Source organism: Curtobacterium sp. MMLR14_006, assembly GCF_001864985.1.
GTDB lineage: Bacteria > Actinomycetota > Actinomycetes > Actinomycetales > Microbacteriaceae > Curtobacterium.
Window position 1 is genome coordinate 114,164 of the sequence record NZ_MJGU01000001.1, and the last position, 49,992, is coordinate 164,155.

Here is a 49,992-nt window from a genome sequence, read left to right on the forward strand (position 1 = left end):
ACGCGAGCACCACGGCGGCGGCGCCGAGCCCCACCGCGAGCCGCCGCCGAGCGAACGCCACGGCGACGATCACGACGACGAGCAACGAGATCACCGGCACCGAGATGACGTTGAGCGCAGTGTCCGACCCGAACAGGTCGGAGTCCCGGACCCCGCCCAGAGCGGCGTCCTCGGCCCGCTGCCCCACCGGCGTCAGCACCGCAGCCACGTAGACGAGAGGCACGATCACGAACCCCAGAGCCGCCACCACGCCCCACCGCAACCGTCGTGAGACCGTCGGTCCGCGCGACTCGGGCGCGCTGCGTTCGGGCGTGCGGGTCACCGGCGTGGTCCTCCTCGGTGTGGCGATCATCGGCCTCCTCGTGCGGCTCGTCCCTCGGGGACGATTCGGACGGTCGGGGTCCGACACGATACCGTTGGTCCGCCGGTCCGCGCCTGTGAACGGGGGGCAAGCCTCCTCCGGATCCGTCGGCCGCACCGCTCGTGCACCACGGGCGGACGCACCGGCTCCCTTCGCCGGCACGTCCGGTGCGACCACCCTGTACCAGGAGGAGACCGAAGTGGCCATCAAGGAACCGGGCATCACCGCCTCGCCGAACCGCGGCCTCGCGCTCACGGCCGGCTCGCTCCTCGCACTCTGGGGTGGCCTCGGCTTCTTCTTCGCCGCCGACGGCGACCCCGGCTTCTTCAACCGCCAGGGCGGCATGCTGTGGAACGCGTTCGGCGTGAACCCGGCGCTCTGCTTCGTCTGGGTGCTCCTGGCCGTCGTGCTGCTCATCACCGGCCTCGGCAACACCGTCGGCTCCCGGAACGGCAACCTGCTCGTCGGCGCCCTGCTCGTCGTGTTCGCGGTGTACGGCTTCGTGTTCGTCGACACCTCGGCCAACGTCTTCGCGCTCAACACGACGGACAACGTCTTCCACGCGATCGTCGGTGTCGTCCTGCTGCTCACCGCGGTCGGGGCCGACAAGGAGAACCTCCGCGCGATCCGCGCGTCCGCTCGCGCCTGACGAACCCCTTCCACGACGCCCGTCTGCCGCTCCGGCAGGCGGGCGTCGTCGTCCGTCCGGCGGCCAGCGGGTCTGGCGGGTCGGCGGCGACTGGCTCGGCCCGGGTCGGCGGGTACCGGTCACCACACCCCGCGCAGGTCCGGCGACCGGCCACGAGCCGGCGGCGGCCAGCGAAGCCGGAGCGCCGACGAGAGACCGCCCAGCAGCGGTCCGACGGGTCGGCGTGACCGGTCGGAGGCGTCAGGTCAGTCCGCGTCGGGCTCGGTCCGCTTCGGAGCCTCGAGCGCGGTCGCCACGATCCGGGGTGCCTCGGACATGAACCGTCGGACGTCGGTGTCGACGATGATGTCCTGCGGGCGCAGCGGCCGGGTCAGGTACAGCCCCTCGAGCGACGTCAGCCGGGACAACGCGACGTACGTCTGCCCGGCGCTGAACACCCGGTTGCCCAGGTCGACGACGGCCCGGTCGTACGTGCTGCCCTGCGACTTGTGGATCGTGACCGCCCAGGCGAGCCGCAGCGGGAACTGCTGGAACTCCCCCACGGTGTCCTTCTTGAGTTCCTTCTTGTCGGCGTCGTAGGAGTACTTGAACTTCTCCCACACGGACGGCTGGACCTCGAACGACTCGCCGTCGACGTCGACCCAGACGGTGTCGCGGATGGCCGTCACGATGCCGAGCGTGCCGTTCACCCAGCGTTGGTCGGCGTCGTTGCGCAGGAACATCACGTGGGCGCCGGGCTTGAGCTCGAGGGCCTCGTCAGCCGGGAAGTTCCGCCCGCCGAAGTCGCCGTTCACGTCGGCCTTCGCGGTCTTCACCTTGCCGGGCAGCCGGTCGAGGGCGGCCTTGTTGATCCGGGCGACCGTGTCGTTGCGGGTGGCCAGGGTGATGGCGTCGTCGGGCGCCGGTCGCGCCCCGGCCGTGTTGAGCTGCCCGGCGATCTCCGCGGTCACCCGACCGTGCCGGACCGCGGTCAGCATCGCGGCGAACGCGTCGTCCCGCTGCCGGTGCACCGTGGCGAGCTCGATGATGTTGAGCTTCGTCTCGAGCCAGACCTTTGCGTCGAAGAACCACATCGACCGGTAGTGGTCGGTGAAGTAGGCGCGCTCGTCGGCGTCCCCCGGCACGGGCGGCAGCTGGTACGGGTCGCCGAACATGACGACCTGCACGCCGCCGAACGCCTCGAACTGGCGGCCGCGGGCCTTGCGCAGCGAGCGGTCCATGCCGTCGAGCAGGTCGGCGTTGACCATCGAGACCTCGTCGATGACGAGCGTGTCGATGGTGTTGAGGAGCTTGCGGGTGTCCGGCCCCTGCCGCAGTTCAGCGTCGGCGATGAGCCCGATCGGCAGGCGGAACAGCGAGTGGATGGTCTGCCCACCGACGTTCAGCGCGGCGACGCCGGTCGGTGCGCAGATCACCACCTGCTTCTCGGTGTTCCACGACAGGTGGTTGAGCAGCGTGGACTTGCCCGTGCCCGCGCGACCCGTGATGAACACGTGGTCCCGCGTGTGCTCGATGTACTCGAAGACGGCGCGCTGCTCGTCGCTCAGCTCGACGGTCACCGCGGCTCCGCCCCGTCGTCGGGAGCCGGACGGGAGGCACGGATCGCCTCCGCCCCGTCACCACCGTCGAGTGCGTGGCCGGCCGGTCCGTCGTCGCTGCCGTCGTCGAAGTCGAGGTCGATCTCGTCGTCGCCGTCAGGGTCCGCGCCCGCTGGGGGTCGTTGCGCCCCGGCAGAACGGGGCGCGGTGCCCGCCGCCGGGTGCGGTGCGCGCTCGCCGTCGACGCCGTCGGCACCCGCACCCGCACCCGTACGAGCACCCGCGCCCGCGTCCGCACGAGCACCCGCGCCCGTGCCCGCGCCCGCGCCCGCACGAGCACCCGCGCCCACCGGCCCCGCCCCCCCGCGGAGCCGCACGGCGACCACGACCACGACCACGACCGTCAGCACGAGCAGGATCCCCGTCACGACGAGCACGAGACCGGCCCGTGCCTGGTCGACGACCGGGTCAGGCCCCCAGGACCGCCCCATCGCACCGAACCACGACGCCTGCAGCAGCCCGAGCGGACCCCGCATCGCGATGCCGAGGGACACGACGCCGGCGGCGACGACCACGGCGCCGACGACCCGGACCGCCGCCGCAGCGCGTGTGGGCCGCTGCTGGCCGACCGGCACCGGGGTGAGCAGCGTCGGTACGGCGAGCAGCCCGACGAGCAGGAACACGACGTCGAGCACGGTCCGACCGGTCGAGTCGCTGACCGACCACCGGACGGCGTCGGTCGCGTAGAACGCCCACCAGACGGCAGCGGCCAGCACGAACGCGGGGAACGGCTGCACGAGGTACCGCACGGCGGCGTTGTCGACGAGGATGCCGGTCCACTCCCGCACGCCGGTGCTGTCGTCGTCGCGCGGGTGCACGGCGGCCCGGATGAGCGCCACGGGCGCGGCGGCCCAGACCAGGGCCGGGACGACGAGCCCGAGCACGACGTGCGCCCCGACGTTCGCGGAGACGAGGAACCGGTCGTACTGGTGCAGCGCCCCCGAGGTGGCGACGACGAGCGAGACGAGCGCGACGGCCGCGGCGACCGAGCGCCGGACCGGCCAGCCCGTCCCCCGGCGGCGCAGCCGGACGACCCCGGCCGCGTACGTCACCGCGAGCAGTACGGCGGCCATCAGCCAGAACAGGTCGATGTTCCACTGCGTGAGCCACCCCCAGGCTCCGGGGGCGTGCGGCAGCGGGTCGTCGGTCAGGAGTTCGGCGGGGCTCGGGTCGGCCGTCTTGCTCGGCGCGATCTGGTCGATCGGGGTCGCCGTGCGCCCGAGGGCCGCGGCGAACCCGGACGCGATGCCCATCACGGCGAGCTCGACGAGCACGAGGGTCCAGAACGGCCGACGGCGGGCGGGCGTCGCGGTCAGCGCACGGATGGTCCGTCGACGCTGCACGGCGCCGATGACCCCGATGGCCACGATCGCGCCGGTCTTGACGAGCACGAGCGTGCCGTACGGCGAGGCCAGGTTCGACAGCACCCCGACGCGGATCTGCGCCGACGCGACGCCCGACACGGCGACGAGCACGAAGCAGCCGAGGGCGACGCTCGAGTAACGGGAGACCACGGCCCCGAGCCGGTGCCCAGGCACGACCCCGCGGAGCAGCACGAGGGCGGTCAGCCCACCGACCCAGAGTGCGGCGCCGACCAGGTGCAGGCCGAGCGCCGTGACGGCGGCGTCGTGGCTCGCGGTCCCGGCGGCGTGGCCCTGCTGCGCGAGCGGGAGCAGGCCGATGAGCGACACCCCGGCGGTCACCGCGACCATGCCCCGGGAACGGACGGCGAAGCACAGCACGGTCGCGACCGCGGCGATGAGCACCGTGACGAGCCAGGCGAGACCGAGGTCCGTGCCGGTGAGGAACACGCCCATCGACTGGCCGAACTGCTCGTCGAAGCTGATCCGCGAACCGGCGACGCTGAGGAACGTGAAGAACGTCGCGACGGCGGCGGACACCGCCCACACCCCGCTGGCGGCCGCGGCGACGTCGATCGCGCGGTTCCACTCCGGTCCGGTGCGGGACAGCCCGATGGTCGCCAGGGCGAGCGCGCCGATGGCGAGCGACGCGGACAGGTCCACGACGAGCCGGGCGATCGGCAGCCCGAACCGCACCACGGCGCCCGGGTCGGCGATGAGCGCGGCGTCGGCGCCGCCCCCGACGACGAGCGCGACGAGCAGCGACAGGAACCCGACGAGCAGCAGCACGGCGGGACCGGCGGTGCGCGCGATCCGATTCACCCGTCAAGCCTAGGCGGTGCCCACCCGGCCGCCGAACGGGGCGGGCCGACCTGTGGAGAGCGGGGCGGGCCTCCCGGCCGACGGGGTGCGCCCACGCGACGGGGCCTGCGCGCCCCGACCCCGGGAACGACGGAAGGGACGGCCGAAGCCGTCCCTCCCGATGCGCGGACGAGTCTTACTTGACCGCAGCCTTGAGCTTCGAGCCGGCGCTGACCTTGACCGAGTCGCTCGCGGCGATCTCGATGGCGTCACCGGTCTGCGGGTTGCGGCCGGTGCGGGCGGCGCGGTGCGTCTTCTCGAAGGCGATCCAACCGGGGATCGTGACCTTCGTGCCGTCGGCGACGGACGACGAGACGACGGAGAAGAGTGCGTCGACGACGCCGTTGACGGTGGCCTGGCTCTGGCCGGACTCGGCGGCGACGGCAGCGACGAGCTCGGTGCGGTTCAGTGACTTGTCAGCCATGGATGTCCTCCTCGGACTTCTTGCAGTATCGGTCGGACGGACGAGCCGTCCGGCGCCCGGAGCGGTTGCCCCGTGCCACGGTGCCAGTGGGCCGAGGGCCCGGCGGAACCGGAGTTGAACCTACCAGCCACATCGGACGAACACCTCCGACTCGCCCGGATTTCCGGGGTTGTCGCGGGTCCGGAGGGGCGGATGTGACCAGAGTTGCGCCGTTGTACCCCACTCACGACGAACGCCCCGTCACCGAGGTGACGGGGCGTTCAGCAAGCGATTGCTTACCAGGAGCTCTTCGTGATGCCGGGGAGCTCGCCACGGTGGGCCATGTCGCGGAAGCGGACACGGCTGATGCCGAACTCACCGAGGTGGCCACGGGGGCGGCCGTCGATGGCGTCGCGGTTGCGGTAGCGGACCGGCGACGCGTCGCGGGGCAGCTTCTGCAGGCCGACGCGGGCGGCCTCACGCGACTCGTCGGAGCCGTTCGGGTCCACGAGGGCCTTCTTCAGCTCGAGACGACGCTCGGCGTAGCGCGCGATGACCTCGGCACGCTGGTTGTTCTTCGCGATCTTGCTCTTCTTCGCCATGACTCAGCGCTCCTCACGGAAGTCGACGTGCTTGCGGATCACCGGGTCGTACTTCTTCAGCACGAGACGGTCGGGGTTGTTCCGACGGTTCTTCTTGGTCACGTACGTGAACCCGGTGCCCGCCGTCGAGCGGAGCTTGATGATCGGACGGATGTCCTGACCCTTTTTCGCCATCAGATCTTCTCCCCACGGGCGAGGAGATCCTTGACGACGGACTCGATGCCACGTGCGTCGATCACCTTGATGCCCTTCGCGCTGAGCGTGAGCGTGACGTTACGACGAAGCGAGGGCACGTAGTACGTCTTCTTCTGCACGTTCGGGTCGAAGCGACGCTTCGTCCGGCGGTGCGAGTGCGAGATGTTGTGTCCGAAGCCGGGGGTGGCTCCGGTCACCTGGCACACTGCTGCCATGGTTTCCTCCTGAGGTACCGTGCGACCGGACGGCCGCACCCAAGTTCACTTGCCTGGTGCACACGCGCTCGGTCACCGGGGTGACGTCGCGAGGGGGTTGTGCGCACCGCCCAGACCCGGCACCCCTGTCGAAGGGGGACGAGCACCGCGCGACCGCGGCGTTCGCGACGGTCGGAGGGCTTGGAACAACGGGTCCCACCGCGCGAGCGCGGAGGACCAGGGGGCAACGTTACGCGAGCACCGGGCGTGTCGCAAGCCGGGGCTCCGGGCCGGGAGGCACGGCGCGGCCGGGCAGGACCGCTCACGCCGCCGTGGGGTCACCGCCGCCGCGGGGTCGCGGGAGCGCGGCCGCCGTGTGCCGCTCCGACGATCGTGAGCAGAAACGGTCGAGTGAGCGCGCGCGAGGCGACCGTTCCTGCTCACCAAGTGGGCGCGGGCGGGCGCGAGCGGGCTCGGACGGGTGCGAGCGGGCTCGAGCGGCCGCGGGCACCGCGGCGGACGCAGGCGCGCGCCGCGCGCCGCGCGCCGCGCGCCGCGCGCCCTACCCCCGTGCGGCGAGGGCGCGGACCATGAGCTCGCCGAGCTCGTGCGGCGCCGAGAACATCGGCCAGTGCCCGGTGTCGAGCCCGAGGATCTCGAGTTCCTCGGTCGCGACGAGCTCCTCGGCCCAGACCTGGTGGTCGGCCACCATCGTGGCGAGCTCGGTCGCGGGGATCTCGCACGTGATGACGGTCGCCGGGATCGTGTGCCGGGCCGCGTCGGCGTAGTGGAACCGGTCCGACGGCACCGCCGCCGGCTCCGGGATCGCCCGGTGCTCGAAGGCCTCGCGGAGGGCCGGGGTCATCCCGCGCAGCGTCGCCGGCTCCCAGACGTCCCACGACGGCAGCGGCACGACACCGTCGACGACGGGCAGCTCGTCGTTCACGCAGCCGCCGGCCGGCCCGGGGAACGTGTCGACGTAGAGCAGGTGCGCGACGAGCGAGGGTCGCTGGTCGGCGGCCATGTACGCGATCGGCCCCGCCCCGGAGTGCCCGGCGAGCACGACCGGCTCCTCCGGGCTGGCGACGTCGTCGAGCCGCGCCACGAGCGAGGCGACCTGCTCGTCCAGGGTGTCGCCGTCGCGGGTGACGGCCTCGACCGTGTGGCCGGCCTGCAGCAGCAGTGGGGCGACCTCGTCCCACGCGCTCGCGTCGAGCCAGAACCCGGGGACCAGGATGACGTGCATGGCGCGGAGGTTACTCGCCGCCGGCCGGTGCCGTGCGTGCCGCCGTGCACACCGCGCACTCGCCGAAGACGTCGACGACGTGACTGGCGTTGGTGAACCCGTTCGCGGCGGCGACGTCCTGCGCCCACTGCTCGACCGGGGCCGCCTCGATCTCGACGGTGCGTCCGCAGTTCCGGCAGATGAGGTGGTGGTGGTGGGTGTCGGTGGTGCACGCCCGGTAGAGCGACTCGCCGTCCTGCTGGAGCGAGTCGGCGTCACCCTCGGTCGCCAGGTCGGCGAGGGCCCGGTAGACGGTGGCGAGGCCGATCGTGGAGCCCTCGTCCCGCAGGTGCTGGTGCAGCGCCTGCGCGCTGACGAAGCCCTCGGTGGAGTCGAGGGCGCCGCGCACCGCTTCGCGCTGCCACGTGTTCCGCTTGACCTTCTGCACGGCGTTCATGCTGACGCACCCACCTTCGTTTCGGCTGACGTTCCGGTTCCGCTCGCCCCGGACGGGAGGCCCGGCGCACCCCCGCCACGGCGGTCGCGGCCGGCCGTTCGGTCGCGCCCACGGCGGTCGTGCCGCGCGCCGACGATCCGGCACACGACCCAGATCGCGAACGAGATCGTCGTCACGTAGGGGCTGATCGGCAACCCGCCCCCGAGTGCGAGCAGGATGCCACCGACGACCGACACCACGGCGAACACCGTCGACAGCACGGGGACGACGACCGGGTGCGAGCTGAGCCGCAGGGCCGCGGCCGCGGGGGTGACGAGGAGCGAGAGCACGAGCAGTGCACCCACGATCTGCACGGACACCGCCGTCGCCAGCCCGAGCACGAGCATGAACACGATCGCCAGCGTGCGCACCGGGATGCCCGCGGCGGCCGCGACGTCGGGGTCCACCGACGCGAACATGAGCGGGCGCCAGATGACGAGCAGGGTCGCCACGACGACCGCCGCGACGACGACGAGGAAGGTCAGCTGGGGGTTGTCCACCGAGACGATCTGCCCGGTGAGCAGCCCGAACTTGTTCGCGGCCCGGCCCTTGTAGAGCGCCAGGCAGAGGATCCCGAGGCCGAGCCCGAAGGGCATGAGCACGGCGATGATCGAGTTCCGGTCGCGCGCCCGCGAGCCGAGCAGCCCGATGAGCAGCGCCGCGACGACCGACCCGACCAGCGAGCCGGAGACGACGTTGACGCCGAGCAGCAGCGATGCGCTCGCCCCGGCGAAGGACAGCTCCGAGATGCCGTGCACGGCGAACGGCAGGTTGCGGGCGACGACGAACGGCCCGATGAGCCCGCCGACGATGCCGAGCACCGCGCCGGCCCAGATCGAGTTCTGCACGAGCACGAGCAGCTCGCCGTAGTCCTGGAACGAGAAGACGGTCGACAGCAGGTCCATCAGATCCGTCCCTCGTCCGACGCCGGCGCGTGCGGGTCGGGGTCGCAGTGGTGGTCGTGCGCGTCGTTGGCGCCGACGATGACGATGCGCCCCATCGTGCGGACGACGTCGACGGGCGTGCCGTACAGGTCACTCAGGACGTCGGCGCGCAGCACCTCGTCGGGCGCGCCGATGCGGAAGCGTCCGCCGGCGATGTAGAGCACGCGGTCGACGACGTCGAGGATCGGGTTGACGTCGTGCGTGACGAACAGCACGGCCGCGCCCTGCTGGCGGCGCTGGCGGTCGATGAGCTCGGTGACGCCGCGCTGGTGCCGCAGGTCGAGCGAGATGAGCGGTTCGTCGCACAGCAGCAGTGCCGGGTCGGCGGCGATCGCCTGCCCGACGCGGGTGCGCTGCTGCTCGCCGCCGGAGAGCTCCGCGACGGGCGCGTCGGCGAAGCCGGTGGCGCCGACCTCGTCGAGGATCCGGTCCACGCGGGCGCGGTCGGCCCGGGACGCCGGCAGGACGCCCCAGCGGTGCCCGGTCACGCCCTGCGCCACCATGTCGCGTGCGCGGAGCGGGGTGCCGGACTCCATCAGGCGCTGCTGCGGAATGTACCCGATGCGGCGGTGGCCACGGCCGACCGGCTGGCCGAGGAACGACATCGTGCCGCTCGTCAGCCGCTGCTGCCCGAGCACGGTCCGGAGCAGCGACGTCTTGCCGGCACCGTTCGGACCGAGTACGGCCACGAACTCGCCCGGGGCGACGTCGAGGTCGAGGTGGTCCCAGAGCCGCCGCGCGCCGTACGACAGCCCGGCGTCGCGGAGCGTCAGGACCGGACGGCCGGTGGCCCGGTCGTCCACCGTGGTGGTCGCCGGGCCGTCGGTCTCCGCTGGTGCGGTCGTGGTCGTCACTTCTGGAGTGCCGCCTGCACCGCGTCGATGTTCGCCTGCTGCCACGAGACGTAATCCTGCCCCTCGGGGAGCGTTTCCGTGACACCGACCACCGGGACGTCGGCGTCCTCGGCCGCCTGCTTGACCTGTTCGGTCTCCGGGCTCGACGTCTGGTCGTTGTAGGCGAGCAGCTTCACGTCACCCGAGGTGAACAGTGCGAGGGTGTCGCGGAGCGCCGCCGGGGGGACGTCGTCGTCCTCCTCGATCGCCTCGGCGAAGTCCTCCGGCGTCTCGTTGTCGAGGCCGATCGCGTCGAACAGGTACCCCGGCACCGGCTCCGTGTAGGCCACGGCGTCGCCGTCGTACTGCTTCTTGAGGTCGGCCGTCTGCGACTCGAGGTCCTGCAGCTTCGTGGTGAGCGCGTCGGCGTTCCGCTCGAACGTGTCCTGCTCCCCGTCGTCGAGCGCGGAGAGGCGCTTCGTGACGTCGGCCACGAGCTTCACCATCGTCGGGTAGCTGTAGAACACGTGCTCGTTGAACTCCGCGTCGCCACCCTGGTCGAGACCGGACAGCTCCACGACGTTGATCGTGTCGGCCTTCGTGTCCGAGGCGTCTGCGAGCGTGGTCATGAAGTCGTCGTAGCCGCCACCGTTCTCGATGAGCAGGTCGGCCTTCGACACGGCGAGCTGGGTGCGGGCGCTCGACTCGAACGAGTGCGGGTCCTGCGACGGGTCGTCGAGGATGCTCGTGACCGACACGTGGTCCCCGCCGATGGACTCGACGATCGAGCCGTAGACGTTGGTCGAGGCGACGACGGCGATCTTCCCGTCGCCGTCACCGGCGTCTCCGGACGTCGAGGAGGACGCACACCCGGCCAGGGCGAGTGCGGCGGCACCGGCGACGAGCGGGAGGGCGAGGAGGCGCTTCTGCATGCCCCCGACGCTACTGCTTCCTGATAACGATTGTCAAAACCAACCCAGCGCCCGGGGTGCTGTTCCGCGCATGGTGAGCGGTTCCGCGCGTGGTGAGGCCGAAGTTCTGGCCACCTACGCGCGATTCGGCTTCCTACGCCACGCGCGATGGGAAGGAACGTGCGCACGGACGGACGGGAGGCCCGGTGCCAGCTGGCACCGAGCCTCCCGTCCGTCACGTGGTGACGTCTACGGCTTGGTGGCCGCGTCGATCGTGTTCTCGGCGATCGTGTCCTCTTCACGCCCGGGCGTGCGGAGGTTCCACTTCTTGATCACGAAGCTGAACAGGAAGTAGTAGACCGCCGCGTAGCCGAGGCCGATCGGGATGAGCCAGATCGCCCCGTCCGCCTTGCCGAAGTTGAGCACGTAGTCGATCGCACCGGCCGAGAACGAGAAGCCGTCGTGGATCCCGAGCGCGTTCACGAGGGCGAGCGACGTGCCGGTGAGCAGCGCGTGGATGATGTACAGCGGGAACGCCACGAACATGAACGAGTACTCGAGCGGCTCGGTGATGCCCGTGACGAACGAGGTGAGCGCGGCGGAGATCATGATGCCGCCGACGAGCTTGCGGTTCTGCGGCTTGGCGTTGCGCCAGATCGCCAGGGCACCGGCGGGCAGCGCGAACATCATGATCGGGAAGAAGCCGGTCTGGAAGATGCCGGCCGTCGGGTCGCCCGCGAGGAAGCGCGCGATGTCACCGTGGTAGGTGACGCCGCCGGTCGTGAAGCTGCCGAGCTGGAACCACGGGAAGAAGTTGAGCAGCTGGTGCAGACCGATCGGGATGAGCATGCGGTTGACGAACCCGAAGATGCCGCCACCGATCACGGCGTTGTCCGCAACGGCGGTGCCGGCTGCGGTCAGCGCGATGTCGAAGTAGCGGTAGAAGAACGACATGACGACGGCGATGAGCAGACCGGCGACCGCCGTGAGGATCGGGACGAGACGGCGACCCGAGAAGAAGCCGAGGAAGTCGGGCATCTTCGTCCGGTGGAACCGCTCCCACAGCACCGCGGAGACGAGACCCATCACGATGCCACCGAGGACGCCGAAGTTGATGGTGGCCTGGTCGCCGTTCGCGTCCTTCACCCCCGCGAGGACGATCGGGGACATGGCCGCGAACACCTGGTACATGACCATGTACCCGACGACGGCCGCGAGCGCGGTCGTGCCGTCGGACTTCTTGGCCCACCCGATCGCGATGCCGACCGCGAACAGGAGCGGCAGCCACGTGAAGACGCCGTTGCCCGCGGCGGCGATGATCGTCGCACCCTTGTCGAAGCCGGGGATCGCACCGAGCATGTCGGCCTGACCGAGGCGGAGCAGGATACCCGCAGCGGGCATGACCGCGATCGGCAGGAGCAGACTCCGGCCGAGCCGCTGGGCTTGTGCGAAGAGCCTGGACTGCTTCTTCGGCTTCTTCTTCTCCGGCACGTCCGTGGCAGTGGTGGCGCTCATCGGAGTTCCTCTCGTCATCGGGTGGAGCTGTCGGGGTGAGTTGAGTCGCGCAGCCGGCGCAGGTAACCTCGGCGGTGTCGCCAGGCCCGGTCCTGTCCGGTCATGACCAGTTCCGTAGTCTGATCCGAGACCGGTCCCGTGTCAACCTGGTACGAAAACCCTTAACGAGGAGGAAACGATGGCCGACATCAAGGCAGCCGACATCATCGCCGCGCTCGGCGGTGCCGACAACATCGAAGAGGTCGAGGGCTGCATCACGCGCCTCCGCGTCGAGGTCGAGGACGGCGACCTCGTCGACAAGGCCGCACTGCAGGCTGCGGGCGCCCAGGCGGTCGTCGGCGGCGGCACCGGCTGGCAGGTCATCGTCGGCACGGTCGCCGACAACCTCGCGCAGGACATCCAGGACGAACTGTGACGGTCGTCCGCACCCCCTTCGCCGGCCCCGTCGTCGGTCTCGCCGACGTGCCGGACCCGGTGTTCGCCGGTCAGCTCGTCGGAGCGGGCGTCGCGGTGGACCCGACCGGTGTCGAGGGTGCGATCACCGCCGTCGCCCCGGTCGACGGCACCATCGTCAAGCTGCACCCGCACGCCTTCGCGCTGCAGGGCGCTGCGGGCACCGACGTCCTGGTGCACGTCGGGATCGACACCGTGAAGCTCTCGGGCGAGGGCTTCGAGCTCCTCACCACCGAGGGCGCGACGGTCACGGCCGGCGACCCGGTCGTCCGCTTCACCCCCTCGGTGATCAGTGCGGCCGGCTACTCGCCGATCTGCCCGGTCGTCGTGCTCGGCTCTGCGCCGGACACCGTCGACCAGGGCACGGTGGGCACGTCGGTGCGCGACGGCGACACCCTGTACGAGGTCTGACCCGGCTCCACCCCGGTTTCCTCCCGGTCCTTCCCGCCGAAGCGACTGTGTCCCGCGAACTGTTCGCGGCACACAGTCGCTTTCGCGTACCCGGCCGGGGATTCAGGCGACCGCGGGGGTCGCGGTGACCTCCATCTGCACCCGGTACCGGTCCGACCGGTACCAGCTCCGGGTGTGCTCCACGGGGCGCTCCCCCGCGTAGGACACCCGGTCGAACTCGAGCACCGGAGCACCCGTCTTCGTGCCGAGCAGCGTCGCGACGTCGTCGGCGGCGGGGTTCGCCGCCACGGTCTGCTGCGCCCGGTCGATCGGCGTGCCGTACGCCGTCGCGATGATCGAGTACACGGAGCCCGACAGGTCGTGGTCGAGCAACCCGGGGAACGCGTCGGCCACGAGCCAGGCGTCGTCGATCGACACCGGGGCGCCGTCGGCCATCCGCAGTCGCTTCACGTGGTACGCCGACGCCTCGGCATCGAGTCGCAGCGCCGCGACCGTGTCGCTCGGCGGCACGCGTTCCTCACGCACGAGCACGACCGTCGTCGGCACGTGGCCCATCGCGCGCATCTCCTCGGTGAAGGACGCGAGGTGGAGGGTCGACTGCACCGGTCGGTGCGCCACGAACGTGCCCTTGCCGCGGACTCGCTCGAGGTAGCCCTCGTTGACCAGCTGCCCGAGGGCCTCGCGCACCGTGATCCGCGAGACGCCGTACTCGGTGATGAGCTGCCGCTCGGACGGGATCGCCGCACCGGGGGCGAGCCGCGTCGTCACCAGGTCGAGCAGGATCCGGCGCAGTTGCTGGTGCTTGGGCTCGGCACCCTCGGTGATGTGAGACGTCATCGGCTCCTCGTGCTCCGTCGCTGGTCTGCGGGGTGGTCATGCGCGGACATGACCAGTTCCCATCACAGTAGCGATCGATGCCGGGAACGCCAATGCACGTGTCACCGCACGGCGTCGCCGTGAGTGCTCAGGCGTTCGCGACGAGCCAGGCGAACTGCGCGTCGGAGAGGGCACGATCCGCCCAGACCTGGCCCTCGACGCCGGACTCGGTGCGCACGCTGGCGGGTCCATGCCACACGAGGGACAGCCCGGCTCGACGGAGCACCGCGGCCGAGGCGGGGTTGTTCGTGAGCACGCGCCCCGTCACCGGGACGTCGCACGCCGTCTCGGCAGCGGCCCGGACGGCGGCGAGTGCGATCTCGGAGGCGAAGCCCTGCCCCCACGCGGCCGGCGCCAGCCGGTACCCGAGGTTCCACACTCCGCCGGCGGTCATGTCGACACCGCCGACGCCGACGAACGCGTGGTCCGATGCGGTCCGGACCGTCCACGACCCCAGCCCGTGCCGTGCCCGACCGCCGATCTTCCGCTGCACCATGTCGACGCTCGAACTGCGGGCGACGTGCCGCCCCGACGGCAGGTGCTGCCAGGTGCCGGCGTCCGAGAAGAGCGCGTGCACGTCGTCGATGTCGGCCGGGGACAGTGCGGTGAGCATGAGGCGATCCGTTCGGATCTCCTGCGACGGGGTCAGGAGCTGGTGGACCATGCACCGATCATGCCGCCATCCACCGACATCCGCGTGAACACCACGCGACGAGTCCGCGAGTGAGCAGAAGACGCCGAGTGGCCTCGGGCGAGTCGGCGTCTTCTGCTCACTCGAACGCGAACGTGCGCACACGCGCACGCAGCGCGGCCCGCCCGCCGGACGCGTCAGTCGAGCAGGAGCGCCGGCTCCTCGAGCACCGAGGCGACGTCGTGCACGAAGCGCGACGCCACGTCGCCGTCGACGACCCGGTGGTCGAACGAGGCGCCGATGGTCGTCACCATGCGCGAGCGGACCTCGCCGTCGACGACCCACGGCTTCGGCTTGATCGTGCCCATGGCGACGATCGCGACCTCGCCCGGGTTGAGGATCGGCGTCCCGGTGTCCATGCCGAACACCCCGATGTTCGTGATCGACACCGTGCCGTTCGCCATCTGCTTCGGCGTGGTCTTGCCGTCGCGGGCGGTGATCGTCAGCTGCTCGAGGGCCTGGGCGAGCTCGAGCAGGGACATGTCCTGCGCGTCCTTGATGTTGGGCACGATGAGCCCGCGCGGGGTCGCGGCCGCGATGCCGAGGTTCACGAAGTGGTGGACGATGATCTCGCTGTCGGTCCAGGTCGAGTTCACCGACCGGTTCCGGCGGACCGCCCAGATGACGGCCTTCGCGACGATGAGCAGCGGCGAGACCTTCACCCCGGCGAACGTCGGCGACGCCTTGAGCCGCTTGACGAACTCCATGGTGTGGGTGGCGTCGACGTCGACGAACAGCGACACGTGCGGCGCGGTGAACGCAGACGTCGTCATCGCGGTCGCGATGGCCTTGCGGACGCCCTTGACCGGGATCGTCTCGCTGCGCACCTCGCCCCACTCGGGCGTCTCGATGTTGCGGAAGACGCTCGCCTGCTTCGCGTGGCGGATGACGTCGTCGCGGGTGACCTCGCCGGCCAGGCCCGTGGCGACGATCTCGGTGAGCTCGACGCCGAGGTCCTTCGCGAGCTTGCGGATCGGCGGCTTCGCGAGCACGTTCGTCGCGACGCTCTGCTTGCGTGCGGGTGCGGTGCCCTGCGCGGTGATCGCCTCGGCGGTGCTCGCCTCGCCCGGGTCGGTCGCGGCCTCGGCCGCTGCCGCGGCGTCCGCACTGGAGGCACGGCTCGCCTCGGCCGCCAGCGCTGCGGCCCGGCGGGCGCCCGGCTTCCGGCGGGAGGGCGACGACGTCGCGGAGCCGTACCCGACGAGGACGGCGCCGGAGGACTCGTCCGAGCCCTGGACGGAGGCGTCGACCGCGACCGGCTGGGCCGGTGCAGCCGTGGGCGCAGCGGCGGCAGGCGCAGCGGCGGCAGGCGCAGCGGCGGCGGGAGCAGCGGCGGGCGCCGGAGCGGGCGGGGTCTGCGCGACCGGCGCCACCGGGGCGGGCGCGGCCACGGGGGCGGCGACCACCGGCGAGGCCGGGACGCTGTCGGCGACCGGTGCCGGGCCTCCCGAGGGACCAGCAGGAGCCGTGACCGGCGCGCCGGAGGCGACCGACGCGTCGGAGTCGACGCGGATGATCGGCTTGCCGACCTCGACCGTGTCACCCTCGGACACGAGCAGCCCCGTGACGGTGCCGGCGAACGGCGAGGGCAGCTCGACGAGCGACTTCGCGGTCTCGATCTCGACCAGCACCTGGTCGACCGTGATCTCGTCGCCGATCGCGACGCGCCACTGCACGATCTCGGCCTCGGTGAGGCCTTCACCCACGTCGGGCAGGGGGAATTCGGCGGCGGCCACTACGGCTCCTTCGCGGATCTGGTCGGGCTCGGTGGGGGTCGGGTCAGTAGGCGAGGGCGCGGTCCACGGCCTCGAGCACGCGGTCGGCGTCCGGCAGGTGCAGGTGCTCCAGCTTCGACACCGGGAACGGGATGTCGAAGCCCGAGACGCGCAGCGGCGGCGCCTGCATCGTGTAGAACGCCCGCTCGGCGACCGTCGCGGCGATCTCGCTGCCGACGCTCACGAAGCCGGACGCCTCCTGTGCGATGACCAGGCGACCGGTCTTGCGGACGGACGCGAGCAGCGGCTCCCAGTCGATCGGGGAGATCGAGCGGAGGTCGATGACCTCGCAGCTCGTGCCCTCGGACTCGGCGAGCTCGGCGGCCTGCATGAGCGTGGCGACCATCGCGCCGTGGCCGACGAGGGTGACCTCGGTGCCGGTGCGGGCGACGCGGGTGGTGTGCATCGGGACGTGGCCGTCGACGAGGTCGACCGGGCCCTTCGGCCAGTAGCGCGACTTCGGCTCGAGGAAGACCACCGGGTCCTTCGACGCGATGGCTTCCTGGATCATCCAGTAGGCGTCGTTCGGGGTGCTCGGGCTGACGACCCGCAGGCCCGCCGTGTGCGCGAAGTACGCCTCGGGCGACTCCTGGTGGTGCTCGACGGCGCCGATGTGGCCGCCGTAGGGGATCCGGATGACGACCGGCAGCGACATGTGCGCGGGCAGGCGGTTCGCCATCTTCGCGAGCTGCGAGGTGATCTGGTCGAACCCGGGCCAGACGAAGCCGTCGAACTGGATCTCGACCACCGGGCGGTAACCGCGCAGGGCCAGGCCGATCGCGGTGCCGATGATGCCGGACTCGGCGAGCGGGGTGTCCCGGACGCGTTCGGCGCCGAAGCGCTCCTGCAGACCCTCGGTGATGCGGAAGACACCGCCGAGCTGGCCGATGTCCTCGCCCATGAGCAGGACCTTGTCGTCCGCCTGCATCGCGGCGGCGAGCCCGGCGTTGAGGGCCTTCGCCATCGGCAGGGTCGGGGTGGGGTCGCTCGGGACTTCGCCGGCGCCCGGGTGGGAGCGCAGGGTGTAGTCGAAGAGCTGCTCGGTGGTGCTCATCAGTGGGCGCTCCCCTCGAAGCCGGCCTCGTACTGTTCGAGCCAGGCCTTCTGCTCGGCGACCAGCGGGTGCGGCTCGCGGTACACGTTGTCGAACATGACGTCGACCGACGGCGGCGTCAGCGCGACCGTGCGGCGGCGGACGTCGGCGGCGATGTCCTCGCCCTCGGCCTCGATCGCGGCGAACTGCTCGTCCGTCGCGCCCTTCGAGCGCAGGTACGCCTCGGAGCGGACGATCGGGTCGCGGCGGACCCAGCCCTGCAGCTCGTCGTCGCCGCGGTACCGGCTCGGGTCGTCCGAGCTGGTGTGCGCGCCGATGCGGTAGGTGTCGGCCTCGATGAACGCCGGCCCCTGGCCGCTGCGGGCGTGGTCGGTGGCGACGACCGATGCCGTGTACGACGCCAGGATGTCGTTGCCGTCGATGAGGACGCTCGGGATCCCGAAGCCGCGCGGGCGGTCGACGAGCGGGGACGGCGACTGCACCGTCACCGGGACCGAGATGGCCCAGTGGTTGTTCTGCAGGAAGAAGACGACGGGGGCCTTCGTCGACGCGGAGAACACGAAGGCCTCGTTCACGTCGCCCTGGCTGGTGGCGCCGTCGCCGAAGTACACGATGGAGCATGCGTCGCGGTCGGGGTCGCCCGTGCCGACGTCGCCGTCGAGCTTCTGGCCGAGGGCGTACCCGGTCGCGTGCAGCGTCTGGGAACCGATCACGAGCGTCGAGATGTGCGTGTTGCCGCGCTGGTCCGGGTCCCACCCGCCGTGGGTCTGCCCGCGGTACATCGCGATGATCTCCATCGGCTCGACGCCGCGCTGCATCGTGACGGCGTGCTCGCGGTAGGACGGGAACACGTGGTCCTGGGCGCGCAGGGCGAAGGCGGAGCCGGTCTGAGCCGCCTCCTGCCCGTGGCTCGGCACCCAGAGGCCGAGCTGGCCGGTGCGCTGCAGGTTGTGGCCAGCGTGGTCGAACCGACGGGTCAGCACCATGCGGCGGTGCATGGCGAGCAGCGTCTCGTCGGGGATCGCCCGCGCAGCGGCGGCGAACTCGGCGTTCTCGTCGGTCTCCACGAACCGCCCCTCGGGGTCGAGGAGCCGGACGGTGGTCGTCGCGGGAGCCGCGGCGCGGAATGACATGCGGGCCAGCGTAGCGGCAGCCATCAGTCGGCCACCTGGAGGTCCCCCACAAGCGAGCGGGCCGTTTCGAGGAGCGTTCCCACAGCCTCGTGCTCGCCGATCGAGATGCGCACGCCCTCGTCGGCGAAGGCCCGGACGATGATGCCGGCGCGCTCGAACGCCTCGGCCGCGACGGCGGTGCCGGGGCCGGTCGGCAGCCACACGAAGTTGCCCTGCGCGTCCGGCACGGCCCAGCCCTGCTCGCGCAGTTCGGCCACGACACGGTCCCGCAGCGTGGCGATCTCGGCGACCCGCTCGAGCAGTTCGTCCTCGCGCTCGAGGCTCGCCATCGCGGCGGCCTGCCCCTGCGCCGTCACGGAGAGGGGGATCGCGCACGCGCGGACGGCGTCGAGCACGTAGACCGGGCCGATGGCGTAGCCGACCCGCAGGCCGGCCAGCCCGTACGCCTTCGAGAAGGTGCGGAGCACGACGAGGTTCGGGTACCGCTCGAGCAACGGGTGGCCGTGCACGGCGGACGCGTCGGTCACGAACTCGGCGTACGCCTCGTCGAGCACGACCAGGACGGACCGCGGCACCGCGGCCATGAACGACGCGAACTCGGCAGCGGTGACGACCGGACCGGTCGGGTTGTTCGGCGAGCACACGATCACCATGCGGGTGCGCTCGGTGACCGCCGCGGCCATCGCGTCGAGGTCGTGCCCGCCGTCGGGACGGTTCGGCACCGGAACGCTCGTGGCGCCCGCGACGGTGACGACGCCGGGGTAGGCCTCGAAGGACCGCCAGGCGTAGACGACCTCGTCGCCGGGGCCGGAGGTCGCACGCGCCAGCTCGTGCAGGATCGCGACGCTGCCGGGCGCGACGTGGACCTCGTCCGCGGTGACGCCGAAGCGCTCGGCGAGGGCGGCACGCACGGCGAGCGCCGTGGCGTCGGGGTAGCGGTTGTACGCGGTCTGCGCCTGCACGGCCTGCACCACACCGGGCAGCGGCGGGAACGGGTTCTCGTTGCTGGACAGCTTGAAGGCGGAGGCCTCGGCCTGACGACCCTGCTTGTAGGCGGGGAGGACGGCGACCTCGGGCCGGATGTGCACACGCTGCTCGCTCACCCGGCCAGGCTACCGGCACGCACGCGGGGACCCGCGGGCATCATGGGTGCATGCGATTCCTCGTCCGCCTCGTCGTCAACGCCGTCGCGCTCTGGCTCACCACGCTCATCGTCCCCGGTGTCACCGTGCACGCCTTCGGCGACCAGGGCACGGTCGCCACCGTGCTGACCTACCTGCTCGTGGCGTTCGTCTTCGGCCTCGTCAACGCCGTCATCGGCACGATCATCCGGATCGTCGCCTTCCCGCTGTACGTCCTGACGCTCGGGCTCATCTCGTTCGTGGTGAACGCGGTCCTGCTGCTCATCGTCGCCGGGATCTCGGAGGCGTTCGGCTTCGGCCTCGACGTCGACTCGTTCGGCTGGGGGATCGTCGGCGCCTTCGTGCTCGCGGTGTTCGCCTGGCTGATCGGCCTGTTCGTCCGGCCGGTGCTGCGCCGGCAGCGCGCGTGACCCGAGGGGACCTCGCGGTCGTCGGCCCGCCTGCGTCATGATGTGCTCATGACCCAGGACGCCGACGCCCCGTTCCGCGTCTCCTTCGTCTGCAGCGGCAACATCTGCCGCTCCCCCATGGCCGGCGTCGTCTTCGCGCAGCTCGCCGCGGACGCCGGCCTGGCCGACCGCTTCCAGGTCGAGTCGGCCGGCACCGGCGACTGGCACGTCGGCGAACCCGCCGACGAGCGCACGATCGCAGCCCTCGCGGCACGCGGATACGATGGCAGCAGGCATCGCGCCCGTCAGTTCGAGCCGGACCGGTTCCCGGACCTCGACCTGGTGGTCGCACTCGACCGCTCCCACGAACGCGTCCTGCGATCGTGGGCACCGACCATGGACGACGCCGCCAAGGTGACGCTCCTGCTGCGGTACGACGACGCCTGGCCCCAGCAGACCGACGTGCCCGATCCGTACTACGCGGACCGCCACGAGTTCGACCGAGTGCTCTCGACCGTCGAACGGGCCTGCCGGGCGCTCTTCCACCAGCTCGAGCCGGCCGTCCGTCAGGGAGCCCCATGACCCCCCTTCCCCCGCAGCCGATCAGCCCGCTCGACGGGCGGTACTACCCGATCGTGCACACCGTGGGCGAGCACCTCTCCGAGGCCGGGCTCAACCGCGCGCGCGTCCTCGTCGAGGTCGAGTGGCTCGTCTTCCTGACCGACCACGCGATGTTCACCACCTCGCCGCTCAGCGTCGACGACAAGGCCGCCCTGCGCCGGATCGTCGAGACCTTCGGCCAGGACCAGATCGCCGAACTCGCCGAGATCGAGGCGACGACCCGCCACGACGTCAAGGCCGTCGAGTACTTCGTGCGCCGCCGGCTGTCCGAGCTCGGGCTCGACGCCATCGCCGAGCTCACCCACTTCGCGGCGACGAGCGAGGACGTCAACAACCTGTCCTACGCCCTGACCGTGCGGGACACCGTCGAGCAGGTCTGGCTGCCGGGCTTCCGCGCAGTGCTCGACACGCTCCGGGCCCTGGCCGTCGAGCTGAAGAGCGTCCCGATGCTGTCGCACACGCACGGGCAGCCCGCGACCCCGACCACGCTCGGCAAGGAGCTCGCGGTGGTCGTGTACCGCCTCGAGCGCGTGCTCGCCCAGATCGAGGGCGGCGAGTACCTCGGCAAGTTCTCCGGCGCGACCGGCACCTTCTCGGCACACCTCGCCGCCGACCCCGAGGCCGACTGGCCGACGCTGTCGCGCGAGTTCGTCGAGGGCCTCGGGCTGACCTGGAACCCGCTCACCACGCAGATCGAGTCGCACGACTGGCAGGCCGAGCTGTACGACCGGGTCCGGCACGCCAACCGCATCCTGCACAACCTGGCGACCGACGTCTGGACCTACATCTCGATGGGGTACTTCACGCAGATCCCGGTGGCCGGTGCCACGGGCTCGTCGACGATGCCGCACAAGATCAACCCGATCCGCTTCGAGAACGCCGAGGCGAACCTCGAGATCTCGTCGGCGCTGTTCTCGACGCTGTCCGAGACGCTCGTGACGAGCCGCCTGCAGCGCGACCTGACCGACTCGACGACCCAGCGCAACATCGGCGTCGCCTTCGGGCACTCGCTGCTCGCGCTCGACAACCTGCGTCGCGGCCTGGGCGAGATCGCCGTGAACGAGACGCGGCTGGCCGAGGACCTCGACCACAACTGGGAGGTCCTCGCCGAGGCGATCCAGACCGTCATCCGCGCCGAGGTGACCGCGGGGCAGTCCTCGATCGAGGACCCCTACGCCATGCTCAAGGAACTCACCCGCGGCAAGCGCGTCACCCAGCAGGACCTGGTGGCGTTCGTGAACGGCCTCGACATCTCGGACGGCGCGAAGGCCCGGCTGGCGAACCTCACGCCGGCGTCCTACACGGGGCTGGCCGACGAGCTCGTCGACCACCTGGAGGTCTGACCGACCACGCAGGTCGCGTCCCGGACGCGACCACCTGACGGACGGGAGGCCCGTGGCTGCGCAGCCACGGGCCTCCCGTCCGCCGTCCGGTCACCACGTGACGGATCGCATCCGACAGGTGCGGAAACCTGACCGTATTGATAGGTTCGATGTGCTGAGTACATCTCAGCACGGGGGGAGTCGCAGTGGACGAGCCCTGTCAACCGACCGGATGGACCTCCAACACCGTGATTCGTTCCCGCATCACCGCGGCCGCCATCGGCGCCACCGTGCTCGGCGTCAGCGCCGTTCTCGTGCCCACCGCCTCCACCGCCCAGACGAACGTGGTCGGGGCCTCGTCGACCGTGACGTGGGCCGACACGGCCTCCGCGTTCAAGGCCGTCCCGAACTCGGACACGATCCCCCTGAACGACCAGCTGTACTTCCTGCCGCTGGGCAGCTCGGACGCCGAGTCGATCACCGACGTCGCCACGCTCGACGAGGACGGCCTGTCCGTCTCCGACGGTGAGGGCGGCGTCGCACTGATCCGCGGCCTGACCAAGCCGGTCGGCGCGACGGACCTCGGTGCACTCGCCGGCAGTGTCCAGCTCACGACCACGGGCGCGACGAGCTTCGCCTTCGCCGTGCAGGCGAAGGACGACGCGTCCGACCAGTCCGTCTACTACTCGGTCGACGGCGAGTGGTACGACGCGCGGACCGGCGAGACCGACACGACGGCGGAGTTCGCCGCTGACCTGAAGCGGGACGGCTCCGAGGTCGTCGGCTACATCGCCTTCGTCGGCGTGGACGTCGGCGCCGACCTCGCCACCCCGCCGCCCGCCACCGACGAGCCGGCACCGACCCCGACGGACGAGCCGACCGCCGAGCCGACCGCTGAGCCGACGGCGGAGCCGACCGCTGAGCCGACGGCGGAGCCCACCGCCGAGCCGACGGCGGAGCCCACCGCCGAGCCGACCCCGACGGAGATCCCGTCCGCCGAGCCGACGGCCCCCGCCGTCCTGCCGGACGACCTGAAGACCCTGGCCGCGCCGCTCGAGTCGAGCTCCCAGGCGCTCGCCGCCGACGCCAGCGGTTCGATCAGCGCCCTGCGCGTCGACGACACCACGACGTACTTCACGCCGCAGCCGACCGCAGCCGTGCGTGCCGTCGCAGCCTCCACCAGCCTGACCGAGGCCACCACCACCGGTGTCCGCGTGCAGGGCTCGGGCTTCGCGCCCTACGAGACGGTCACCGCAGCCATCGGTGACGAAGCGGACGCCACCGTGATCCCGGGCGTGCAGTTCACCGCGGACGCGGACGGCAACGTCAGCGGCTCGATCGTCCTGCCCGCCGACCTCGTCGACGCGGCCGGCACCTACGCGCTGGGCCTCGTCGGTCTGTCGTCGGCGCAGTCGGCCACGACCGCGATCGTCATCACCGCCGATGCGGGTACCGCACCGGTCGCCGTCCCGGTGCCCGGAACGGCTGCCTTCACGGGCTGATCTTGCCGATCCTCCCGACCGAGCCACGGCGGCGCGCGACCCTGGTCGCCGCCGCCGTGGCCGTCGTCTGCGCGGGGGCGGTGGCGTTCGTCGCCCTCGGCCCCCTGTCAGCGGCTCCCGCCCCCACGCCCACCCGGTCGGTCGCCGCCTCGACGCCGACCCCCACCCCGACGCCGTCGACGTCACGGGCACCGGTCGACGGTGTCGACGCCCCCGCGAGCACCACCGTCGCGGCTGTCCGCGGCGCCGAGGTGCAGGTCAGCGCGACCGCGGGCGGCGCGGTGTCCCAGACCCTGTCGAACCCGCAGGAGTCCGGCGCCCCGCGCGTCTTCCGCGTGGTCGACCAGCAGGACGGCTGGGTGCAGGTCCAGCTCGCCCAGCGCCCGAACGGCTCCGTCGGCTGGGTGCGTTCGAGTGCGGTGTCCCTCTCCGAGGACCCGTACGCGATCGTCGTCACCCGCTCGACCAAGACCCTCGACCTGTACAAGGACGGCGAGGTCGTCGAGAGCTACCCGGTCGCCACGGGCACCGGCGGCACCCCGACGCCGACCGGCAGGTTCGCGCTGACCGAGCTGCTGGCCCCGACGAACAGCGGCTACGGCCCGTACGCCTACGGCACGACGGCGTTCTCGGACGTCCTCAACTCGTTCGGCGGCGGCCCCGGCCAGATCGGCCTGCACGGCACCGAGGACGCGTCGAGCATCGGCACCGCCGCCTCGCACGGCTGCATCCGCATGCACAACGACGACATCACCGCGCTGGCCGAGCTGCTGCCGCTCGGCACGCCGTTCCAGGTGCGCTGACGCCCGCGCTCGGCGCTCGTTCGCTCGGCGCTCCTCGCTCCCCGCTCCCTTCGTGAGCAGCAATGGTCGGGTCCCGTGACGGGACCCGACCATTCGTGCTCACGAAGCGGGCCCGTCGTGCCGCACGGTCGGACGGGGGTGCGCAACCACCTCAGGTGGTGACGTGCCGCGCCTCGGCGACCAGGGCCTCCAGGACGGTGCGCACGACCGGACGCACCGCGCGGTCCGGCCGGACCAGCGCCTCGATCCGCCGACCGGCGCGCACGTCGGCGAGTTCCGCCAGGTGGAAGCGGGCCGCCGCTCGGGTGCCGGACGTGTACCGCGGCACGAGGGCGATGCCGTGTCCCGCCGCCACCAGGTTCTCGATGACCGGCAGGTGGATCGTGCGGAACGCGACGCTCGGCGGGGTGTCGGACGCGGCGGCCATCGCGTGCAGCACGCGGTCGATGGGGTAGCCCTCGGGGACGCCGATCCACGTCTCGCCGACGACCTCGTCGACCCCGACCCGGTCGCGTCCGGCCAGCGGGTGCCCCGGCGGGAGCGCGACGTCGAGCGGTTCCCTGAGCAGGGGCACCGTCTCGAGGGCCGCCTGCCCGGTCGGCCGGACGCCGTCGGACCGGTGCCCGACGACGACGTCGTGGTCGGCGGCGAGCGGGGCGAACTCCCCCTCGCTGACGTCCACGTCGACCAGCGTCAGGTCGATGCCGAGGTGTGCGCGCATGCGCGTGAGGACCCCCGGCAGCAACAGCTCGGCGGCCGAGGGGAAGATCGCCAGGTCGACCCGCCCGGTCGCGCCGCCGAGGTGCTCCTGCCAGGCGGCGTCGACCCGGGCGATCGCCGTGGCCACGCCGGCGGACAGGCCGGCGAGCACCTCGCCGTGCGTGGTCAGCCGCACGCCGCGACCGACGCGCTCGACCAGCGGGACGCCGACCTGGCGCTGCAGCGTCTGCAGCTGCTGCGAGACCGCACTCGGGGTGCGGTGGGTGGCCTCGGCGACGGCGGTGACGCTGCCGCGCTCCGCGAGTTCGCGCAGGACGGCGAGCAGCTGCACGTCGAAGTCGACCATGCAGGGAGGCTACAACGTCGCTCGCAGACATTTCGCTGGTCCTGAACGATGTCTAGCGCCACCATCGGAGCATGAGCACCCGCGACCGCGTCCTCGCCCTGGTCGTCGCCGTCGTCTGGGGGCTGAACTTCCCCGCGACGGCCCTCGCGCTCGAGCACTTCTCGCCGTTCCTGCTCGCGGCCCTGCGGTTCACGATCCTGGCGGTCCCGACGCTGCTCGTCGTCCCGCGACCGCGGATCCCGTTCGGGCGGCTGCTGCTCGTCGGCCTCGGGCTCGGCGTGCTGCAGTTCTCGTTCCTGTACCTGAGCATGGCGTCCGGCATGCCCTCCGGGCTCGCGTCGCTCGTGCTGCAGGCGTCCGCGCCGTTCACCGTGGTGCTCGCCGGGGTGTTCCTGCGCGAGCGGCTGACCGGGCGACAGGTCACCGGCGTGACGGTCGCGGTGGCCGCCCTGGCCGTGATCGCCCTGCACCGCTCGCAGACCGCGGCACTGCTGCCGGTTGTGCTCGCCCTGTGCGGTGCCCTCGGGTGGGCGATCGGCAACGTCGCGACCCGTCGGGCCGGAGCGGCGAACCCGCTGCACCTGACCCTCTGGTGGTCGGTCGTGCCGCCGATCCCGATGGCCGTGCTGTCGTTCGTGGTCGAGGGGCCGGACCGCATCGGCGCCGCGCTCGGGACCGCCCTGACCCTGCGGGCGCTGCCCGCCGACCTCGGGCTGCTCTACATCGTCGTCGTCGCGACCCTGGTCGGGTACGGCATCTGGTCGCGGCTGCTCGCGACCTACCCGTCGAGCACCGTCGCCCCGTTCTCGATGCTCGTGCCGGTCGTCGGAGTCCTGGCGTCGTGGGCGGCGTTCGGCGAGGTGCCCGACCTGGTCGAGGTCCTGGCGGGGGCCGTCGTGGTGGCTGCCGTGCTGTGGTCGTCCCGCCCCGCACGGTCCGTGCGACCGGGGCGTCCCCTCCGACCTGGGCGTCCCGTGCGGCCGGGCCGGGGTGGGCTCGGCGCCGAGGTCGCGGAACACGCCGCAGCCGCGTCGCCGAGGTCGCAGGACGTGCCGCCCGAGCCCGTCGCGAGCGGCAGTCCGCGCGACCTCGGCGGGACACCGCACCCCGAGCCGACGGTCAGCCCCGGTGCTGGCGGCGCTCCGCGATGATCTCGGCGAGCGCCCCGCGCAGGTGCGGGTAGCGGAACTCGTAGCCGGCCTGCGTCAACCGCGACGGCACGACCCACCGGCTCTTCAGCACGAGCTCGGTCTCGGTGCGGATCGCGAACGACCCGACCTCGAGCATCCACCGCCACGTCGGCAGGCCGAACCGCCGCCCGACGGCGTCGCGGAGGGTCGCCATCACGGTGCGGTTGTCCGACGGGTTCGGGCTCGAGACGTTGACCGGCCCCTCGATCTCCGGGTGGTCACGGACGAAGCGCACCACCCCGAGGACGTCGGCGATGTGCACCCAGCTGAAGCGCTGCCGGCCGTGTGTCGGGCGGTGGTGGTGGTACGTGCCGGCGCGGAGCCGGGAGCGCGTCGGGAACCACGGGCCGTCGTACTGCGGGCCGCCGAGTCCGGCCTGCGCCAGACGCAGCAGGGGCACCAGCGCGCTGCCGTCGCCGAGCACGATCGCCATCCGCAGTGCCACCCGCCGGGTCTGCGGCAGGTCGGCGTCGAAGAACGCGCCCTCCCACGCCCGCGCCACCGAGACCGAGAAGCCCTCGCCGAGCTCGCCCGTCTCGTCGTCCTGCGGACGGTCGTCCGCGTGCCGGTAGATCGTCGCCGTCGAGGCGTTCAGCCACAGCGGCGGCGGGTGCTCGGCCGTGCGGATCGCCTCGGCGAGCTCGAGCGTGGTGTCCACACGGGAGCGCATGATCTCCGCCCGGTTCCGCGGGCCGTACCGGCAGTTCACGCTCTTGCCCGCCATGTTCACGACGAGGTCGGCCCCGTCCACGAGTTCACGGATGCGCATCGTGTTGCCCCACACCGCGTCGCCGGACCGGCCGACGGTGACGACGCGGTAGCCCTCGTCCGCGAACGCGTTCCGCAGGTGTTCCCCCACGAAGCCGCTCGCTCCCGCGATCACGACCTTCGGCTGCTGCTCGACCATCAACGTCCCCTTCCCGGACCGGCATCGGGCACGACGGCGTACCGGAACGCCCCCTCGTACCGGTACAGCGTGCCGAGCACCGGGGCCGAGAGCACCAGGGACACGCGCTGCACGTCCGCTTCGTCATCGAATCGTTCCACGAGCGTCACGCGCGGCGAGACGACGGCCGGGAGGCGCACCTCGCGTCCCAGCGCACGGAACGACACGTGCGTGGAAACCAGGCGCAGGGCGCCCGCGTCCGGACCGTGCGCGTCGACCTGCGCCCGGAGCCGGGCGCTGACACGCCCGCGGCGACCGAGGTGGTCGACGAGGCCGGCGGGCTCGGCGGTGATGGCGTCGACCATCGTGCGGCTGCCGGAGCGGAACCGGAAGGTGCGGTGTGCGCGGACCGCGGGGCGGGCCTCCTGGCCGGTGCCGGTGCCGGTGCCGCGTCCGACGCGGACCGGACGGTTCTCGACCGTGAACGGGACGTCCCGTTCCCACACCGGGAACATCACGGCGTCGCGGGCGAACACGGAGAGTACCGGCCAGAGCCAGCGGCGGGGTGTGCCGACGACGGTGAAGACGCCCTCGCCGCGACCCACGTGGCCCGGCGGGATCGCCCCGAAGTACGTCCGGAGCCGTGGGTGCAGCCGCGCCAGGACGTCGGGCGGTGTGGACAGCTGGTAGGGCGACCGGTGCACCCTGCCGATCCTGGCACGTCGTCGGTGCGGGTCAATACGATGACGGGCATGGGTCACGACCACGGACACGCGCACGGGCACGCGTCCGAGCGCGCGCTGCTCGTCGCGTTCTGCATCTCGGCCGCGATCCTGCTGGCCGAGGTGGTCGGTGCGGTCCTCACCGGCTCGCTCGCTCTGCTCGTCGACGCCGGGCACATGGTGGTCGACACCGGCGGGCTCGGCATCGGCCTGGTGGCGACCCGCCTGGCCCGCCGCAGCCCGACCGCGCAGCGCACCTGGGGCTTCCAGCGCGCCGAGGTGCTCGGTGCCACGGCGCAGGCGGCGATCCTGCTCGCGGTCGGCGTCTACGTCGTCATCTCGGCGGTGCAACGGCTGTTCGTCCCCGACGAGGTCCACGCCGGACCCCTGCTCGTCTTCGGCGTGGTCGGGCTCGTCGGCAACGTCGTGGCGTACGCGGTGCTGCTCCGGGCCTCCGGCGAGGGGTTCACCTCACGAGCCGCCCGGCTCGAGGTGCTCAACGACACCCTCGGCTCGGTCGCCGTCATCGTCGCCGCGGTCGTGCTCCTGCTGACCGGGTGGGAGCGTGCGGACTCCGTCGCCGCGATCCTCATCGGGCTGCTCATCCTGCCGCGGGCCGTCCGGCTGCTCCGCGAGACGGCGAACGTGCTGCTCGAGGCGACGCCGCCGGGGCTCGACCTCGACTCGGTGCGGCGGCACATCCTCGAGCTCGACCACGTCATCGCGGTGCACGACCTGCACGCGACCCTGGTGGCGACCGGCGTCCCGAACCTCACCGCGCACGTCGTGGTGGACGACCACTGCTTCTCGACCGCGCACGCCCCGGCGATCCTCGACGAGCTGCAGCAGTGCGTCGCCGAGCACTTCGACGTCCCCGTGGAGCACTCGACGTTCCAGCTCGAGCCGGTGTCGCACCGGCGGCACGAGCACGACGTGCACGCGTAGCGCGGCTGCGCGGCGCGGCGCGACGGGCGGCGGCCGGCCGGGCGCGGGCCGGGCGGGCCGAGCCGGCTGGCACCCGGTTCGCGACGATCCACCAGTCGATCGACGCGTGTGCCGTCGCACGGTGCACACGCATCGGCTTCGTGCGCATGTTCCGACCGGACACGAGTCGATCGTCACGTGGTCTGTCGCAGACTGCACACGCATGCACGCACGCGCCGACTCCGACCGGCAACCGGCGGCCGGCCCGCGGCCCGGGCCCCCGGCCCCCGGCTCGCGGTGCCCGCCCCCGCGTCAGCAGTCGTCGGTGCGCGTCGGGTACGCCGTGATGACGCGGTCGGTCGTCGCCGAGACGATGACCTTCACGAAGGGGTCGGCGTCGGGGCGCGAGCCGTCGTCGAACCGCACGGGAGCGGCGTAGCAGACCTTGCCGTCGCCGGCGTCGAGCGGGAACCCGGTTCGCGGGTCCTCGAGGGCGGTCTGCACGGCCGTGAGCATGGCGTCGTCCCAGTCCCGCGAGCCGTGGCCGGCGACGACCTCCTGCCAGTCGGCGGTGTGCCGGACGCGGATGTGCTCGTAGCCCTGTGCCGAGGTGCCGCACTGCATGGTGATCCGTCCGAGCGCGTCGGTGTCGTACTCCGCCACGGCGGACCGGCTCGAGGACCCGCACCGGTCGAGCACGTCGCCACCGGGCAGGTCCGGCCCGGTGCGCGTGATGGTGACGGTGCCGTCGCCGGACGGTGCGGGAGCGGCGCCCCGCGTGGTGGTCGCACCGCCGATGGTCGGGTCGTCGGTGCCGCGCTCGGCCGTCAGGTACACGCCCCCGGCGACGAGACCGACCGCGATCACCGCGGCGAGTCCGGTGACGACGGACCGGTTGCGCTGCTGGGACACGCGCCCAGTATGCCGGAGGCGGCACGACCGCGGGGTCGTGTCGGTACGGCGCACCCGATCAGGCGCGCGCGGCCAACCGGACCCCGGCGACGACGGCCAGCACGGCGACGAACACGACGTACCCGATCAGGACCGGCAGCGTCGGGACGACGAGGAGCGCGGCGCCCACGGCCACGACCGGCACGGTGAGGCCCGCGTAGGCGATGAGGAAGGTCGCCGCGAGCACCCCGCCGCGCCGCTCCGGGCCGACGAGCGCCCCGGCGCTGCCGATCGCGGCGCGGAAGAGCAGCCCGACACCGGCGCCGGCGACGACCCCGCCGCCGATGAAGCCCGCCACCTGCAGCAGGACGGCCGCGACGGCCAGGACCGCGAGGCCGCCGACGAGCAGCACCAGGCCGAGCCGGATCTGCGCGCGCTGCGTCAGCCGGGCGAAGACGATCTGCGAGAGGGCACTCGCGGCGAACACGCCGAAGGTCGTCGCCCCCGCGGCCAGGCGGTCGGTGACGTGGAACGTGGTGCCGAGGAACGTCGGGGCGACGGAGGTGAACAGCCCCTGCACGGCGAGCGCCGCGAAGGCCGCGGTGCCGGCGGCCCAGAAGGCGGCCCCCTCGCCGTCCGGCGCCTGCATGCGCTGGGGTCGGTACGGCACCGGGGCGGTCGGCCGGTCCACCGTCTCGGGCGCCGCGAGCACGAGCACGAAGGCCACGGCGAGCGCGACGACGAACACCACGTACGGCACCACGAGCGGACGGGCGACGAACTCGGCCAGCGCACCGCCGACGAGCGCGCCGAGCGACAGGCCACCGAGGTTCACCGCACCGGCCGCGACGCTCGCCCCCTTCGCCGCGGCGTCGGAACCGGTCGCCCGCACCCGCAGCTCCCCGAGGTGCGCGGTGGCCGTCGCCGTGAGCAGTCCGACGCCGAGGCCGGTGACGAGTCGCGCGACGACGAGCCCCGCGACGTCGTTCCAGAGCAGGAACAGCACGGCGGCGACGAGCTCGAGGGCGATCGACACGAGGACGAGGGGTCGCCGGCCGTGCACGTCGCTCAGGTGGCCCGCCAGGAACAGGGACACGACGACGCCCACGCCGTACGCCGCGAAGACCACGGTGGTGGTGAAGGTCGGGAACCCGTCACGCGCCTGGTAGACGACGTACAGCGGTGCGGGCACCGTCGCGAACGCCATGACGGCCAGGAAGGCGAACGCGACCGCCCAGAACCCGAAGCCGTGCCGCCGCCGGGTGTGGGACGGACGGCCGCGCGGTGCGGGGACTCGGTCGGCCGCAGCTGCGGACGTCGGCTCGGTGACGGTGGTCATGGCATCGATGCTCCCGCTCCGACGCCATCGAGTCCAACGGATCGTCTTGATGTGCGGCATCGATCGGGTCGATGATCGACCGGTGGAGACCCGTCTGCTCGAACAGTTCGTCGCCGTCGCGTCCGAGGGCGGCGTCACCCGTGCCGCCGAACGGCTCTGGACGGCGCAGTCGACCGTGTCCGCGGGCATCGCCTCGCTCGAACGCACCCTCGGGGTGCGGCTCTTCGACCGCACCGGTCGACGGCTCGTCCTGACCCCCGCCGGCGAGGACCTGCTCCCCCACGCCCGCGCGGTGCTCGAGTCGCTCGACCGGATGCGTGACCTGGCGACCGTCGACGACGCCGACCTGCGCGGCCGGGTGCGCCTCGGCATCTTCACGAGCATGGACATCGTCGACCTGACGGGCGTCCTGCAGCGGTTCCGGCGACGGCACCCGCTCGTCGCCGTCGAGTTGATGACCTCGCCGTCGGGGACGACCGGTCTCGTGCAGGACCTGGTCGCCGGACGGCTCGACCTCGCCTACTCGGGCCTGCCGGTCGTGCCCGCCGGCGTCGTCGTGGAGCCGTTGCGGGAGATGCCCTTCCGGGTGTTCACCGCCCCGGACCACCCGCTCGCCGACCGGTCGTCGGTGTCGCTCGCCGAACTGGCCGACGAGCCCTTCGTCGACACGGCGCACGGGTTCGGCAACCGGATCATCCTCGACGGTGCGCTCGAGCGGCTGGGGATCCGTCGCCGCATCGTCGCCGAGATGAACGACATGCCCGCCGTGGTCCGGTTCGCCTCGGCCGGCCTCGGGGTCGGGGTCGTGCCGGACTCGGGGGCGCGGTACGACGGCGCTGTGCTCGACCTGGAGGACGACGTCGAGCCCCTCCGCATCGGCCTCGCCGTGCGGTCGAGCCCCGAGCCCAACCGTGCCGTGCGCACGCTCGCGCGCGACGTCGTGGCGGCGCGCGTCGCCTGACGACGGCGCCCGTCGTCCGGGCGGCGCACGTCCGGGGTCCCCCACCGACGGACGGGAGGCACGGGTCGTCGCCGCCCCGCGCCTCCCCGCCGTCAGTCCCCCCAGAACGTCGCGATGAGTGCGGGCAGGAGCCCGTCGGTCGGGACGTTGGTCTGCTCGATGGTGATCCAGGTGTCACCACGCGTGTAGTACGTGTATGCCTTCTCGACGCCGTACGGTTCGACGATCCCGCGGGACTGGCAGAAGGTCCCGCCGTCACGCTCCGCGCACGTCCCCCCACCGTCGTACGCGGGGAACTCCTCGATCTCCTGCTGGATGACGGCTTCGGTGGCGGTGCCGGCCCGGACCTCGATCCCGGAGATGTCCGCCCTCGGGTCACGCCACGTGCAGGACACCTTCGACTCGACGCCCTCTCGGTCCTGGCCGTCCGGGACACGTTCCGTCCCGGACGGCGGGTCCTGCTGGGTCAACGGCGTCGAACCGAAGAAGCGGTCGTAGTCCGCCGCCGAGACGAGCGCGCGACAGTCGGTCGGGATCGTCGCGACCGTGGACGGCGGCGCCTGCGTCGGCGTGGGGGTCGGAGCATCCGTGATCGGCGCCGAGGACGGGGTCGTTGCGGACGGCGAGGGTTCGGGCTGCTGGGTCTGGGTGGGGGCCGCGATCGGGTCGACGTCCTGCTGCGACAGGGACAGCGCCACGGCTCCCGTCGCCGTCCCGATCGCCAACAGTCCGACGACACCGAGCGCGATGCCCGGGCGGAAGCGGCGGCGCTCCGGGCGCGGGGTGGCACGTTCGAGGACGTTCTGCTTCATCGAGACGAGCATGCGGTGCAGGTCGTCCCCCTGGGGAGGCTCAGTGTTCATCGTGCATCACCACCTTCTTGAGTCGGCGTCGGTTGCGGGAGACCCGCTGGGTGACGGCGCCGACGGTCAGACCGAGCGCCTCGGCGGCCTCGGCGTAGGAGTGCCCCTCGAGCAGGCAGAGCTCGCAGATGCGGCGGTCGAGGTCGGGGAGCGCGGCGATCTCGGCCCGGACCCAGCGGAGGGTCTCGCGGGCCTCCTCGTGGTCGGCGGGTGCCGCGAGGTGCTCGGGCAGCTCGTCACCGCGACGACGGGCCTGCTTGCGTCCGGTGTTGAAGGCGTGGTTGCGGCAGACGACGAGCAGCCACGGGAGCACGGTCTCCGCCGGCAGGTCGAGGGTGTCCGCGCGCTGCCAGAGCGTCAGGAACGAGTCCTGCACGATCTCCTCGACGTCCGACCGGTCGTCGACGAGCGCCCAGGCGTACCGGGTGAGCGTGGCTGCGTACCGGTCGAACGCCCGCGCCAGTGCGCCGGTGTCGCCCTGCGCCATCGCGCGGACGAGATCGGTGTCCGTCTCGGTGGTCACGTCCACATCCCACCTCCTTCACCCAGAGGTGTCGCGAGGACCCGCGGACCTGACAGGACCGTGCCGGATCCGTGACCTCGGGCGTGTCGGCGTGGACGGCTCAGCCGTCAGTGGAAGTCGTCGCCGTCCCCGGAGCCGGGCGTCTTGTGCCCACCGAGCATGTCGTTGTCGTCCTGGTCGCTCGACGAGGCGAGCTGCAGCATGGCGAGCACGACGACCACCACGATGAACGCGATGCCGAGGAAGATCACCGCGAGCTGCAGTTCCCGCGTCGAGAACAGCACGACGAGCCCGGTGAACACCGCGACGATGGCGGAGATCCCGAGGAGCTCCACCGGGCGGAGACGGTCGCGTCGGCTGGGGGTGGTCATGCGAGTGGTGCTCCGTCCGGGGCGGCGGCCGGTGTGGCCGTTCCCCACTTGTGCGAGAGACCCGCGATCACGTGGAAGACCGCGGTGATGGCGAGGTAGGCGCCGAACAGGCCGACGAGGACGATCGAGGCATCGAGCGTGCCGCTGACCTCCTCGACGCCGCCGAGCTGCTGCGAGTAGTCCGGCGGGGTGAGCAGGAACGCGACGGCGAGCAGCAGGGTGAGGCCGCCGATCGTGGTCCAGTCGCGGGCGAAGGGCGACCGGCGCCGGGCCCGGAGGCCCTGCGTCAGCTCGAGTGCCCCCGTGAGCACGGCGAACGCGACGACGACGGTGATGAAGGCCGGCAGCCCGAGTCCGTTCAGGGCGAAGCCGGCGACCGCTGCGAGCAGCGTGATGACGGCCTGCAGCACGGTGGTCCGTGCCGCGCGCCCGTCGAGCGGGAGTCGTCGGGTGCCGGCGAACAGGAGCACGAGCCCCTCGACCAGGGCGAAGGTGCCGAAGAGCACGAGGCCGTAGCCGGCGGCGTGGTTCGACGAGAACGTCACGACGAGGGCGATGACCGCGGCGGGGACGGCCCGGAGGATCGGGATCGGCCAGTAGCGTGCGCGCTGGTTCGCGTCGTGCACGGTGGTGGCGTCGTCCACGGTGTCGGACACGGGACCTCTTTCGGGCATGCGGATCGTGATCTCGATCCTACCGCCGGTCCGGCGCGCACCCGACCGGCGGGGGTCTGTCGGCGCTGAGGATGCTCGCAAGCGCGCCGGCACCGGGCGGCACCGGTACCGGGCGACACCGCGCGCCGGGACTGCCGGTCAGGGCGTCCCGACGCCGGTGTCGCCCGGCCGCCGTCAGGGGCGGTGGTCGTCCGACGGTTCGCCGTCGCGGGGGCGACGGCGTGCGAGCCACCAGCAGACCGATCCGGCGGCGGCGAGGACGGCCGCGACGGCCGCGACGAGGGCCACGTCGTCCGCTCCGGTGTAGGCCAGCGCCGCCGTGGGCGTCCGCGGGGCGTCGCCCCCCGCCGGTCCGGCGTCACGGGCCCCGCCGTCGGTGCGGGGAGCGCCGGGACCGCCCGCGTCCGTGTCCCCGGGTCCGCCCGGACCGTCGCCGTCAGGCCCGTCGCCGCCGGCACCACCGTCGTCGGGGCCGGGGCCCGGGGCCGGGCCGCCGTCGCCCGGGTCGACGACGATCGGTACCTCGGTGGAGGGGTCGCCCCCGTCCGGGTCGGTCGGCGACGTCGCCGTGGCCACGTTCACCACGTCCGCGCCGTCGCCGACGTAGTCGGGGTCGAGCACGGCCCGGATCCGGAAGTCGAGCGTCTCCCCCACGGCGAGCGCGACGTCGGACCGGCACGTGACGCGCTGCCCCTCGGCGGTGCAGTCGTCGTCGGACCCGGTGAAGCGCATCGCGGCGGGCAGCTCGTCGACCGCGCCGACGGCCTGCGCGACCGAGGGGCCGCGGTTGCGGGCGGTGACGAGGTACTCGACCTCGTCGCCGGGTTCGACGGTCGCCGGCGACACCGACTTGTCCGTCTCGACGTGCGCCGCGGCCTGCGCGACGGTCTCCGCCCGCGAGGTGTTGTCGGCCTCATGCGTGTCGGACGACGACGGCGGCGGGGCGATCGTCGCGACGCTCTCGAGCGTGCCGGCGGTCCCGTCGGCGACCCGCCCCGCGACCGTGACGACCGCGGACCCGCCGCGCGGCAGGGCGAGGTCGGTGCCGACGTCACCCGACCCCGACGCGGTGGCGCACCCGGATCCCTCGGCCGCCGCGCAGGTCCAGGTGACGTCCTCGATGCCGTCGGGCACGTCGACCCGCAGCGGGCTCGGGTCCGCCGGGTTCGGCCCGGGGTTCCGTGCGGTGACCGTGTAGCGGACGGGCTCGCCGGCGACGACGGTGGCGGGCAGGTCGTGCTCCACGGACAGGTCGGCGGGCTTCCAGACCCGCAGCGCGTCGACCTCGTGCTTGTCGACGTGGCTGCCGGTCGCGCCGGCGAAGCCGAGGCGCAGGGTGCTCGGCAGCGGCGTCTGGTCGTCGCCGTGCAGGGGTACGGCGTCGAGCACGGTGCGCATGCCGCTGCCGACCTGCAGCCGGACGGTCATCGTCAGTTCGCCGTCGTCGCCCGGCAGCAGGGTGATGCGGACCTTCCGCGGGGTGGACCCGGCGGTCACGGTGCCGCCGGGAGCGGGCGCCCCGGCCACGTAGCGGTACCCGTCGGTGCCGTTGCCCGAGCCGCGGACCACGACCTGGTCGGGCTGCGCGCCCGGGCCGGAGCCGTTGATCCGCGACGAGAAGTTGCCGTAGTGGTCGATCGCGATGCCGGCGAAGCCGCCGGGGACCCCGGGCAGGTCGCAGACACGGCCGCCGCCCTCGGTCGCCTCCTTGCGGCAGGCGTACCCGAGCCCGGCGCCGAACGACCCGACCCCCTGCGGTGCCGCCCCGTCGGCCAGGAAGAGCAGGAGCCCGTCGGCGCCGGGGTCGTCCTTCGCCGTGTACATGGCGTAGGTGAACTCGATCTCGAGCCCGGTGTCGGACGGGAACGTGTCGTCGGTCGACCATGCCCCCGCCTGGTTCCGCACGTCGTCGGTGAGCCGGAGTCGGCCCCCGGAGACCGTGGCGTCGCCGTGCAGGGCACCGCCGGCGGCGCTCGAGAACTGGTCGACGTACGGGAAGTCGAGTGCGGCGGCCTGCGATCCGGCGGGCAGGACGACCGGTGCGGCGAGGACGCCGAGGGTGACGAGTGCGGCGCCGGCCGCGGCGAGACACCGCCGGAGCGGTCGTGGTCGTGGAGTTGGTGCGGTGGGTTCTGTCATGCCCCGATCGTCGCGAGCCGGCGTCCGTCGCCGGCCCCGGGACGGCCGACCTGTGGACGGCGGTGACCCGCGACGCGCCTGTGGAGGGACGGTCGGGAATACGCGGTGCGCCGACCGCATTGGTTGTCGCTGACACCTCTCCGTCGTAGAACCAGAAGGATCACCATGACGAACGTCCTCGCCCTCGTCGGCAGCCTCCGCGCCGACTCGATCAACCGCAAGCTCACCGAGGCCGCCGCGCACCACGCGCCGGACGGCATCGAGCTGCAGACCTTCGACGGCATCGTCGACCTGCCGTTCTACAACGAGGACATCGACGGCGACACCCCGCCCGCCGCGGCCGTCGCCTTCCGTGACGCCGTCGCCGCCGCCGACGCGGTCCTGCTCGTCACGCCCGAGTACAACGGCACGATGCCCGCGGTCCTGAAGAACGCGCTCGACTGGGGTTCCCGCCCGTTCGGCTCCTCGCCGCTGTCCGGCAAGCCGCTCGCCGTCATCGGCTCGGCCTTCGGCCAGTACGGCGGCGTCTGGGCGCACGACGACGCCCGCAAGGCCGCCGGCATCGCCGGTGCGAAGGTCCTCGAGGACGTCAAGGTCGCCATCCCGCAGTCGGTCGTCCGCTTCGCCGAGACGCACCCGCGCGAGGACGACGAGGTCACCGCACTCGTGCAGGGCGCGCTCACCGCGCTCGCCGAGGCAGCGGCCGAGCCCGCCGCGGCGTAGTCCCCGGGACCGAACCCCGAGACGGACGGGAGGCCCGTGGCGGATCCGCCACGGGCCTCCCGTCCGTTCCTGTCCACTGACCGCGCGTTCGCTAGACAGCCTGACAACGAGAGCGGCTACCCTGTTGCCCATGTCCACGCAGGAGATCACCGAGGCGTCCGGGTACTGGTTCCCGGACGACGACGCGACGCAGCGCGGCGTCGCGGTGCTCAACGCGCTGCGCCGCTACCGTGCCGCCGAGACCGCGATGCGCCGCCGCACCCGCGACTCGATGGGCATGGGCGAGACCGACCTGCTCGCGGTGCGGTTCCTGCTGCAGGCGCAGCGGGCCGGCCGCACCGTCAAGCCGAAGGACCTGGCGGCGTACCTGAAGATCTCCTCGGCCTCGACGACGATCCTCATCGACCGTCTGGTCAAGTCGAACCACGTGCGCCGCGACCCGCACCCCACCGACCGGCGCGCCCTCGTCATCACCCCGACGACCGAGACCGACGAAGAGGTCCGCGCGACGCTCGGCATCATGCACCGCCGCATGATGACCGTCGCCGAGGAGCTCCCCGCCGCCGAGGCCCGCGTCGTCGCATCGTTCCTCGAGCAGATGCGCGACGCCGTCGACCAGGTCGACCCGGTCGCCGCTCACTGACCCGATCCCCGCGGGGGACAGTGAGTTCGCCGTGCACTGGGAACGGTCTGCGGTTCGGCGCGTAGACCGGAAGGACCAGCACCGACCGGAAGGAAACCGATCATGCACGCATCGGACAAGCTCGCCAAGAACCTCCAGGCGGTCCTCGTGGACCTCATCGACCTGCACCTGCAGGGCAAGCAGGCCCACTGGAACATCCTGGGCACGAACTTCCGTGACCTCCACCTGCAGCTCGACGAGATCGTCGACGCCGCCCGTGAGTTCGCCGACGACACCGCCGAGCGCATGCGCGCCCTGTACGCCGTGCCGGACGGCCGCTCGGCGACGGTCGCCGCGTCGAGCCACCTCGACCAGTTCCCCGAGGGCGAGATCACGACGCACGACGCGATCGACCAGGTCACGCTCCGCCTGTACCAGGCCACCGGCACCATGCGCGACGTGCACGACGAGGTCGACGACGAGGACCCGACGACCGCGGACCTGCTCCACGGCTTCATCGAGCGCCTCGAGCAGCTCGCCTGGATGGTCTCCGCCGAGAACCGTGCACCCAGCACGCCGCTCGCCTCGGCCACCACGCCGGCCGTCGCCGACGCCTCCGCCCACGCGTAGGACCGGTCCGCCGGCACCGACCGAGAGGCAACGATGACCGACTACCGCTACCTGATCGTCGGCGGCGGCATGGTCGCGGACGCCGCTGCACGCGGCGTCCGCGAGCTCGACGCCGACGGCTCGATCGGCGTCGTCAGCGAGGACGTCGACCGGCCCTACGCCCGGCCGGCGCTCTCGAAGAAGCTGTGGACCGATCCGGACTTCAGCTGGGACGAGAAGGTCGACCTGCACACCGAGGAGACCGGGGCGACGTTCGTCCTCGGGACCCGGGTGACCGCGATCGACCGTGCCGCGAAGACCGTCACGACCACCGAAGGCGAGACGCACGGCTACGAGCGCCTGCTGCTGGCGACCGGGGGGAAGCCCCGTGGTCTGCCCGGTCTCGAGGAGTCGGACCGCGTGGTCGACTTCCGCAGCGCCGACGACTACCGCCGCGTCCGGGCGCTCACGGACGCCGGTGCGCACCTCGCCGTCGTCGGTGGCAGCTACATCGGGACCGAGATCGCCGCGGGCACCGTGCAGAACGGGGCGACGGTGACGCTCGTGTCGCCCGACGAGGTCCTCGGGGCGAGCATGTTCCCCGAGCAGCTCGCACGGGCGTTCCAGCAGCGGTTCACGGACCACGGCGTCGAGCTCCGGCTCGGCCGTCGGGTCAAGTCCGGCACCCAGACCGACAGCGGCGTCACGCTCACCCTCGACGACGGCTCGACGATCGAGGCCGACGCCGTCGTGGTCGGCCTCGGCATCGAGCCGGCCACGCAGCTCGCCGCGGACGCCGGCCTGACGGTCCGCGACGGCATCGTCGTGACGTCGACGCTGCAGACCGACGACGAGTCGGTCTTCGCGGCCGGTGACGTCGCCGAGTACCCGGACCGGATCCTCGGCACCCGCCGGGTGGAGCACGTCGACAACGCGAAGGAGCAGGGCCGCCAGGCCGGGCGCAACCTCGCGGACGCCGACGAGACGTACGACCACACGCCGATGTTCTACTCGAACGTCTTCGACGCCGGGTACGAGGCGGTCGGCCGGGTCTCCACCGACCTCCGGACCGTCGAGGACTGGCAGGACCCGACGGTCACGGGCGTCGTCTACTACCTCGACGAGGACGACACGGTCCGCGGCGTCCTGCTCTGGAACGTGCCGGGCAAGACCGACGAGGCCCGCAAGGTGCTCGCCGAGGCGCACGCGCTCACGCCCGACATGCTGAGCGGGCTCATCCGCCCGTAGCCACGGACCGCCGGCCCACGTCGGCGCGTTCGCCGAGGAGGCCCGGTGCCGGTCGTCGAGACCGGCACCGGGCCTCCGTCGCGTCACCTCCCGGTCGGGCCTCAGCCCGTCCGGCGGGCCTCGGGTGCGACCTGGTCGGCGACCGCTGCGCGGTCGGCGGGGTCCACCGGCAGGTCGTCGCCGTCGGCCATCGCGACGGCGTGCGCGGACTTCGCCGCCGCGAGCCGCTCGTCGTCGTCGTGCGCCATGCCGGCGAGTTCGACGAACCGGGACTTCACGAGCATCCAGGCCTCGCGCGGGTCGAGTCGGGACAGGTCGGACGCGGTCGAGTCGTCCCGCACCCGCTGGAGCGACGACACCCCGCGGTCCGGCAGCCGCCGGGCCACGTGGTCGACGGCGAGCTGCGCCACCGCGTCGGCCTGGGCGTGCATGACCGAGTGCGCACCGTCGACGACCTCGCGCAGGACCGCGTAGGGGAAGACCCGGGCGAGCCGGCGCAGCCAGTCCCGCGGCACCATCGCGTCGTGCTCGCCGCGGACGATGAGGGTCCGGGCGCGCACGTGCGGGGCCCGTTCCTCGATCGGGAACGCGATCATGCGCGGGAGCACCTTGCGGAACCAGTGCCACCCGCACAGCAGGTACGCGGTGACCGCGTGGAACCGGACCGCCGACGGCTCGTGCAGGGCGGAGCGCAGGAACCGCACCGCGGACTGCCGGACCGAACGCGCCCGGGAGTCGACCACCGGGCTGATGAGCACCAGGTCCGAGATGTCCGGCCGACGGGCGGCGACCTCGGTCACGACCTGCGTGCCCATCGAGTGCCCGACCAGGACCGGGTCGTCGAGACCGAGTTCATCGATGACCCGTTCGACGGCGTCGGCGTACCGCTCGATGGAGACCGCGCCGCGGAACCGCGGGACCCCCGCGAACCCGGGCAGGTCGAGGGCGTGCACCGGGCCGTTCTCGTTGAGGTGGGGCGCGAGCCGCTCGTAGTAGGTCGCGGCGATGCCGAGCCCGGCGACGAGCAGGAACGCGCGGCCGCCCGGTGCGCCGACGGAGCTGACCCGGACGTACGTGCCGTCGACGGCGACGCGGTCGACCTCGACGGTGACCTCGGCGTCCTCGGCTCCGGCGAGGGCGCTGGCGGGGTCCGGGGTCGCCCGCGTGGAGTCGTCGTTCACGTGGTCCTCCTGGGGATGGCGATCACCCAGCGTACCCGCCGGTGCCGCCGGTCCGCGGACGGACGGGTCACCCGCCGAAGGTGTGCGCGGGGAAGCCGTGCACGCGGGTCGGCACCGCGAAGACGGAGCCGGAGTGCGGGTGCTCGGCGAGCTGCTCCTCCGACAGGTTCTCGCGCGCCGTCCCGACGAGCAGCGTCGACATGTCGGGACCGCCGAAGGCCACCGACGTCGGGTTCGGCGCCGGGATGGTCACCGACTCCAGGTGCTGGCCGTCCGGTCCGTAGCGCTCGACCCGGCCGCTGCCGTAGATCGCGCTCCAGAAGCAGCCCTCGTCGTCGCGCACGAGGCCGTCGTGCGCCTCGCCGACGATGAACGGTTCGAGCTCGCCGAGGTCGCCGGCCGGCCCGTAGGACGCGCGGAAGACCGTCGACGCGTCGGTGTCCGTGACGTACATCGTGCTGCCGTCGTCGGACCACTCGATGCCGTTCGTGGTGCCGAAGCCGCCGCGGAGCAGCCGGGTCGTCCCGTCGGCCTCGACGGCGTACAGCGCCCCGTCCGGGTCGCCGGTGACGACGTTCATGCTGCCGACCAGGAACCGGCCGAACGGGTCGCACTTGCCCTCGTTGAAGCGGTTGCCCGCGGTCGAGTGCTCCACCCGTGCGACCTCGCGCTCGATGCGTCCCTCGTGGTCGGTCACCACGACGGTGTCGCCGAGGGCCGCGACGAACCCGCCGGACGCCCGCGGTTGGAAGCTCGCGAGCGGCGGCGGCAGCGACACGCTCGACCGGGGCGTGCCCTCGGCGTCGGCCGTGTTGAACGTGCCGAGGGTGATGTCCACCCAGCGGACCACCTGCTCGTCCGGGTCCCAGACGATGCTCTCGGCGAGCACCGCCCGGGCGTCGGTGAACACGGTCGGCGGGCCGGTCGTCACGCTGGAGGTCATCCACCCGGTCTACCAGTCGCCCGCCGGGCGGACCGGTCAGGGTCGCCGATCAGAGTCGGGCGTACCGGGCCCGGAAGAAGCTGTAGACGCCGTAGGCCAGGAAGCCGATGCCGACCGCGACGAGCACGAACACCCCGCCGGGCATCGACCGCAGCGCGTCGAACGCCCCGTCGAGGCCGGTGGCCTGGTCGGGGTCGCTGCGGAGCCCCGCGACGCCGATGAGCACCCCGACGACCACCACGGCGACGCCCTTGCCGACGTAGCCGACGACGCCGAGCACCGTGACGGCGCGGTCGAGGGACGCCGGCGGCGACGTGAGCTGCTTCCGGAACGAGCGGCGGCAGCCCTGCACCACGAGACCGATCCCGACGGCGACCGCGACCGCGCCGGCCAGCAGCAGCAGGAACACGCCGCCCGGGGTGGCGAGCGCCGTGGCCGCGGCGCTCTTGCTCGAGCTGCTCGAGCTCGACCCGGCACCGAGCGCGAACGACGCGGACGAGTACGCGATGACGCCGTAGACGACGGCCTTCGCCGCGTCCTTCACCCGGGCGAGCCACCCGCGGGTGCTGTCCGAGCGGCCGCCGACGACGGCCTCGACGACCAACCGGAGCGCGAGCGCCGCCGTGCCGACGGCGATGAGCCAGAGCAGCACCACCCCGCCCGGCACGGCGGCGAGCTGCTCCAGCGCACCGGACTGGTCGGTGTCGCCGCCGGACGACGCGTTGCCGACGCCGAGCAGCACCACCAGGTAGCCGATCAGCAGGTGGACGATGCCGCTGCCGACGAACCCGGCCCGGGCCGTCAGCTCGAACCACCGGCTGTCCGCTGCTCGTCGGACCTGTCGGCCGGTCTCACGGGCGGCGTGTTCTGCTGTGTCGCTCATCCCGTCAAGCGTGCCCGACGCGGGCCGGTCTGTCCGCCGGCGACGGGTGGTGGACCCGGCCGGGTGCGGGACCGGAGGCGCGGGGCGGACCGCACCCGCGCCTCCCGTCCGTCGGTCCCCGTCAGTCACCCTTCACGTTGACGATCTGCCGCAGCGTGTGCCGGACGGACACGAGCTCCGCCGCATCCGCCATCACCTGGTCGATCGGCTTGTACGCGGCCGGGATCTCGTCGAGGAACGCGTCGGTGTCCCGGTACTCGATGCCGACCATCGCCTCGCGCAGCTGGTCGTGCGTGAACGTCCGGCGTGCCGCGCTCCGCGAGAACAGCCGCCCGGCGCCGTGCGGCGAGGACTCGAGCGACGGCTTGTTGCCGAGCCCCTCGACCACGTACGACGCGGTCCCCATCGACCCGGGGATCAGGCCGAGCTGACCGGCCGCCGCCTGGATCGCGCCCTTGCGCGAGACCCACACGGACTTGCCCCAGTGCGTCTCACGCTGCGTGAAGTTGTGGTGGCAGTTGATCCGCTCCTGCTCGTCGACGGGCGTGCCGACGACCTCGGACAGCTGCCGGACGACCCGGTCCATCATCTCCTCGCGGTTGAGCAGCGCGAAGTGCTGCGCCCACCGCAGCTCGGCGATGTACCGGTCGAACTCCGGCGTGCCCTCGACCAGGTAGGCCAGGTCGGGGTCCGCCAGCTGGATCCACCAGCGCTCCATCATCCGCTTCGCGACCGTGATGTGGCGCTGCGCGATCTTGTTGCCGACGCCCCGGGAGCCGGAGTGCAGGAACAGCCAGACGCGGTCCTCCTCGTCGAGGGAGACCTCGATGAAGTGGTTGCCGGACCCGAGCGTGCCGAGCTGGTTGCGCCAGCCGCCGTGCACGCCGTCGGGGTCGAACCCGGCCGTCCCGGCCATCGCCTCGAGCTCGGCGATCCGAGGCGCGGCGGTCGCCACGATCTTCCGGTTCGACGCACCGGCCGACAGCGGGACCGCGCGCTCGATCTGCTCGCGCAGCTCCTGCAGGTCGTCGGGCAGGTCACCCCGGGTGAACTGCGTCCGGACCGCGATCATGCCGCAGCCGATGTCCACGCCGACGGCCGCCGGCATGACCGCGCCGAGGGTCGGGATGACCGAGCCCACGGTGGCGCCGAGGCCGAGGTGTGCGTCGGGCATGAGGGCCAGGTGCGGGAACACGAACGGCATGCGCGCCGTGGTGCGGGCCTGCTGCTCGGTGTTCTCCTCGAGCATCGAGGCCCAGCTGAGCAGCCGGTCGGTGATCTTCTCCATGGGTGTCGTCTCGCTTTCGTGACGGTCTCGTCGACGGGTGCCGACTGCCGTCGACAGGTGTCGACGGTCGTCGACGGGTGTCGACGGTCGTGGTGACGGTCCGAGACGGTCGCACGCCGGGCCTCCTGGTCGTCGCCGGAGATGGCGGACGGGAGGAGGCAGTACAGACGAACGCCCCGGGCCGGGTGGGCACGGGGCGTCGGGTGACGTCGCGTGCCTACGCGGGATAGCGGAGGGACCAGCGCTGCTGCTGTTCGCGCAGCACACTGCCCGCGGCGAGCTGGAGCTCGACGCGGTTCTCGTTGTGCTGCACGGCGCGCATGCGCGGTCCTTCCGGTGGTGCCCGGGGCGGGCGGTGCCGCCGGTCCGGTGTCGGCCCGACGGCGCTGCCGGGCGACGTCGGAGCCGACCGGCAGGAGCACGACAGTAGTGCGACACGCCCGGGATGCACAAGTGCGACACGCCCGGGACGCGTTGTTCAGCCTGCGCTGTGCTCGTCCAGCCGGGCGCGCAACCGGCCGAGCGCCGGCACCGCGGCCGCGAGCGCCCGCTGGTCGTCGGCGGACAGCGACGTCATCGCGTCGACGAGCACCCGCTCGGCGGACTCGTCGTAGTCGGCGAGTCGCCGCCGGGCCAGGTCGGTCAGGCCGACCTCGGTGCTCCGGCCGTCCCCCTGCGCGAGGCGCCGGTCCACCAGGCCGTCCCGCTCCATCGCCGCGACGAGGTTGCTCACCGTCGAGCGGGCCAGCCCGAGCGCCCGGCCGAGCGCCGTCGGGCTCGACCAACCGGCGTCGTCGAGCCGCCGGAGCACCTCGATCTGCGCGTCGGGGATGTCCGGCAGGGCGACCGACCGCCGGGCCGTCACGAGCAGCGTGCGGCGGAAGGGCCCGATCTCCGCGCTCAGCCGCCGTGCCGCCTGCGGCAGGTCGGGTCGGTCCGGTCGTTCGTCCACGTTCACAGGGTAGTCACCGGAAGTGCGCTTGCAACAAACGCACTTCGGGAGCAAACTCGGATGCATGGACATCACCACCAGCGTCGAGCACCCCGTCCCCGAGCAGGACCTCTCCGGCATCGTCGGCCACCGGTTCATCTACACGTACGCCAACGGCTGGCAGTACGAGATGTACGTGAAGAACGCCAAGACCATCGACTACCGCATCCACACCGGCATGGTCGGCGGCCGCTGGGTCAAGGACCAGCAGGTCGACCTCGTCGCCCTCACCGCCGGCGTCTACAAGGTGTCGTGGAACGAACCGACCGGCACGAGCGTCGTCGTCACCGTCGTCCCGGGCGAGCGGGTCCTGCACGGCACCATCTTCTTCCCGCACTGGGTCGAGGAGGACGGCAGCAAGACCGTCCTGTTCCAGAACGACCACCTCGACCGCATGCGCGAGTACCGCGACCAGGGCCCCACCTACCCGATCTACGTCGTCCCCGAGTTCGCCCACATCACCCTCTTCGAGCACGTCGGCGAGGACGACGAGACCGTCGTCGACACCGCCCCGGGCGACCTGCCCGCCGGGTTCGCGGACCGCAGCAACTGATGCCGACCCTCGTCCCGATCACCCTCGAGCACCGGGGCAGCACGCTCCGCGGCTGGCAGCTCGGCAGCGTGCCGACCGAGGGCCCGGCTCCCGTCGCCCTGCTCGTGCACGGCTTCGGGAGCACCGACACCGGCGGCCAGCAGCTCTTCGTGCAGACCGCCCGCACCCTCGCCGACCACGGCGTCACGGTCCGCTCGTACAGCCGCCTCGGCCACGGCACGAGCGACGGCGAGTTCATCGACGTCACCATCGGCGACGAGGTCGAGCAGGTCGTCGCGATGATCACCGCCGCCGCGCAGGACGCCCGCGGGCCGGTCCACGTCGTGGCGCACAGCCTCGGAGCCGTCGAGTCCGCCATCGCCGCGGGCCGCGTGCCCGACCTCGTCGCGACGCTGACGCTCTGGTCCCCGGCCGGGGTCGTCGTCGACGACATCGCCGAGCACGACGAGATCCAGGGCCAGCCCCTCGCCCCCGCACGGGAGCAGGGCTGGTTCGACTTCGGCGGCACGGCGCTCGGCACGGCCTTCCTCGACGAGGTCACGGCCGGCCTCGACGTCTACGCGACGGTCGACCGGTACACCGGCCCCGCGCAGGTCGTGCACGGCACCGCCGACCAGATCGTCCCGCTCCGCTACGGCCAGCGCTACGCCGACGTCCTGCCGGACGCGACGTTCACCGCGGTGCCGGACGCCGACCACGGCTGGTCCTCCGTCCCGTTCCGGCGGACACTGCTCGAACGCCTGGTCGACTTCGTCGGGTCGGCCGGACAGGGCTGACGCCCGCCCCGGGCGGGCGGTCGGTCCGGTCCGGTCCGGTCCGCCGTCCCGAGCACAGGCGGCGCCAGCGGCCCGGCTCCGCCCGTGCTCGGTCGGGCCGGCCGGGAGGCCCGGTTCGCGCTCCGGACAGCGGGGTACGCCCGCCTGATGGTCGGGCCGGGGCCGCGGGCAGTCTGGGAGCATGACCGAGCGCACGCGAGACACCCCCGACGCGACCGACAACGAGGAGCGCACCGACGGGTACGTCCCGCTCCGCTCCTACGGCGCGATCGGCGACGGGCGGACCGTCGCGCTCGTGGCGCTCGACGGGCGGATCGACTGGCTGCCGATCCCGTCGATGGACTCGCCCCCCGTCTTCGCCAGCATCCTCGACGCCGAGCACGGCGGCCACGTGGCGCTGCGGCCCGTCGGCGACGCCGAGGCGTCCCGCGAGTACCTGCCCGGGACGAACGTGCTCGTCACCACCTGGACCACCCCGACCGGCACCGTCACGGTGACCGACGCGATGGTGACCGGTGTCGCCGGCCGCCTGCCGTGGGCCGAGATCGCCCGCTGCGTGCAGGGCGTCGACGGCACGGTCGAGCTCGAGTGGGCCGTCGTGCCCGGCACGTTGCTCAACACCGCCGAGCCCCGCCGGCTCGACACCGGGAACGGGGCCGTCATCGGCATCGACGGCATCACCATCGCGATCGTCGAGCAGGGCTTCGAACCGGTGCACGACGACGGCCCGCGGTTCTCCGGCCGCTTCAGCACCACCGAGGGGTCGAAGCACATCCTGACGATCGTCGGCACGCACGACGAACCGATCTTCATGCCCAAGCCCGAGAGCGCGCTCGCGGCGATGGACCGCACGATCGACAACTGGGCGACGTGGTCCGAGGAGTTCTCCTACGACGGCCCGTGGGCCGAAGCGGTGCAGCGGAGCGCCCTCGCCCTCAAGCTGCTCATCTTCTCGCCCACCGGCGCGATCGCCGCGGCGCCGACGACGAGCCTGCCCGAGGACCGCACCGGTGGCAAGAACTGGGACTACCGGTTCGCGTGGGTGCGCGACCTGTCGTACACGGTGCACGCCCTGACCCGCTTCGGCCTGCGCGAGGAGACGCACGCCGCCGTCTCGTGGGTGATGCAGACCATCGCGCAGCACGACGAGGACATGCCGATCTTCTACGGCCTCGACGGCTCGAAGAGCAACGACGTCGAGGAGCGCGACGTGCCCGGCTGGCGCGGCATCGGCCCCGTCACCGTCGGCAACCGGGCGGGCGACCAGCTGCAGCTCGGTGTCTGGGGCGACGTCTTCGAGATCCTGCGCCAGTACGTCCGCGCCGGCAACGTCCTCGACCGGAAGACCGCCTCGGTCCTGCAGGAGCTCGCCGACGACGCGTGCCACCGGTGGGAGGAACCCGACTCCGGCATGTGGGAGCTCGAGGAGACCCAGCACTACGTCTCGAGCAAGATCGGCTGCTGGCAGGCGCTCGACGCCGCCGTGGAGCTGCACGACGCCGGCATGATCGACGGCCCGCGTGACAAGTGGTCCGAGAACCGCGAGCTCATCGAGCAGTGGGTCGCCGAGCACGGGTGGAACGAGGAGCTCGGCCACTACGTCATGTACGAGGGCAGCGACAAGCTCGACACCTCGATCCTGCTCCACGCCATGAGCGCCTTCGACCGTGGACCGCGCATGGCCTCGACCATCCGCGCCATCGAGGACCAGCTGCAGCGCGGCCCCCTCGTCTACCGGTACTCCGGCATGGACGAAGAGGAGTCGCCCTTCGTCGCGTGCTCGTTCTGGCTCGCCGCCGCGATGGCGTGCACCGGCCGGACCGACGACGCCCGTGCCCTCATGGACGAGATGGTCGGCCAGGCGAACGACGTCGGCATGTTCAGCGAGATGATCAGCGAGGACGGCTCCTTCATGGGCAACATCCCGCAGGGGCTGTCGCACCTGGCACTCATCCAGGCAGCGCTGACCATCGAAGAGGTCGCTGGCGAGGAACGCTCCTCCGAGTGATCATGGAACGGCCATGAACGACGTCGATGCACGGATGGACCGGTTGCGCCGGGCCGCCCGCTACCGCTACCAGCAGCTCGTGGACAGCGAGATCGAGCGCGGCACGCTCGACCCGGACGAGGTGCGCGAGGAACGCCGACTGCTCCAGGCAGCCGACGTCGCGGCGCACGCCCGCGCCCGGGTCGAGGAAGCCGAGCGACGGGGGGTCTTCGAGGGGAACCCGTACCACGGCAAGCCCCTGCCCTCGAACGACGGCCGCCACGACCCGGACTGGTGGATCCGGCAGAAGATCGAACGCGAGGACATCCGCGGGATCGCCCCACCGGCACTCGCCCTGCGGACCGAGGACGCCGGTCTCGACGACGCCCTCGACGCGCTCACCGTCGAGTCCGACGTCCGCGACGTCCTCGAGGACTTCAACGCCCGCGTGAAGGAGGCCCGACGCCAGCTCCTCGGCGGCCCGCCGGTCGTCACCCCGCTGCGGGACGTGGACGCCGAGGTCACCGCCTGGCTCGAGCGCCGGCAGGAGCGGCAGGCCGCCGACGCCGCGGCTGCAGCTGCCCGCGCCGCCGCGGAGCAGGAGGCCCGCCCGCGCCGGTGGTGGCGTCGGCGCCGCTGAGGCGCGGTGGAGGCTGGCGCGTGTCCGTTCCCGTCTCACGTGGGATGGGTAGCAGTTCCGCGCGTCGGGGGTCGGAACGAGTGGCTTCCGACGCGTGGAACGGCTTCCCACGTGCGGCGCGTCTGACCGCGCGGCGCCCGAGACTGTGGGGGTGGCGTGCTCGGAGTGCTGCGCTCCCGGGCTCGGGGGGCGCGCACGGTGCTGACGGTCTTGGTTTGTGAGGTCCGGGTTTCGGGAACCACGACCGTCAACCGTTGATGCAGATGTGCCTGCCGCTGCTGCTCGGCCGTGCAGCACGCTGGAGCGGGAACCGCTGACGGAGCCGTGGTTCGCCGGGCGGCCGGGGGTGTGGTGACACGATCTGGTCGTTGACGGTCTTGGTTCGTGGGGTCCGGGTTTCGGGTACCAGGACCGTCACGGCTTGCTGCTGGTCCCGCGGTGCGCCGGGTTCGGGCCGGTGTTCTTTCCCATCGCCCGTGGAATGGGAAGGTGTTTCGCGCGTCGGGGGCCGGAACGTCGGGCTTCCTATGCGCGGAACGTCTCACCATGCGCGGAACGACCACCTACGCGCGGAACAGCCTCCGCGAACCACGGCCTCCGGGTGTGCGGAAGGGCCGCCCTGGTTGCCCGGGGCGGCCCTTCGTGGTGGTGCGGTGGTGCGGTGGTGCGGGGTGTTACT

At 72.4% G+C, this 49,992-nt stretch carries 53 protein-coding genes (1 of these 53 running past the window's edge); 19 read left to right on the forward strand and 34 right to left on the reverse strand.

The features are described from left to right. Positions 1 to 322, reverse strand: partial view of a phosphatase PAP2 family protein gene (locus BIU94_RS00505; RefSeq protein ID WP_071253120.1) — the beginning only. The gene continues 578 nt to the left of window position 1, outside the view; 322 of the gene's 900 nt are visible here — the first part of the coding sequence; the start codon lies at positions 320 to 322; the stop codon falls past the left edge of the window. Between the two features lie 238 nt (positions 323 to 560). Between BIU94_RS00505 and BIU94_RS17575 the strand changes: the two genes are divergently transcribed. Next, the gene (locus tag BIU94_RS17575; RefSeq protein ID WP_175472177.1) at positions 561 to 1,010 is read left to right on the forward strand and encodes a DUF4383 domain-containing protein; all 450 of its coding nucleotides are present in this window, start codon (positions 561 to 563) and stop codon (positions 1,008 to 1,010) included. Between the two features lie 245 nt (positions 1,011 to 1,255). Here BIU94_RS17575 and BIU94_RS00515 read toward each other — a convergent pair whose 3' ends face one another. The 12 genes from BIU94_RS00515 to BIU94_RS00570 form a co-directional block, all read right to left on the reverse strand. Further along, positions 1,256 to 2,569 carry an ATP-dependent RecD-like DNA helicase gene (locus BIU94_RS00515; protein ID WP_071253122.1) on the reverse strand — a complete coding sequence of 438 codons (1,314 nt, stop codon included), beginning with the start codon at positions 2,567 to 2,569 and terminating at the stop codon, positions 1,256 to 1,258. Further along, positions 2,566 to 4,791 carry a cytochrome c oxidase assembly protein gene (locus BIU94_RS00520; RefSeq protein ID WP_071253124.1) on the reverse strand — a complete coding sequence of 742 codons (2,226 nt, stop codon included), beginning with the start codon at positions 4,789 to 4,791 and terminating at the stop codon, positions 2,566 to 2,568. Before BIU94_RS00520 ends, BIU94_RS00515 begins: the two co-directional genes overlap by 4 nt. 175 nt (positions 4,792 to 4,966) lie before the next feature. Further along, positions 4,967 to 5,254 carry an HU family DNA-binding protein gene (locus BIU94_RS00525; protein ID WP_017886454.1) on the reverse strand — a complete coding sequence of 96 codons (288 nt, stop codon included), beginning with the start codon at positions 5,252 to 5,254 and terminating at the stop codon, positions 4,967 to 4,969. Positions 5,255 to 5,529: 275 nt separating this feature from the next. Further along, positions 5,530 to 5,835, reverse strand: a complete 306-nt coding sequence (gene rpsN / locus BIU94_RS00530; protein WP_071253126.1) for a 30S ribosomal protein S14 — start codon at positions 5,833 to 5,835, stop codon at positions 5,530 to 5,532. 3 nt (positions 5,836 to 5,838) lie between these two features. Then, positions 5,839 to 6,009: a 50S ribosomal protein L33 gene (gene rpmG / locus BIU94_RS00535; protein ID WP_017886456.1), complete on the reverse strand. Its 171-nt coding sequence runs from the start codon at positions 6,007 to 6,009 to the stop codon at positions 5,839 to 5,841. Continuing rightward, the gene (rpmB, locus tag BIU94_RS00540; RefSeq protein ID WP_022903747.1) at positions 6,009 to 6,245 is read right to left on the reverse strand and encodes a 50S ribosomal protein L28; all 237 of its coding nucleotides are present in this window, start codon (positions 6,243 to 6,245) and stop codon (positions 6,009 to 6,011) included. The genes rpmG and rpmB overlap by 1 nt, the downstream gene beginning before the upstream one ends. 541 nt (positions 6,246 to 6,786) lie before the next feature. After that, positions 6,787 to 7,470, reverse strand: coding sequence for an alpha/beta fold hydrolase (locus tag BIU94_RS00545; protein WP_071253128.1), 684 nt, complete (start codon positions 7,468 to 7,470; stop codon positions 6,787 to 6,789). Positions 7,471 to 7,480: 10 nt separating this feature from the next. Further along, entirely contained in the window at positions 7,481 to 7,906 is a 426-nt protein-coding gene (locus BIU94_RS00550; RefSeq protein ID WP_071253130.1) for a Fur family transcriptional regulator, read from the reverse strand. Beyond that, positions 7,903 to 8,850, reverse strand: a complete 948-nt coding sequence (locus tag BIU94_RS00555) for a metal ABC transporter permease (RefSeq protein ID WP_071253132.1) — start codon at positions 8,848 to 8,850, stop codon at positions 7,903 to 7,905. Before BIU94_RS00555 ends, BIU94_RS00550 begins: the two co-directional genes overlap by 4 nt. Beyond that, complete coding sequence (locus BIU94_RS00560) at positions 8,850 to 9,692, reverse strand: metal ABC transporter ATP-binding protein (RefSeq protein ID WP_071253211.1); 843 nt, start codon at positions 9,690 to 9,692, stop codon at positions 8,850 to 8,852. The genes BIU94_RS00555 and BIU94_RS00560 overlap by 1 nt, the downstream gene beginning before the upstream one ends. A 47-nt stretch (positions 9,693 to 9,739) precedes the next feature. After that, complete coding sequence (locus BIU94_RS00565; RefSeq protein ID WP_071253133.1) at positions 9,740 to 10,654, reverse strand: metal ABC transporter solute-binding protein, Zn/Mn family; 915 nt, start codon at positions 10,652 to 10,654, stop codon at positions 9,740 to 9,742. 228 nt (positions 10,655 to 10,882) lie between these two features. Next, positions 10,883 to 12,148 carry a PTS transporter subunit EIIC gene (locus BIU94_RS00570; RefSeq protein ID WP_071253135.1) on the reverse strand — a complete coding sequence of 422 codons (1,266 nt, stop codon included), beginning with the start codon at positions 12,146 to 12,148 and terminating at the stop codon, positions 10,883 to 10,885. 178 nt (positions 12,149 to 12,326) lie between these two features. Between BIU94_RS00570 and BIU94_RS00575 the strand changes: the two genes are divergently transcribed. Continuing rightward, entirely contained in the window at positions 12,327 to 12,563 is a 237-nt protein-coding gene (locus tag BIU94_RS00575) for a PTS transporter subunit EIIB (RefSeq protein WP_071253138.1), read from the forward strand. After that, complete coding sequence (locus tag BIU94_RS00580) at positions 12,560 to 13,012, forward strand: glucose PTS transporter subunit IIA (RefSeq protein ID WP_071253140.1); 453 nt, start codon at positions 12,560 to 12,562, stop codon at positions 13,010 to 13,012. Before BIU94_RS00575 ends, BIU94_RS00580 begins: the two co-directional genes overlap by 4 nt. A 102-nt stretch (positions 13,013 to 13,114) precedes the next feature. Here BIU94_RS00580 and BIU94_RS00585 read toward each other — a convergent pair whose 3' ends face one another. From BIU94_RS00585 to BIU94_RS00610, 6 genes are all read right to left on the reverse strand, one after another. After that, the gene (locus BIU94_RS00585; RefSeq protein ID WP_071253142.1) at positions 13,115 to 13,849 is read right to left on the reverse strand and encodes a GntR family transcriptional regulator; all 735 of its coding nucleotides are present in this window, start codon (positions 13,847 to 13,849) and stop codon (positions 13,115 to 13,117) included. A 127-nt stretch (positions 13,850 to 13,976) separates the two neighbouring features. After that, positions 13,977 to 14,552: a GNAT family N-acetyltransferase gene (locus BIU94_RS00590; protein ID WP_071253144.1), complete on the reverse strand. Its 576-nt coding sequence runs from the start codon at positions 14,550 to 14,552 to the stop codon at positions 13,977 to 13,979. 164 nt (positions 14,553 to 14,716) lie between these two features. Beyond that, entirely contained in the window at positions 14,717 to 16,315 is a 1,599-nt protein-coding gene (locus BIU94_RS00595) for a dihydrolipoamide acetyltransferase family protein (RefSeq protein WP_071253146.1), read from the reverse strand. A gap of 43 nt (positions 16,316 to 16,358) precedes the next feature. Continuing rightward, positions 16,359 to 17,318 carry an alpha-ketoacid dehydrogenase subunit beta gene (locus BIU94_RS00600; protein WP_071253213.1) on the reverse strand — a complete coding sequence of 320 codons (960 nt, stop codon included), beginning with the start codon at positions 17,316 to 17,318 and terminating at the stop codon, positions 16,359 to 16,361. 89 nt (positions 17,319 to 17,407) lie between these two features. Further along, a complete protein-coding gene (locus BIU94_RS00605) occupies positions 17,408 to 18,541 on the reverse strand; it encodes a thiamine pyrophosphate-dependent dehydrogenase E1 component subunit alpha (protein WP_071253148.1) in 1,134 nt (377 codons plus the stop codon). Between the two features lie 23 nt (positions 18,542 to 18,564). Further along, positions 18,565 to 19,644, reverse strand: coding sequence for a histidinol-phosphate transaminase (locus tag BIU94_RS00610; RefSeq protein WP_071253150.1), 1,080 nt, complete (start codon positions 19,642 to 19,644; stop codon positions 18,565 to 18,567). 50 nt (positions 19,645 to 19,694) lie between these two features. On the opposite strand from BIU94_RS00610, the gene BIU94_RS00615 reads away from it, so the two are divergent. The 5 genes from BIU94_RS00615 to BIU94_RS00635 all read left to right on the forward strand — a co-directional run bounded on the left by BIU94_RS00615 (position 19,695) and on the right by BIU94_RS00635 (position 24,320). After that, a complete protein-coding gene (locus tag BIU94_RS00615) occupies positions 19,695 to 20,093 on the forward strand; it encodes a phage holin family protein (protein WP_071253151.1) in 399 nt (132 codons plus the stop codon). 48 nt (positions 20,094 to 20,141) lie between these two features. After that, entirely contained in the window at positions 20,142 to 20,654 is a 513-nt protein-coding gene (locus BIU94_RS00620) for a low molecular weight protein-tyrosine-phosphatase (protein ID WP_071253153.1), read from the forward strand. Beyond that, the gene (gene purB, locus BIU94_RS00625; RefSeq protein WP_071253154.1) at positions 20,651 to 22,036 is read left to right on the forward strand and encodes an adenylosuccinate lyase; all 1,386 of its coding nucleotides are present in this window, start codon (positions 20,651 to 20,653) and stop codon (positions 22,034 to 22,036) included. Before BIU94_RS00620 ends, purB begins: the two co-directional genes overlap by 4 nt. 227 nt (positions 22,037 to 22,263) lie before the next feature. Next, positions 22,264 to 23,517, forward strand: coding sequence for a PT domain-containing protein (locus tag BIU94_RS17580; protein ID WP_071253155.1), 1,254 nt, complete (start codon positions 22,264 to 22,266; stop codon positions 23,515 to 23,517). 2 nt (positions 23,518 to 23,519) lie between these two features. Beyond that, a complete protein-coding gene (locus BIU94_RS00635) occupies positions 23,520 to 24,320 on the forward strand; it encodes a L,D-transpeptidase family protein (protein ID WP_254782916.1) in 801 nt (266 codons plus the stop codon). Between the two features lie 151 nt (positions 24,321 to 24,471). Here BIU94_RS00635 and BIU94_RS00640 read toward each other — a convergent pair whose 3' ends face one another. Continuing rightward, positions 24,472 to 25,386: a LysR family transcriptional regulator gene (locus BIU94_RS00640; RefSeq protein ID WP_071253156.1), complete on the reverse strand. Its 915-nt coding sequence runs from the start codon at positions 25,384 to 25,386 to the stop codon at positions 24,472 to 24,474. A gap of 71 nt (positions 25,387 to 25,457) precedes the next feature. Here BIU94_RS00640 and BIU94_RS00645 point away from each other — a divergent pair, with 71 nt between their 5' ends. Beyond that, entirely contained in the window at positions 25,458 to 26,537 is a 1,080-nt protein-coding gene (locus BIU94_RS00645; protein ID WP_254782915.1) for an EamA family transporter, read from the forward strand. Here the strand turns inward: BIU94_RS00645 and BIU94_RS00650 are convergent. Further along, complete coding sequence (locus BIU94_RS00650; protein ID WP_071253157.1) at positions 26,506 to 27,483, reverse strand: epimerase; 978 nt, start codon at positions 27,481 to 27,483, stop codon at positions 26,506 to 26,508. The genes BIU94_RS00645 and BIU94_RS00650 overlap by 32 nt on opposite strands. Next, on the reverse strand, positions 27,483 to 28,166 hold the full coding sequence (locus BIU94_RS00655; protein ID WP_071253158.1) for a DUF4166 domain-containing protein: 684 nt from the start codon (positions 28,164 to 28,166) through the stop codon (positions 27,483 to 27,485). Before BIU94_RS00655 ends, BIU94_RS00650 begins: the two co-directional genes overlap by 1 nt. A 48-nt stretch (positions 28,167 to 28,214) precedes the next feature. Here BIU94_RS00655 and BIU94_RS00660 point away from each other — a divergent pair, with 48 nt between their 5' ends. After that, the gene (locus BIU94_RS00660; protein WP_071253159.1) at positions 28,215 to 29,129 is read left to right on the forward strand and encodes a cation diffusion facilitator family transporter; all 915 of its coding nucleotides are present in this window, start codon (positions 28,215 to 28,217) and stop codon (positions 29,127 to 29,129) included. Positions 29,130 to 29,420: 291 nt separating this feature from the next. Here the strand turns inward: BIU94_RS00660 and BIU94_RS00665 are convergent, their stop codons facing one another. Together BIU94_RS00665 and BIU94_RS00670 are read right to left on the reverse strand one after the other, a co-directional pair. Further along, positions 29,421 to 30,020, reverse strand: coding sequence for a hypothetical protein (locus tag BIU94_RS00665; RefSeq protein WP_071253160.1), 600 nt, complete (start codon positions 30,018 to 30,020; stop codon positions 29,421 to 29,423). A gap of 58 nt (positions 30,021 to 30,078) precedes the next feature. Then, positions 30,079 to 31,338 (reverse strand): MFS transporter, encoded by a 1,260-nt coding sequence (locus BIU94_RS00670; RefSeq protein WP_071253161.1) that lies wholly within the window; start codon positions 31,336 to 31,338, stop codon positions 30,079 to 30,081. An 82-nt stretch (positions 31,339 to 31,420) separates the two neighbouring features. Here BIU94_RS00670 and BIU94_RS00675 point away from each other — a divergent pair, with 82 nt between their 5' ends. Beyond that, a complete protein-coding gene (locus BIU94_RS00675; protein WP_071253162.1) occupies positions 31,421 to 32,299 on the forward strand; it encodes a LysR family transcriptional regulator in 879 nt (292 codons plus the stop codon). A 92-nt stretch (positions 32,300 to 32,391) separates the two neighbouring features. On the opposite strand, the gene BIU94_RS00680 is transcribed toward BIU94_RS00675, so the two are convergent. The 5 genes from BIU94_RS00680 to BIU94_RS00700 form a co-directional block, all read right to left on the reverse strand. After that, entirely contained in the window at positions 32,392 to 33,162 is a 771-nt protein-coding gene (locus BIU94_RS00680) for a hypothetical protein (protein WP_139195911.1), read from the reverse strand. After that, positions 33,152 to 33,685, reverse strand: coding sequence for an RNA polymerase sigma factor (locus BIU94_RS00685; RefSeq protein WP_083404496.1), 534 nt, complete (start codon positions 33,683 to 33,685; stop codon positions 33,152 to 33,154). Before BIU94_RS00685 ends, BIU94_RS00680 begins: the two co-directional genes overlap by 11 nt. A gap of 107 nt (positions 33,686 to 33,792) precedes the next feature. Next, the gene (locus tag BIU94_RS00690; RefSeq protein ID WP_071253165.1) at positions 33,793 to 34,056 is read right to left on the reverse strand and encodes a hypothetical protein; all 264 of its coding nucleotides are present in this window, start codon (positions 34,054 to 34,056) and stop codon (positions 33,793 to 33,795) included. Further along, the gene (locus BIU94_RS00695; RefSeq protein WP_254782914.1) at positions 34,053 to 34,712 is read right to left on the reverse strand and encodes a hypothetical protein; all 660 of its coding nucleotides are present in this window, start codon (positions 34,710 to 34,712) and stop codon (positions 34,053 to 34,055) included. The genes BIU94_RS00690 and BIU94_RS00695 overlap by 4 nt, the downstream gene beginning before the upstream one ends. A 192-nt stretch (positions 34,713 to 34,904) precedes the next feature. Continuing rightward, positions 34,905 to 36,869: a DUF11 domain-containing protein gene (locus BIU94_RS00700; protein ID WP_071253166.1), complete on the reverse strand. Its 1,965-nt coding sequence runs from the start codon at positions 36,867 to 36,869 to the stop codon at positions 34,905 to 34,907. A gap of 165 nt (positions 36,870 to 37,034) precedes the next feature. Between BIU94_RS00700 and BIU94_RS00705 the strand changes: the two genes are divergently transcribed. From BIU94_RS00705 to BIU94_RS00720, 4 genes are all read left to right on the forward strand, one after another. Beyond that, the gene (locus BIU94_RS00705) at positions 37,035 to 37,592 is read left to right on the forward strand and encodes an NAD(P)H-dependent oxidoreductase (RefSeq protein WP_071253167.1); all 558 of its coding nucleotides are present in this window, start codon (positions 37,035 to 37,037) and stop codon (positions 37,590 to 37,592) included. A 130-nt stretch (positions 37,593 to 37,722) separates the two neighbouring features. After that, entirely contained in the window at positions 37,723 to 38,235 is a 513-nt protein-coding gene (locus BIU94_RS00710) for a MarR family winged helix-turn-helix transcriptional regulator (RefSeq protein ID WP_071253168.1), read from the forward strand. A 102-nt stretch (positions 38,236 to 38,337) separates the two neighbouring features. Beyond that, complete coding sequence (locus BIU94_RS00715; protein WP_071253169.1) at positions 38,338 to 38,844, forward strand: Dps family protein; 507 nt, start codon at positions 38,338 to 38,340, stop codon at positions 38,842 to 38,844. Positions 38,845 to 38,877: 33 nt separating this feature from the next. After that, complete coding sequence (locus BIU94_RS00720; RefSeq protein WP_071253170.1) at positions 38,878 to 40,071, forward strand: NAD(P)/FAD-dependent oxidoreductase; 1,194 nt, start codon at positions 38,878 to 38,880, stop codon at positions 40,069 to 40,071. A gap of 101 nt (positions 40,072 to 40,172) precedes the next feature. On the opposite strand, the gene BIU94_RS00725 is transcribed toward BIU94_RS00720, so the two are convergent. From BIU94_RS00725 to BIU94_RS00745, 5 genes are all read right to left on the reverse strand, one after another. Continuing rightward, positions 40,173 to 41,252 (reverse strand): alpha/beta fold hydrolase, encoded by a 1,080-nt coding sequence (locus tag BIU94_RS00725; protein WP_071253171.1) that lies wholly within the window; start codon positions 41,250 to 41,252, stop codon positions 40,173 to 40,175. A 67-nt stretch (positions 41,253 to 41,319) separates the two neighbouring features. Further along, positions 41,320 to 42,195 carry an SMP-30/gluconolactonase/LRE family protein gene (locus BIU94_RS00730; protein WP_071253172.1) on the reverse strand — a complete coding sequence of 292 codons (876 nt, stop codon included), beginning with the start codon at positions 42,193 to 42,195 and terminating at the stop codon, positions 41,320 to 41,322. A 49-nt stretch (positions 42,196 to 42,244) separates the two neighbouring features. Then, positions 42,245 to 43,078, reverse strand: a complete 834-nt coding sequence (locus tag BIU94_RS00735) for a DUF1206 domain-containing protein (RefSeq protein WP_083404487.1) — start codon at positions 43,076 to 43,078, stop codon at positions 42,245 to 42,247. Between the two features lie 121 nt (positions 43,079 to 43,199). After that, a complete protein-coding gene (locus BIU94_RS00740) occupies positions 43,200 to 44,366 on the reverse strand; it encodes an RtcB family protein (RefSeq protein WP_071253173.1) in 1,167 nt (388 codons plus the stop codon). Between the two features lie 478 nt (positions 44,367 to 44,844). Continuing rightward, positions 44,845 to 45,318: a MarR family winged helix-turn-helix transcriptional regulator gene (locus tag BIU94_RS00745; protein WP_071253220.1), complete on the reverse strand. Its 474-nt coding sequence runs from the start codon at positions 45,316 to 45,318 to the stop codon at positions 44,845 to 44,847. A 64-nt stretch (positions 45,319 to 45,382) separates the two neighbouring features. Here BIU94_RS00745 and BIU94_RS00750 point away from each other — a divergent pair, with 64 nt between their 5' ends. The 4 genes from BIU94_RS00750 (at position 45,383) to BIU94_RS00765 (ending at position 49,313) form a co-directional block, all read left to right on the forward strand. Next, positions 45,383 to 45,910: a phenolic acid decarboxylase gene (locus BIU94_RS00750; RefSeq protein ID WP_071253174.1), complete on the forward strand. Its 528-nt coding sequence runs from the start codon at positions 45,383 to 45,385 to the stop codon at positions 45,908 to 45,910. Further along, a complete protein-coding gene (locus BIU94_RS00755; protein ID WP_071253175.1) occupies positions 45,910 to 46,686 on the forward strand; it encodes an alpha/beta hydrolase in 777 nt (258 codons plus the stop codon). The genes BIU94_RS00750 and BIU94_RS00755 overlap by 1 nt, the downstream gene beginning before the upstream one ends. A 181-nt stretch (positions 46,687 to 46,867) precedes the next feature. Continuing rightward, positions 46,868 to 48,694: a glycoside hydrolase family 15 protein gene (locus BIU94_RS00760; RefSeq protein ID WP_071253176.1), complete on the forward strand. Its 1,827-nt coding sequence runs from the start codon at positions 46,868 to 46,870 to the stop codon at positions 48,692 to 48,694. A gap of 13 nt (positions 48,695 to 48,707) precedes the next feature. Next, the gene (locus BIU94_RS00765; protein WP_071253177.1) at positions 48,708 to 49,313 is read left to right on the forward strand and encodes a DUF1992 domain-containing protein; all 606 of its coding nucleotides are present in this window, start codon (positions 48,708 to 48,710) and stop codon (positions 49,311 to 49,313) included. Positions 49,314 to 49,992 lie beyond the last annotated feature (679 nt).

What these genes read in the sequence shown, in the direction of transcription:
- BIU94_RS00525 (WP_017886454.1), bottom strand. Translation starts at nt 5,254, where the DNA reads ATGGCTGACAAGTCACTGAACCGCACCGAGCTCGTCGCTGCCGTCGCC.
- rpsN (WP_071253126.1), bottom strand. Translation starts at nt 5,835, where the DNA reads ATGGCGAAGAAGAGCAAGATCGCGAAGAACAACCAGCGTGCCGAGGTC.
- rpmG (WP_017886456.1), bottom strand. Translation starts at nt 6,009, where the DNA reads ATGGCGAAAAAGGGTCAGGACATCCGTCCGATCATCAAGCTCCGCTCG.
- rpmB (WP_022903747.1), bottom strand. Translation starts at nt 6,245, where the DNA reads ATGGCAGCAGTGTGCCAGGTGACCGGAGCCACCCCCGGCTTCGGACAC.
- BIU94_RS00545 (WP_071253128.1), bottom strand. Translation starts at nt 7,470, where the DNA reads ATGCACGTCATCCTGGTCCCCGGGTTCTGGCTCGACGCGAGCGCGTGG.
- BIU94_RS00550 (WP_071253130.1), bottom strand. Translation starts at nt 7,906, where the DNA reads ATGAACGCCGTGCAGAAGGTCAAGCGGAACACGTGGCAGCGCGAAGCG.
- BIU94_RS00555 (WP_071253132.1), bottom strand. Translation starts at nt 8,850, where the DNA reads ATGGACCTGCTGTCGACCGTCTTCTCGTTCCAGGACTACGGCGAGCTG.
- BIU94_RS00565 (WP_071253133.1), bottom strand. Translation starts at nt 10,654, where the DNA reads ATGCAGAAGCGCCTCCTCGCCCTCCCGCTCGTCGCCGGTGCCGCCGCA.
- BIU94_RS00570 (WP_071253135.1), bottom strand. Translation starts at nt 12,148, where the DNA reads ATGAGCGCCACCACTGCCACGGACGTGCCGGAGAAGAAGAAGCCGAAG.
- BIU94_RS00575 (WP_071253138.1), top strand. Translation starts at nt 12,327, where the DNA reads ATGGCCGACATCAAGGCAGCCGACATCATCGCCGCGCTCGGCGGTGCC.
- BIU94_RS00585 (WP_071253142.1), bottom strand. Translation starts at nt 13,849, where the DNA reads ATGACGTCTCACATCACCGAGGGTGCCGAGCCCAAGCACCAGCAACTG.
- BIU94_RS00590 (WP_071253144.1), bottom strand. Translation starts at nt 14,552, where the DNA reads ATGGTCCACCAGCTCCTGACCCCGTCGCAGGAGATCCGAACGGATCGC.
- BIU94_RS00600 (WP_071253213.1), bottom strand. Translation starts at nt 17,318, where the DNA reads ATGGCGAAGGCCCTCAACGCCGGGCTCGCCGCCGCGATGCAGGCGGAC.
- BIU94_RS00605 (WP_071253148.1), bottom strand. Translation starts at nt 18,541, where the DNA reads ATGTCATTCCGCGCCGCGGCTCCCGCGACGACCACCGTCCGGCTCCTC.
- BIU94_RS00615 (WP_071253151.1), top strand. Translation starts at nt 19,695, where the DNA reads ATGCGATTCCTCGTCCGCCTCGTCGTCAACGCCGTCGCGCTCTGGCTC.
- BIU94_RS00620 (WP_071253153.1), top strand. Translation starts at nt 20,142, where the DNA reads ATGACCCAGGACGCCGACGCCCCGTTCCGCGTCTCCTTCGTCTGCAGC.
- purB (WP_071253154.1), top strand. Translation starts at nt 20,651, where the DNA reads ATGACCCCCCTTCCCCCGCAGCCGATCAGCCCGCTCGACGGGCGGTAC.
- BIU94_RS00640 (WP_071253156.1), bottom strand. Translation starts at nt 25,386, where the DNA reads ATGGTCGACTTCGACGTGCAGCTGCTCGCCGTCCTGCGCGAACTCGCG.
- BIU94_RS00645 (WP_254782915.1), top strand. Translation starts at nt 25,458, where the DNA reads ATGAGCACCCGCGACCGCGTCCTCGCCCTGGTCGTCGCCGTCGTCTGG.
- BIU94_RS00650 (WP_071253157.1), bottom strand. Translation starts at nt 27,483, where the DNA reads ATGGTCGAGCAGCAGCCGAAGGTCGTGATCGCGGGAGCGAGCGGCTTC.
- BIU94_RS00660 (WP_071253159.1), top strand. Translation starts at nt 28,215, where the DNA reads ATGGGTCACGACCACGGACACGCGCACGGGCACGCGTCCGAGCGCGCG.
- BIU94_RS00670 (WP_071253161.1), bottom strand. Translation starts at nt 31,338, where the DNA reads ATGACCACCGTCACCGAGCCGACGTCCGCAGCTGCGGCCGACCGAGTC.
- BIU94_RS00680 (WP_139195911.1), bottom strand. Translation starts at nt 33,162, where the DNA reads ATGAACACTGAGCCTCCCCAGGGGGACGACCTGCACCGCATGCTCGTC.
- BIU94_RS00690 (WP_071253165.1), bottom strand. Translation starts at nt 34,056, where the DNA reads ATGACCACCCCCAGCCGACGCGACCGTCTCCGCCCGGTGGAGCTCCTC.
- BIU94_RS00700 (WP_071253166.1), bottom strand. Translation starts at nt 36,869, where the DNA reads ATGACAGAACCCACCGCACCAACTCCACGACCACGACCGCTCCGGCGG.
- BIU94_RS00705 (WP_071253167.1), top strand. Translation starts at nt 37,035, where the DNA reads ATGACGAACGTCCTCGCCCTCGTCGGCAGCCTCCGCGCCGACTCGATC.
- BIU94_RS00710 (WP_071253168.1), top strand. Translation starts at nt 37,723, where the DNA reads ATGTCCACGCAGGAGATCACCGAGGCGTCCGGGTACTGGTTCCCGGAC.
- BIU94_RS00715 (WP_071253169.1), top strand. Translation starts at nt 38,338, where the DNA reads ATGCACGCATCGGACAAGCTCGCCAAGAACCTCCAGGCGGTCCTCGTG.
- BIU94_RS00720 (WP_071253170.1), top strand. Translation starts at nt 38,878, where the DNA reads ATGACCGACTACCGCTACCTGATCGTCGGCGGCGGCATGGTCGCGGAC.
- BIU94_RS00730 (WP_071253172.1), bottom strand. Translation starts at nt 42,195, where the DNA reads ATGACCTCCAGCGTGACGACCGGCCCGCCGACCGTGTTCACCGACGCC.
- BIU94_RS00735 (WP_083404487.1), bottom strand. Translation starts at nt 43,078, where the DNA reads ATGAGCGACACAGCAGAACACGCCGCCCGTGAGACCGGCCGACAGGTC.
- BIU94_RS00740 (WP_071253173.1), bottom strand. Translation starts at nt 44,366, where the DNA reads ATGGAGAAGATCACCGACCGGCTGCTCAGCTGGGCCTCGATGCTCGAG.
- BIU94_RS00750 (WP_071253174.1), top strand. Translation starts at nt 45,383, where the DNA reads ATGGACATCACCACCAGCGTCGAGCACCCCGTCCCCGAGCAGGACCTC.
- BIU94_RS00755 (WP_071253175.1), top strand. Translation starts at nt 45,910, where the DNA reads ATGCCGACCCTCGTCCCGATCACCCTCGAGCACCGGGGCAGCACGCTC.
- BIU94_RS00760 (WP_071253176.1), top strand. Translation starts at nt 46,868, where the DNA reads ATGACCGAGCGCACGCGAGACACCCCCGACGCGACCGACAACGAGGAG.
- BIU94_RS00765 (WP_071253177.1), top strand. Translation starts at nt 48,708, where the DNA reads ATGAACGACGTCGATGCACGGATGGACCGGTTGCGCCGGGCCGCCCGC.